The 56,481-nt window shown below is 71.9% G+C and carries 51 protein-coding genes and 3 tRNA genes (2 of these 54 running past the window's edge); 32 read left to right on the top strand and 22 right to left on the bottom strand.

All coding sequences use genetic code 11. The features are described from left to right. From ACF06X_RS01070 to ACF06X_RS01055, 4 genes are all read left to right on the top strand, one after another. A protein-coding gene (locus ACF06X_RS01070) for a hydroxymethylglutaryl-CoA lyase (RefSeq protein ID WP_392285928.1) crosses the window boundary here: on the top strand, positions 1–917 show its 3' portion. The gene continues 10 nt to the left of window position 1, outside the view; only the last 917 of its 927 coding nucleotides appear in the window; its start codon lies off the left edge, out of view; the stop codon is at positions 915–917. Positions 918–925: 8 nt separating this feature from the next. Then, positions 926–2,086 (top strand): acyl-CoA dehydrogenase family protein, encoded by a 1,161-nt coding sequence (locus ACF06X_RS01065; protein WP_392285059.1) that lies wholly within the window; start codon positions 926–928, stop codon positions 2,084–2,086. 196 nt (positions 2,087–2,282) lie between these two features. Beyond that, positions 2,283–2,858 (top strand): dihydrofolate reductase family protein, encoded by a 576-nt coding sequence (locus tag ACF06X_RS01060; protein WP_392285058.1) that lies wholly within the window; start codon positions 2,283–2,285, stop codon positions 2,856–2,858. A gap of 109 nt (positions 2,859–2,967) precedes the next feature. Further along, the gene (locus ACF06X_RS01055; RefSeq protein ID WP_392285057.1) at positions 2,968–4,308 is read left to right on the top strand and encodes a peptidase inhibitor family I36 protein; all 1,341 of its coding nucleotides are present in this window, start codon (positions 2,968–2,970) and stop codon (positions 4,306–4,308) included. Positions 4,309–4,383: 75 nt separating this feature from the next. On the opposite strand, the gene ACF06X_RS01050 is transcribed toward ACF06X_RS01055, so the two are convergent. The 3 genes from ACF06X_RS01050 to ACF06X_RS01040 are packed head-to-tail and all read right to left on the bottom strand — an operon-like array spanning position 4,384 to position 6,061. Next, entirely contained in the window at positions 4,384–4,926 is a 543-nt protein-coding gene (locus tag ACF06X_RS01050) for a GNAT family N-acetyltransferase (protein ID WP_392285056.1), read from the bottom strand. A gap of 48 nt (positions 4,927–4,974) precedes the next feature. Beyond that, entirely contained in the window at positions 4,975–5,253 is a 279-nt protein-coding gene (locus ACF06X_RS01045) for a DUF397 domain-containing protein (protein WP_392285055.1), read from the bottom strand. Further along, entirely contained in the window at positions 5,213–6,061 is an 849-nt protein-coding gene (locus ACF06X_RS01040; protein ID WP_392285054.1) for a Scr1 family TA system antitoxin-like transcriptional regulator, read from the bottom strand. The genes ACF06X_RS01045 and ACF06X_RS01040 overlap by 41 nt, the downstream gene beginning before the upstream one ends. A gap of 177 nt (positions 6,062–6,238) precedes the next feature. Between ACF06X_RS01040 and ACF06X_RS01035 the strand changes: the two genes are divergently transcribed. After that, positions 6,239–7,291, top strand: a complete 1,053-nt coding sequence (locus ACF06X_RS01035) for an ABC transporter substrate-binding protein (RefSeq protein ID WP_392285053.1) — start codon at positions 6,239–6,241, stop codon at positions 7,289–7,291. 4 nt (positions 7,292–7,295) lie between these two features. Further along, entirely contained in the window at positions 7,296–8,141 is an 846-nt protein-coding gene (locus tag ACF06X_RS01030) for a siderophore-interacting protein (RefSeq protein WP_392285052.1), read from the top strand. Positions 8,142–8,241: 100 nt separating this feature from the next. Here the strand turns inward: ACF06X_RS01030 and ACF06X_RS01025 are convergent, their stop codons facing one another. Further along, complete coding sequence (locus ACF06X_RS01025; protein WP_392285051.1) at positions 8,242–9,891, bottom strand: beta-N-acetylhexosaminidase; 1,650 nt, start codon at positions 9,889–9,891, stop codon at positions 8,242–8,244. Positions 9,892–10,102: 211 nt separating this feature from the next. On the opposite strand from ACF06X_RS01025, the gene ACF06X_RS01020 reads away from it, so the two are divergent. Both ACF06X_RS01020 and glmS read left to right on the top strand, forming a co-directional pair. Beyond that, entirely contained in the window at positions 10,103–10,378 is a 276-nt protein-coding gene (locus tag ACF06X_RS01020; RefSeq protein ID WP_392285050.1) for a hypothetical protein, read from the top strand. A 41-nt stretch (positions 10,379–10,419) separates the two neighbouring features. Then, positions 10,420–12,237 carry a glutamine--fructose-6-phosphate transaminase (isomerizing) gene (gene glmS, locus ACF06X_RS01015; RefSeq protein ID WP_392285049.1) on the top strand — a complete coding sequence of 606 codons (1,818 nt, stop codon included), beginning with the start codon at positions 10,420–10,422 and terminating at the stop codon, positions 12,235–12,237. 91 nt (positions 12,238–12,328) lie between these two features. Here the strand turns inward: glmS and ACF06X_RS01010 are convergent, their stop codons facing one another. Further along, positions 12,329–12,895 (bottom strand): GPR1/FUN34/YaaH family transporter, encoded by a 567-nt coding sequence (locus tag ACF06X_RS01010; RefSeq protein WP_392285048.1) that lies wholly within the window; start codon positions 12,893–12,895, stop codon positions 12,329–12,331. A gap of 167 nt (positions 12,896–13,062) precedes the next feature. Further along, complete coding sequence (locus tag ACF06X_RS01005) at positions 13,063–13,584, bottom strand: universal stress protein (RefSeq protein ID WP_392285047.1); 522 nt, start codon at positions 13,582–13,584, stop codon at positions 13,063–13,065. 457 nt (positions 13,585–14,041) lie between these two features. Here ACF06X_RS01005 and ACF06X_RS01000 point away from each other — a divergent pair, with 457 nt between their 5' ends. The 5 genes from ACF06X_RS01000 (at position 14,042) to ACF06X_RS00980 (ending at position 18,897) form a co-directional block, all read left to right on the top strand. Continuing rightward, positions 14,042–14,320, top strand: coding sequence for a hypothetical protein (locus ACF06X_RS01000; protein ID WP_392285927.1), 279 nt, complete (start codon positions 14,042–14,044; stop codon positions 14,318–14,320). 473 nt (positions 14,321–14,793) lie between these two features. Beyond that, positions 14,794–15,963, top strand: coding sequence for a helix-turn-helix domain-containing protein (locus tag ACF06X_RS00995; RefSeq protein WP_392285046.1), 1,170 nt, complete (start codon positions 14,794–14,796; stop codon positions 15,961–15,963). Positions 15,964–16,088: 125 nt separating this feature from the next. Then, the gene (gene orn / locus ACF06X_RS00990) at positions 16,089–16,691 is read left to right on the top strand and encodes an oligoribonuclease (protein ID WP_158987586.1); all 603 of its coding nucleotides are present in this window, start codon (positions 16,089–16,091) and stop codon (positions 16,689–16,691) included. Between the two features lie 116 nt (positions 16,692–16,807). Next, positions 16,808–16,880 (top strand) — tRNA-His (locus tag ACF06X_RS00985). Between the two features lie 133 nt (positions 16,881–17,013). After that, positions 17,014–18,897 carry a rhamnogalacturonan lyase gene (locus ACF06X_RS00980; RefSeq protein ID WP_392285045.1) on the top strand — a complete coding sequence of 628 codons (1,884 nt, stop codon included), beginning with the start codon at positions 17,014–17,016 and terminating at the stop codon, positions 18,895–18,897. On the opposite strand, the gene ACF06X_RS00975 is transcribed toward ACF06X_RS00980, so the two are convergent. Next, positions 18,884–21,562 (bottom strand): cellulose binding domain-containing protein, encoded by a 2,679-nt coding sequence (locus tag ACF06X_RS00975; protein WP_392285044.1) that lies wholly within the window; start codon positions 21,560–21,562, stop codon positions 18,884–18,886. The genes ACF06X_RS00980 and ACF06X_RS00975 overlap by 14 nt on opposite strands. Positions 21,563–21,781: 219 nt before the next feature. Between ACF06X_RS00975 and aspT the strand changes: the two genes are divergently transcribed. Then, entirely contained in the window at positions 21,782–23,464 is a 1,683-nt protein-coding gene (aspT, locus tag ACF06X_RS00970; protein WP_392285043.1) for an aspartate-alanine antiporter, read from the top strand. A gap of 57 nt (positions 23,465–23,521) precedes the next feature. Continuing rightward, positions 23,522–25,171: a bifunctional aspartate transaminase/aspartate 4-decarboxylase gene (locus tag ACF06X_RS00965; protein WP_392285042.1), complete on the top strand. Its 1,650-nt coding sequence runs from the start codon at positions 23,522–23,524 to the stop codon at positions 25,169–25,171. A gap of 83 nt (positions 25,172–25,254) precedes the next feature. On the opposite strand, the gene ACF06X_RS00960 is transcribed toward ACF06X_RS00965, so the two are convergent. The 3 genes from ACF06X_RS00960 to ACF06X_RS00950 all read right to left on the bottom strand — a co-directional run bounded on the left by ACF06X_RS00960 (position 25,255) and on the right by ACF06X_RS00950 (position 29,132). Next, the gene (locus ACF06X_RS00960; RefSeq protein WP_392285041.1) at positions 25,255–26,745 is read right to left on the bottom strand and encodes a cellulose binding domain-containing protein; all 1,491 of its coding nucleotides are present in this window, start codon (positions 26,743–26,745) and stop codon (positions 25,255–25,257) included. Between the two features lie 237 nt (positions 26,746–26,982). Then, positions 26,983–28,395, bottom strand: coding sequence for a sensor histidine kinase (locus tag ACF06X_RS00955; protein WP_392285040.1), 1,413 nt, complete (start codon positions 28,393–28,395; stop codon positions 26,983–26,985). Then, entirely contained in the window at positions 28,392–29,132 is a 741-nt protein-coding gene (locus ACF06X_RS00950) for a response regulator transcription factor (protein ID WP_392285039.1), read from the bottom strand. Before ACF06X_RS00950 ends, ACF06X_RS00955 begins: the two co-directional genes overlap by 4 nt. Positions 29,133–29,210: 78 nt before the next feature. Between ACF06X_RS00950 and ACF06X_RS00945 the strand changes: the two genes are divergently transcribed. After that, positions 29,211–29,786: a hypothetical protein gene (locus ACF06X_RS00945; RefSeq protein WP_392285038.1), complete on the top strand. Its 576-nt coding sequence runs from the start codon at positions 29,211–29,213 to the stop codon at positions 29,784–29,786. A gap of 11 nt (positions 29,787–29,797) precedes the next feature. Here ACF06X_RS00945 and ACF06X_RS00940 read toward each other — a convergent pair whose 3' ends face one another. Both ACF06X_RS00940 and ACF06X_RS00935 read right to left on the bottom strand, forming a co-directional pair. Continuing rightward, the gene (locus ACF06X_RS00940) at positions 29,798–30,661 is read right to left on the bottom strand and encodes a spermidine synthase (RefSeq protein ID WP_392285037.1); all 864 of its coding nucleotides are present in this window, start codon (positions 30,659–30,661) and stop codon (positions 29,798–29,800) included. A gap of 85 nt (positions 30,662–30,746) precedes the next feature. Then, a complete protein-coding gene (locus tag ACF06X_RS00935) occupies positions 30,747–31,184 on the bottom strand; it encodes a hypothetical protein (protein WP_392285036.1) in 438 nt (145 codons plus the stop codon). Between the two features lie 227 nt (positions 31,185–31,411). Between ACF06X_RS00935 and ACF06X_RS00930 the strand changes: the two genes are divergently transcribed. Then, positions 31,412–32,698: a tetratricopeptide repeat protein gene (locus ACF06X_RS00930; RefSeq protein WP_392285035.1), complete on the top strand. Its 1,287-nt coding sequence runs from the start codon at positions 31,412–31,414 to the stop codon at positions 32,696–32,698. A 56-nt stretch (positions 32,699–32,754) separates the two neighbouring features. On the opposite strand, the gene ACF06X_RS00925 is transcribed toward ACF06X_RS00930, so the two are convergent. Continuing rightward, complete coding sequence (locus ACF06X_RS00925) at positions 32,755–33,348, bottom strand: histidine phosphatase family protein (protein ID WP_392285926.1); 594 nt, start codon at positions 33,346–33,348, stop codon at positions 32,755–32,757. Between the two features lie 148 nt (positions 33,349–33,496). Between ACF06X_RS00925 and ACF06X_RS00920 the strand changes: the two genes are divergently transcribed. Genes ACF06X_RS00920 through ACF06X_RS00905 form a run of 4 tightly spaced genes read left to right on the top strand, consistent with a single transcriptional unit; the run spans position 33,497 to position 38,358 of the window. Continuing rightward, entirely contained in the window at positions 33,497–34,402 is a 906-nt protein-coding gene (locus ACF06X_RS00920) for a phosphatase PAP2 family protein (RefSeq protein WP_392285034.1), read from the top strand. Continuing rightward, complete coding sequence (locus ACF06X_RS00915; RefSeq protein ID WP_392285033.1) at positions 34,335–35,447, top strand: hypothetical protein; 1,113 nt, start codon at positions 34,335–34,337, stop codon at positions 35,445–35,447. The genes ACF06X_RS00920 and ACF06X_RS00915 overlap by 68 nt, the downstream gene beginning before the upstream one ends. After that, positions 35,438–37,033, top strand: coding sequence for a hypothetical protein (locus ACF06X_RS00910; RefSeq protein ID WP_392285032.1), 1,596 nt, complete (start codon positions 35,438–35,440; stop codon positions 37,031–37,033). The genes ACF06X_RS00915 and ACF06X_RS00910 overlap by 10 nt, the downstream gene beginning before the upstream one ends. Beyond that, positions 37,030–38,358, top strand: a complete 1,329-nt coding sequence (locus tag ACF06X_RS00905) for an AAA family ATPase (protein ID WP_392285031.1) — start codon at positions 37,030–37,032, stop codon at positions 38,356–38,358. The genes ACF06X_RS00910 and ACF06X_RS00905 overlap by 4 nt, the downstream gene beginning before the upstream one ends. Positions 38,359–38,374: 16 nt before the next feature. Here ACF06X_RS00905 and ACF06X_RS00900 read toward each other — a convergent pair whose 3' ends face one another. Continuing rightward, positions 38,375–38,977 (bottom strand): peroxiredoxin-like family protein, encoded by a 603-nt coding sequence (locus tag ACF06X_RS00900; protein WP_392285030.1) that lies wholly within the window; start codon positions 38,975–38,977, stop codon positions 38,375–38,377. Positions 38,978–39,048: 71 nt separating this feature from the next. Between ACF06X_RS00900 and ACF06X_RS00895 the strand changes: the two genes are divergently transcribed. The 4 genes from ACF06X_RS00895 (at position 39,049) to ACF06X_RS00880 (ending at position 41,131) form a co-directional block, all read left to right on the top strand. Then, entirely contained in the window at positions 39,049–39,663 is a 615-nt protein-coding gene (locus tag ACF06X_RS00895) for a TetR/AcrR family transcriptional regulator (RefSeq protein ID WP_392285029.1), read from the top strand. A gap of 103 nt (positions 39,664–39,766) precedes the next feature. After that, entirely contained in the window at positions 39,767–40,123 is a 357-nt protein-coding gene (locus ACF06X_RS00890; protein WP_392285028.1) for a hypothetical protein, read from the top strand. A 272-nt stretch (positions 40,124–40,395) separates the two neighbouring features. Then, entirely contained in the window at positions 40,396–41,067 is a 672-nt protein-coding gene (locus tag ACF06X_RS00885) for a bifunctional DNA primase/polymerase (protein WP_392285027.1), read from the top strand. Continuing rightward, positions 41,058–41,131: transfer RNA gene (locus tag ACF06X_RS00880), tRNA-Lys, on the top strand. Before ACF06X_RS00885 ends, ACF06X_RS00880 begins: the two co-directional genes overlap by 10 nt. 75 nt (positions 41,132–41,206) lie before the next feature. Here ACF06X_RS00880 and ACF06X_RS00875 read toward each other — a convergent pair. Continuing rightward, positions 41,207–42,424, bottom strand: coding sequence for a M6 family metalloprotease domain-containing protein (locus ACF06X_RS00875; RefSeq protein ID WP_392285925.1), 1,218 nt, complete (start codon positions 42,422–42,424; stop codon positions 41,207–41,209). 467 nt (positions 42,425–42,891) lie between these two features. Between ACF06X_RS00875 and ACF06X_RS00870 the strand changes: the two genes are divergently transcribed. Continuing rightward, entirely contained in the window at positions 42,892–44,790 is a 1,899-nt protein-coding gene (locus ACF06X_RS00870) for a putative bifunctional diguanylate cyclase/phosphodiesterase (protein ID WP_392285026.1), read from the top strand. A gap of 99 nt (positions 44,791–44,889) precedes the next feature. Here the strand turns inward: ACF06X_RS00870 and ACF06X_RS00865 are convergent, their stop codons facing one another. Continuing rightward, complete coding sequence (locus ACF06X_RS00865; protein ID WP_392285025.1) at positions 44,890–46,599, bottom strand: glycosyl hydrolase family 18 protein; 1,710 nt, start codon at positions 46,597–46,599, stop codon at positions 44,890–44,892. A gap of 247 nt (positions 46,600–46,846) precedes the next feature. Then, positions 46,847–47,953, bottom strand: a complete 1,107-nt coding sequence (locus tag ACF06X_RS00860; RefSeq protein ID WP_392285024.1) for an LLM class flavin-dependent oxidoreductase — start codon at positions 47,951–47,953, stop codon at positions 46,847–46,849. 88 nt (positions 47,954–48,041) lie between these two features. Here ACF06X_RS00860 and ehuB point away from each other — a divergent pair, with 88 nt between their 5' ends. The 6 genes from ehuB (at position 48,042) to ACF06X_RS00830 (ending at position 52,103) form a co-directional block, all read left to right on the top strand. Continuing rightward, positions 48,042–48,932, top strand: a complete 891-nt coding sequence (gene ehuB / locus ACF06X_RS00855) for an ectoine/hydroxyectoine ABC transporter substrate-binding protein EhuB (RefSeq protein ID WP_392285023.1) — start codon at positions 48,042–48,044, stop codon at positions 48,930–48,932. Then, positions 48,929–49,588, top strand: a complete 660-nt coding sequence (gene ehuC / locus ACF06X_RS00850; RefSeq protein ID WP_392285022.1) for an ectoine/hydroxyectoine ABC transporter permease subunit EhuC — start codon at positions 48,929–48,931, stop codon at positions 49,586–49,588. The genes ehuB and ehuC overlap by 4 nt, the downstream gene beginning before the upstream one ends. Next, complete coding sequence (gene ehuD / locus ACF06X_RS00845) at positions 49,585–50,232, top strand: ectoine/hydroxyectoine ABC transporter permease subunit EhuD (protein ID WP_392285021.1); 648 nt, start codon at positions 49,585–49,587, stop codon at positions 50,230–50,232. The genes ehuC and ehuD overlap by 4 nt, the downstream gene beginning before the upstream one ends. Further along, positions 50,225–50,965, top strand: a complete 741-nt coding sequence (gene ehuA, locus ACF06X_RS00840) for an ectoine/hydroxyectoine ABC transporter ATP-binding protein EhuA (protein WP_392285020.1) — start codon at positions 50,225–50,227, stop codon at positions 50,963–50,965. The genes ehuD and ehuA overlap by 8 nt, the downstream gene beginning before the upstream one ends. A gap of 167 nt (positions 50,966–51,132) precedes the next feature. Continuing rightward, a complete protein-coding gene (locus ACF06X_RS00835) occupies positions 51,133–51,891 on the top strand; it encodes an IclR family transcriptional regulator (RefSeq protein WP_392285019.1) in 759 nt (252 codons plus the stop codon). Between the two features lie 138 nt (positions 51,892–52,029). Beyond that, positions 52,030–52,103, top strand: a tRNA-Lys gene (locus ACF06X_RS00830). Positions 52,104–52,176: 73 nt separating this feature from the next. On the opposite strand, the gene ACF06X_RS00825 is transcribed toward ACF06X_RS00830, so the two are convergent. From ACF06X_RS00825 to ACF06X_RS00805, 5 genes are all read right to left on the bottom strand, one after another. Beyond that, positions 52,177–52,839 (bottom strand): response regulator, encoded by a 663-nt coding sequence (locus ACF06X_RS00825; RefSeq protein ID WP_392285018.1) that lies wholly within the window; start codon positions 52,837–52,839, stop codon positions 52,177–52,179. Further along, on the bottom strand, positions 52,770–54,071 hold the full coding sequence (locus ACF06X_RS00820; protein WP_392285017.1) for a sensor domain-containing protein: 1,302 nt from the start codon (positions 54,069–54,071) through the stop codon (positions 52,770–52,772). Before ACF06X_RS00820 ends, ACF06X_RS00825 begins: the two co-directional genes overlap by 70 nt. A 145-nt stretch (positions 54,072–54,216) precedes the next feature. Further along, entirely contained in the window at positions 54,217–55,698 is a 1,482-nt protein-coding gene (locus ACF06X_RS00815; protein ID WP_392285016.1) for a SulP family inorganic anion transporter, read from the bottom strand. Between the two features lie 11 nt (positions 55,699–55,709). Beyond that, positions 55,710–56,291, bottom strand: a complete 582-nt coding sequence (locus tag ACF06X_RS00810) for a carbonic anhydrase (protein ID WP_392285015.1) — start codon at positions 56,289–56,291, stop codon at positions 55,710–55,712. Between the two features lie 97 nt (positions 56,292–56,388). Further along, positions 56,389–56,481, bottom strand: partial view of a hypothetical protein gene (locus ACF06X_RS00805; protein WP_392285014.1) — the 3' portion only. 303 nt of this gene lie beyond the right edge of the window; only the last 93 of its 396 coding nucleotides appear in the window; its start codon lies beyond the right edge, outside the window; the stop codon is at positions 56,389–56,391.

Below are 56,481 nucleotides of genomic sequence, written 5' to 3'. Positions count from 1 at the left end.
CCGCGCCCGGGCTGCCCGCCCGCGTCCGGATCCACGAGGTCGGGCCGCGCGACGGGCTCCAGAACGAGAAGACAGTCGTACCGACCGCCGTGAAGGCGGAGTTCATCCGGCGGCTCGCCGACGCGGGGCTCTCCACGGTCGAGGCGACCAGCTTCGTCCACCCCAAGTGGGTGCCCCAACTGGCCGACGCCGAGGAGCTGTTCCCGCTCCTGCGGGGCATCCCGGCCCGGCTTCCCGTCCTCGTCCCGAACGAACGCGGCCTGGACCGTGCGCTGGCCCTCGGCGCCCGCGAGATCGCGGTCTTCGCCTCCGCCACCGAGTCCTTCGCCAAGGCCAATCTCAACCGGACGGTCGACGAGGCCCTCGCGATGTTCGCGCCGACCGTCACCCGCGCCATAGAGCAGGGGCTGAAGGTCCGCGGCTATCTCTCGATGTGCTTCGGCGACCCGTGGGAGGGCGCGGTCCCGATCGACCAGGTCGTCCGGGTCACCAAGGCGCTCGCCGACATGGGATGCGACGAGCTGAGCCTCGGCGACACCATCGGCGTCGCCACCCCCGGCCATGTCGAGGCGCTGCTGACGGCGCTCAACGAGGCGGGGGTCCCCACCTCCCGCCTCGCCGTCCACTTCCACGACACCTACGGCCAGGCCCTGTCCAACACGCTCGCCGCGCTGCGGCACGGCGTCACCACCGTCGACGCCTCCGCCGGGGGCCTCGGGGGCTGCCCGTACGCGAAGAGCGCGACCGGCAATCTCGCCACCGAGGATCTGGTCTGGATGCTCGACGGCCTCGGCATCGAGACCGGGGTCGACCTGGCCGCCCTCACCGCCACGAGCGTGTGGATGGCCGGACAACTGGGCCGCCCGAGCCCTTCCCGTACCGTCCGCGCGCTCGCCGCGAACTCTCACAAGGAGTGACGAAACCCATGTCCCTCGACCACCGGCTCTCCGAAGAGCACGAGGAACTCCGCCGCACCGTCGAGGAGTTCGCCCACGACGTCGTCGCCCCCAAGATCGGCGACTATTACGAGCGTCACGAGTTCCCGTACGAGATCGTCCGCGAGATGGGCCGCATGGGCCTGTTCGGGCTGCCGTTCCCCGAGGAGTACGGCGGGATGGGCGGCGACTACCTCGCCCTCGGCATCGCCCTGGAGGAGCTGGCCCGGGTCGACTCCTCCGTGGCCATCACCCTGGAGGCGGGCGTCTCGCTCGGAGCGATGCCGGTCTACCGCTTCGGCACCGAGGAGCAGAAGCAGGAGTGGCTGCCCCGGATGTGCTCCGGCGAGATCCTGGGCGCGTTCGGCCTGACGGAGCCGGGTGCCGGGTCGGACGCGGGCGGCACCCGCACCACGGCCGTGCGCGACGGCGACGACTGGGTCATCAACGGCTCGAAGTGCTTCATCACCAACTCCGGTACGGACATCACGGGCCTGGTCACGGTCACCGCCGTCACCGGCCGCAAGGCCGACGGCCGGCCGCTGATCTCCTCGATCATCGTCCCCTCCGGCACCCCCGGCTTCACGGTGGCCGCGCCCTACTCCAAGGTCGGCTGGAACGCCTCGGACACCCGCGAGCTCTCCTTCGACGACGTACGCGTCCCGGCCGCCAACCTGCTGGGCGAGGAGGGCCGCGGCTACGCGCAGTTCCTCCGGATCCTGGACGAGGGGCGGATCGCGATCTCGGCGCTTGCGACCGGACTGGCGCAGGGCTGTGTCGACGAGTCGGTGAAGTACGCGAAGGAACGTCACGCCTTCGGCCGGCCGATCGGCGACAACCAGGCGATCCAGTTCAAGATCGCGGACATGGAGATGCGGGCGCACATGGCCCGGATCGGCTGGCGCGACGCGGCCTCCCGGCTGGTGCTCGGCGAGCCGTTCAAGAAGGAGGCGGCGCTGGCGAAGCTGTACTCCTCCACCGTGGCGGTGGACAACGCCCGCGAGGCGACCCAGATCCACGGCGGGTACGGCTTCATGAACGAGTACCCGGTGGCCCGGATGTGGCGCGACTCCAAGATCCTGGAGATCGGCGAGGGCACGAGCGAGGTCCAGCGCATGCTGATCGCGAGGGAGCTGGGCCTCTCGGCCTGACGGGCCTGTCCGCCGCGTGGCGCCCTGACCGATCGCCCGCCACCCCGACACCTGGGGTGGCGGGCGATGCTCTTTCGACGCCCGAGGCCGCGCCGTGCGATCGCCACCCGCTACGGGGACTCTTCGACGCGTCCTGCGGCCGCCGGCGACCGGCGACCGTAGTGTCGAGGGGTATGTGTTCCCGAGGAGGCTTCTGATGCGCAGCGTGACCTACTCGATGGGCGTCTCCCTCGACGGCTACATCGTCGGGCCGGACGGCGACTTCAACTGGACGGCGCCCGACGAGGAGGTCTTCCGCTTCTGGATCGACGAGATCCGCGGGGTCGACGTCCACCTGTTGGGACGACGGCTGTACGAGACGATGCTGTACTGGGAGACCGCCGACCAGGATCCGACGCTCGACGACTCGATGCGCGAGTGGACGGCGCTCTGGAAGCCGCTCCCCAAGGTGGTGTTCTCCACCACGCTGTCGACCGTGCAGGGCCACGCCCGCCTGGCCTCCGGCGGCCTGGCGGAGGAGATCGAGCGGTTGCGGGGCGAGCCGGGGGAGGGCGAGATCGCGATCGGCGGCGCCACCCTGGCCGCCGAGGCGGCCGAGCTGGATCTGATCGACGAGTACCGGGCCGTGGTCTACCCGGTGCTGGTCGGCGGCGGCATCCCGTTCTTCCCCCGGCGCGAGCGCCGGGTCGATCTCGAACTCGTCGAGACCCGCACCTTCGGCTCAGGAGTCGTCTACCTCCGCCACCGCGTGACGCGCCGGGCCTCGCGCTAGGAGGTGCCGAGGGCTCGGTGTCGCGCCCCGTGGCTTCGCGTCTACCATGATCCGCTCCTGTCCCTCCAAGAGAGCGGCTTCAATGCGTACTTCGCGTATATCCCGAAGAATGGCGACACTGTTGTCGACGGTAGGGCTCCTTTTCTCCGGCCTCACGGCGGCGGCCTCGCCGGCCGCGGCGGCGGAGCCGTGCCCCGCCGAACGCCTGTGCCTGTACTCAGGAACGGGCCTCGAAGGCCTCAAGTTCGTGGCGGGCAGCACACAGACCTGCTTCTGGCTCGGCCGGTACGGCCTGGGCGAGGAGTCCGCGGGAATCAACTCGTACGTCAACAACCTCCCCGTCACGGCGCAGGTCTATCAGTTCGACACGACGGGCCTCAGCTCCGCCGACCACATCCTGCGCGGCAGCATCCGGTCCGGAGGAGCCAGCAGCAACACCGGCGCCTCGGACCCCGCCTCCCCCTGGCACCGGCTGGACAAGGTGTGCACGGGCGGCGCGGATCCCATGACGTCCCCGGCCTTCACCTTCGGGGCGGAGTACGACGCCGATCCGTTGCGCTACGCGGACGTCCCGGGCACGAAGCTCGAGTTCGAGGCCACGCAGGGGCAGGCCTCGTACCTGTGGACCCGCAACGTGTCGGTCGGCAACGTCGCGGCACTGGGTGACCACAAGAACATCGGTGTCACCGGCGCGATCCGCTGCATGTACGCGGACGGGCGCGCGCTTCCCACCGACAAGGAGACGGGAGCGTACTGGGCGGCGAACCTCGTGCCGCCCGGTGAGACGGCCCTGGCGCCTTCGGTGCGGTGGACGTTCGTCGCGCCGACGACGGACCGCTACCGGTGCCGCGTCTCGGTGCTCGGGTACGCGACCTGGATCGGCGCCGGGAATTCGGTGGCCATGCAGGTCGCCGCGGGCGCGGAGCTGTCCCGAGCCGTGTACGGCGACACGGCCGGGTGGACCCAGGCCGAGTCCGTGGAACCGCCCGCCCTCACGCCGGGGACCACGAAGGGCTTCCTCGATCACGTGTACACCCCGCGGGGGACGGACCGGATCGCGATCGTCCTGGACGCCAACATGACCAGCTGCAACAACGACAAGGACGGCATCGCGCCCAACTACGGGATCGACAAGTGCGCCGGCGAGAACGACCCGACCGCGCACTCCACGGACGCCTCCACCTGGATCGAGGCACAGCCCGTCAGGGCCGACGGTTCCGCCTGCGGCGTCCCGCTGAAGAGCGCCGTGGCGCGCTGGAACATCACCGAGCGTAAGCACCACCAGACCGCGACGAACACCCTGTACCTCACCACCGCCCAGCTCGGCGCGTGCGACAGGGTCCGCGTCACCCTGAAGGTGACGAACCACGCCGGCAACCGCCTGCAGGTGCACACCGGTTACGCGTCACAGCGCATCGCCAAGACACACGGCTCGGCCTTCACGTACTAGCGGTAGGCCCGGATCCTCCACGGCGACCGGTCGGGCCGGGTACGGAAACGTCCCGTCCCGGCCGGACAGCCCGACCTAGACCTTCGGGGCCGGCTTCCACTCCCGCGCCAGGAGCCCGAGCAGCACCTCGTCGAGGAACTCGCCCATCACCCAGGCCGAGGAGCGCAGCACGCCCTCGCGGACGAAGCCGTTGCGCTCGGCGGAGCGCAGCATCGCGTGATTGTCGGCCAGCGTCTCGATCTGCAGCCGGTGCAAGCCGCGCACGACGAAACCGTAGTGACACAGGACCGCGACCACGTCGGTGCCGTAACCCTTGCCGCGCGAGGCGGGCAGCAGTCCCAGGCCGATGTGCGCGGACCGGCTGTGGTTGTCGATGCCCCACAGCGTCGCGGTGCCGATCAGCGTGCCGCCGTCCAGCTCCACCACGGAGAAGGGGACGTGCCCCTGCTCCTTGTCGTCCACGACGAGCCGCGGGTCCTTCGAGCCGGGCGTGATCGGCCGCCACGGCCCGCCTTCGGCCCGCGAGGCGTTGGCCACGTCGTCGTAGAGCTCGGTCCGAAGAATCGGAATGTCGTCCTCGTGCCGAGCCCTGAGCCCGACCTTGGCGCCTCTAAGCATGCGAGCTTCCTATCGGGCCGGGCTCGACGACGGCAATCCAATTAAGGCTCAGCCCAGGCGCCCCTCGACCGTCGCGGCCACGAACGCGGCAAACGCGTCCGGCGTGGCCAGGAAGGCGGGTCCCTCGGGGTTCTTGGAGTCCCGGACGGCGACATGGGCGGCGAGGTCGGCGACCTCGACGCAGTCGCCGCCCGTGTCGCCGCTGTACGAGGACTTACGCCAGGCGGCGGCGCCGAGCGGGGCGCACTCGACACAGTTGCCGCCCGTGTCGCCGCTGTACGAGGACTTACGCCAGCTCGCGCCCGTCAGGTTCTGGTTGGTCCCCATAACACTCCTCCATTACGCGGGCGATCAGTGCGGCCGAGTCGTCCACGGAGAGGGCGGCGGCCTGAAGGTGATCGTAACGGAGCGAACCCTCCCTGATAGCTGTCGGATTGGCCGTCATGTGCCCCTGGACGAAGTCCTCCGTGTAGACGATGTCGGGGTCGTCCTCGAAGCGCAGCAGAGTGAACTCTCCCATCAACCCCGGGTGCGCTCCCGCCTCGAACGGCAGGATCTGGATCTTCAACCACTCCCTCTCCTGCATCGCCAACAAGTGGGCGAGTTGCTTCCGCATGACGGCCCGGCCGCCGATCTCCTGGCGCAGCACCGCCTCGCTCATCACCACCCAGACCAAGGGAGGTGTCTCCCGATCCAGGATCCGCTGGCGCTCGATTCGGGCAGCGACCTTGGCGTCGACGTCGTCCTCGGTCCGGGCGCCCAGGACCGCTCGCGCATAGTCGGGCGTCTGAAGAAGGCCGTAGACCAGTTGCGGCTGGAACGTGGAGACATAGGCCGCCTTCGCCTCCATCTCCGCGTACGGCTGGAACCAGTTCGGCAGTTGGCTCCGCAGAACCAGCCCCACCAGCCGCGTGAACACCCCGCCCGTCATCAGCGCCGCGTCCAACTGCTCCGAGAACCGCCGCGTCGGAACCTTCTTCGCAGTCTCGATCTGGCCGATCAGCGAAGCCGTACAGAAGACGATGTCGCCCAACTGGCCCTGATTGAGGCCCGCCTCCTCCCTCAACCGCCGGAGCTCCGCTCCGTAGTAGTCCAGCGGCGAGGCGCTGGGATCCAGGCTCCGGATGTTGACCACGACGAGGTCACCCCCAAGTTACGCATCACTGCGCTCATTTCGGTCCGTAGCCGAGCGTAACCACCCCACTCCGCTCCGGTGGCGTGAATCCCGCAATCCCACCCCTACGATCCACGGAAAGTGAGGTTAGGCTACCCTTCCTTCGACTTGCCCACCTGCACGGAAAGCGACTTCGCCATGCCCAGCACCGCCCGAGCCACGGCCACCCACCTCACCCGTCGCGGCCTTCTCGCCGCGGGCGGCGCGCTCGGGATCGGCGCCGCTCTCGCCGCCTGTGGCAGCGAGACGCAGGGCGGTTCCTCCGCCGGCGCGTCCGAGAAGGGCGGCCCGTGGAAGTTCACCGACGACCGGGGGACGGTCGTCGAGGCGAAGTCCACCCCGAAGAACATCGTCGCCTTCACCGGCACCGCCGCCGCCCTGAAGGACTTCGGCATCGAGGTCAAGGGCGTCTTCGGCCCGACCTACGTGGAGGACCCGAAGACCAAGGAGAAGAAGCCGGACGTCCAGGCCGGTGACCTCGACATCGCGAAGGTCAAGGTCATCGGGAACGTCTGGGGAGAGTTCAAGATCGAGGAGTACCTCAAGCTCAACCCGGACGTCCTCATCACGGACATGTGGGAGAAGAACGACCTCTGGTACGTCCCGGCCGAGCAGAAGGACAAGATCCTCAAGATCGCCCCGAGCGTCGCCCTCTGGGCCGCCGACAGGTCGATGCCGGCCGTGCTCCAGCGCCACGCCGACCTCGCCGCCTCTCTCGGCGCCGATGTGAAGACCAAGCAGATCCTCGCCGACAAGGCCCGCTTCGAGGCGGCCGCCGAGCGCGTCCGTCAGGCCGCCAAGGGCAAGAAGGACATCAAGGTCCTGATCGGTTCCGGCTCTCCCGACCTCTTCTACGTCTCCACGCCGGTCCGGCCGACCGACACGCTCTACTTCAAGGAGCTGGGCGTCAACCTGGTCGTCCCCACCAAGCTGGACCAGGGCGGCTGGTTCGAGGGGCTGAGCTGGGAGAACGTCGACAAGTACCAGGCCGACGTCATCATGCTCGACAACCGCACTTCCGCCCTGCAGCCGGAGGCCCTGAAGGCCAAGCCGACGTGGGCCGCGCTGCCCGCCGTCAAGGCGGGTCAGGTCATCCCGCGGGTGACCGAGCCGATCTACTCGTACGCCAAGTGCGCCCCGCTCCTGGAGGACCTGGCCAAGGCCCTGGAGAACGCGAAGAAGGTGTCCTGACCCGATGACGACCGCCGCCGAGACCGCCCCGTTCCAGTTCTTCTCCCTCCGGGTCGACCGGACGCGGCGGCTCGGTCCGTCCCTGGTCCGGGTCACGTTCACGGGTGAGGACCTGAAGTCCTTCGCCTCCGGGGGCCGCGACCAGTCGCTCTCCCTCTTTCTCCCGCACCCCGGCCAGGACGCGCCCGTCCTGCCGCCGCTGGACGACCCGGACATGTACGCGATCCTCGGCGCCTGGCGGGCGATGCCCGCCGACGAGCGCGCGGTGATGCGTTCGTACACCGTCCGGGAGCAGCGCACCGAGCCGCGCCCCGAGGTCGACATCGACTTCGCGCTGCACGCGGACGGCGGGCCCGCCTGCCGCTGGGCGCAGCGCGCCGAGCCGGGCGACAAGGTGGTCGTACTCGGTCCGGCGGTCGCCGCCAACACCGGTGTCCGCTTCCAGTTGCCGGCCGACGCCGATTCCGTACTGATCTGGGCGGACGAGACGGCGCTGCCGGCCGCCGCCGCGATTCTCGAGTGGCTGCCGGCCCGGATCCGGGCGCGGGTCTACCTCGAAGTCCCGTACTCCGGCGACCGCGCGGAGCTCGCGACCGAGGCCGACGCCACGATCACCTGGCTCGTACGGGAGGAGGGCGCGCCCCGCGCCGTGGACGCGGTGCGCGGCGCCGAGCTGCCCGGTGAGGCGCCGTACGTCTGGCTGGCGGGCGAGTCCGGATCCGTGAAAGCGCTGCGCCGGCACTTCGTGAACGAACGCCGGCTCGACCGGCGGCGCGTGACGTTCGTCGGCTACTGGCGCAGGGGTCTGTCCGAGGACGCCCTGCGCGAGGCGCCGGAGGACGAGGCGTGACGGAGGCGCCCCCGGCTCCATGAGCAGGCGGGCTCCCCGGAGTACGGTCCTCCGGGGAGCCCGTCAACGCCGCGTCATCACCCCGTCATCGCCCCCGTCATCACCCCGCGGGCCACGGAACCTGTGGTGAGCGGTAGTAGTCGATCCCGAGCGCCTCGAACCTCGGGCCCTGCGCCGCGAGCCGTACCTTGTACGTCTCCCAGTCGTGCGTGGCCGCCGGGGACCAGCCCAGCTCCGCCACGCCCGGCAGGCGCGGGAAGGCCATCTGGTCGATGTGGGCGTTCTCGGAGACGGTCTCCGTCCACAGCGGCGCCTCGACGCCCTTGACGGCTTCGGCGGGCGCGCCCGGCAGGTAGGCGGCCGGGTTCCAGTCGTAGGACCGCTGGACCTCGACGTATCCCGCCCAGGCCAGGCCCAGCTTGGTCTCCTTGGTGTACTTCATGTCGAGGTAGACCCGGTCGGCGGGCGACAGGATCAGCCCGGTGCCGTTCCGCGCGGCGGCCGCGACCTGCTCCTTCTCCGCCGGGCTCGTCCGGTCCAGGCCCCAGTACTGCGCGAGCGCGCCCTTCGCCGGCGTGGCCCCGGTCAGCTGGTGCCAGCCGACGACGGTCTTGCCGTACTTCGCGACGATCGGCTGGACCTTGTCCATGAAGGCGACGTAGTCCTCGTGGGTGGTGGAGTGCGCCTCGTCGCCGCCGATGTGGAGGTACTTGCCGGGGGTGAGCTCGGCGATCTCCCGGATCACGTCGTCCACGAAGTCGTACGTGATCGGCTTCGGCACGCACAGCGAGCTGAAGCCGACGCTCGTACCGGTGTAGAGCGGCGGGGCGACGCCGTCGCAGTTCAGCTCGGCGTAGGAGGCGAGGGCGGCGTTGGTGTGGCCGGGGAGGTCGATCTCGGGGACGACCTCCTGGTGGCGGGAGGCGGCGTAGCGGACGATCTCCCGGTAGTCGTCCTTGGTGTAGTAGCCGCCGGGTCCGCCGCCGACCTGGGTGGAGCCGCCGTAGGTGGCCAGGCGCGGCCAGGAGTCGATCGCGATGCGCCAGCCCTGGTCGTCGGAGAGGTGCAGGTGCAGCTTGTTGACCTTGTAGAGGGCGAGCTGGTCGATGTAGCGCTTGACCTGGTCGACGGTGAAGAAGTGGCGGGAGACGTCGAGCATGGCGCCCCGGTAGGCGTAGCGCGGGGTGTCGGAGATGGAGCCGCCCGCGACCTTCCAGGGGCCGGGCTGCACGGTGTCCTTCTCGACGGCGGCGGGGAGCTGCTGGCGCAGGGTCTGGACGCCGCGGAAGAGCCCGGTGGGCCGGTGGGCGGTGAGGGTGATGCCGCCGCGGCCCGACTGGAGCCGGTAGCCCTCGTCGCCGAGCGCCCGGTCGCCGGGGCTGAGGCGGAGCAGGATGCCGCCGCGGGCCTCGTCCTCGTCGACGACGGGCAGCGGGTGGCCGGTGGAGGGGCGGAGCAGTCCGGCGAGGTAGTCGCCGACCGCGCGGGACTCGCGGGAGTCCACGTCGACGCGGATGCGGGTGGCGGCGGTGATCGCGTACGGGGATCCGCCGGGGGTCACGGAGGCGGGGGCTGGGACGATCTGGCCGAGGGGCCGGACGTCGGGTGCGGCGCTCCCGTCGGCGGTGGTGGCGGTGGCGGCGGTGGTGCGGGCGGTGGGGGCTGCCGCGGCGCAGGAGATGCCTGCCGCCGTGACCAGCAGCAGGGCACCGAGAACACGCGGGAACGTTCTGCGCTGTCTCACGGGCATGGTCCCTTTCGACGGGCTTCGCGACTCCGGTCACTCCGGCTCATGCGACTCCGGTTATGCGTATCCGAACAGTCACCATGCGTACCGTGCACCCCTCCTGCGGTCAAGGTGTAGACCAATTCGGCCCTACAGAGTGGCGATCATGGAGCGGTCTGCCCGATTCCGGGCAGAAATCTTGCGCAGACCCCCGGGTACCCCTCAGTATTCACGGGTGCTCGAACGCCGCCCGTCGCATGACGACCTCATCGACCACCTGGTGCGCAGCACCGCGCTCCAGCGCGGTGAGGCCGCCCGGGTGATTCTCGACGTGCTGGCGTACTTCGACGAGTCGACCGAGGACTTCGTCCGCCGCCGCCACCGCGAACTGCAGTCCGGCGGAGCCGTCAACGCCGAGATCTTCGAACGCATCGCGGCCGAGCTGCCGTACCGCGCCGTGGCGCCGCCGGAGCTCTCGCTCCGGCAGCTGCGACGCATCGTCTACGGCTGAGCGGCCGAGCACACCCACTGACTTGGAGGGGTTACACCTTTATGTGCGGAATTGTCGGTTACATCGGAAAGCGCGACGTGGCCCCGCTGCTCCTTGAGGGGCTGCAGCGGCTGGAGTACCGGGGGTACGACTCCGCCGGCATCGTCATCACCAGCCCGAAGGCCGCCGGCCTGAAGATGGTCAAGGCCAAGGGCCGGGTCCGTGACCTGGAGGCCCGTGTCCCCAAGCGCTTCACCGGCACCACCGGCATCGCCCACACCCGCTGGGCCACCCACGGCGCGCCCAGCGACATCAACTCGCACCCGCACCTGGACCCCGAGAACAAGGTCGCGGTCGTCCACAACGGCATCGTCGACAACGCGCAGGAGCTGCGCGCGAAGCTGGAGGCGGACGGCGTCGTCTTCGCGTCCGAGACCGACACCGAGGTCATCACGCACCTCATCGCCCGTTCCCAGGCCACCTCCCTGGAGGAGAAGGTCCGCGAGGCGCTCAAGGTCATCGAGGGCACCTACGGCATCGCCGTGATGCACGCCGACTTCAACGACCGCATCGTGGTGGCCCGCAACGGCTCCCCGGTCGTCCTCGGCATCGGTGAGAAGGAGATGTTCGTCGCCTCCGACGTCGCCGCCCTGATCGCCCACACCCGCCAGGTCGTCACCCTCGACGACGGCGAGATGGCCACGCTCAAGGCCGACGACTTCCGCACGTACACGACCTCGGGCGCCTCGACGACGGCCACCCCCGAGACCGTGGAGTGGGAGGCCGCCTCCTACGACATGGGCGGCCACGACACGTACATGCACAAGGAGATCTCCGAGCAGCCCGACGCGGTCGACCGCGTGCTGCGCGGCCGGATCGACGACCGCTTCTCCACCGTCCACCTCGGCGGCCTGAACCTGGACGCCCGCGAGGCCCGCACCATCCGCCGGATCAAGATCCTCGGCTGCGGCACCTCGTACCACGCCGGTCTCATCGGCGCCGGTCTCATCGAGTCCATGGCCCGCATCCCCGCCGACGCCGAGCCGGCCTCGGAGTTCCGCTACCGCAACCCGGTCGTGGACCCCGACACCCTCTACATCGCCGTCTCCCAGTCCGGTGAGACGTACGACGTGCTGGCCGCCGTCCAGGAGCTCAAGCGCAAGGGCGCCCGCGTCCTCGGCGTCGTCAACGTCGTCGGCTCGGCGATCGCCCGCGAGGCCGACGGCGGCGTGTACGTCCACGCCGGCCCGGAGGTCTGCGTCGTCTCCACCAAGTGCTTCACCAACACGGTCGTCGCCTTCGCGCTGCTCGCCCTGCACCTCGGCCGCATCCGCGACCTGTCGGTGACCGACGGCAAGCGGATCATCGAGGGGCTGCGCAAGCTGCCCGCGCAGATCAGCGAGATCCTCGAGACCGAGGAAGAGATCAAGAAGATCGCCGAGGCGTACGCCGGCGCCCAGTCGATGATGTTCATCGGCCGCGTGCGGGGCTACCCCGTGGCCCTGGAGGCCTCCCTGAAGCTCAAGGAGATCTCGTACATCCACGCGGAGGCCTACCCGGCCTCCGAGCTGAAGCACGGCCCCCTCGCGCTGATCGAGCCGGCCCTGCCGACGGTCGCCATCGTCCCCAACGACGACCTGCTGGAGAAGAACCGCGCCGCCCTGGAGGAGATCAAGGCCCGCAGCGGCCGCATCCTCGCGGTCGCCCACCAGCCGCAGGAGAAGGCCGACCACACCATCGTCGTGCCGAAGAACGAGGACGAGCTGGACCCGATCCTGATGGGCATCCCGCTCCAGCTCCTCGCCTACCACACGGCGCTCGCCATGGGCCGCGACATCGACAAGCCGCGCAACCTGGCCAAGTCCGTCACGGTCGAGTAGCACCCTCCGGGCCTGTCCCCCGGAGACTCGACCCGACACAGAAGCGGTCCCCGCGCACGGCGTGCGCGGGGACCGCTTCTTTCTGTGGGTGTCAGCCCGTGGCAGGGGCGCCTCGGCGGGTGGCGCGGCCGAGGGAGGTGGGCCAGTGGGCCACCGCCGCCGTCGCGCCGTACCAGGCGGCGAGGCCGGCGACCGCGGCGAGCCAGCCGCCCGCCTTGGCGAGACCGCCGTGGTCCGCGAAGGTGCCTATGCCGAGCAGCAGCAGCGCCACGAACAGCACTCCGTACACGCCCTGTCCGAAGAGACCGCTGCCCTTCGCCGCCATCGTCAGCGTGAGCGCCAGCAGCGCCCACAGCAGCAGGAACAGGCCGGCCGCCTCGGCCGACGCGTCACCGCCGACCCCGGTGCCCCAGGTGAACCAGAAGGCGCCGAGCGCCGAATAGGCCGTGCCCGTACCGCCGTCGCCCGCGCGCAGGGCGAGGAGGCCGACCAGGAAGAGCGCCACTCCGCCGACCCAGGTGGCGAGGGCTGCGGCGTCCGACGCCGCGACGTTGTCGATCACGCCGGTGCTGCCGATGCCGAAGGCCAGCAAGGTCAGTCCGAGCGCGAGGTGGCCGAGAGTGGAAGTGGTGTTTCCCGCGGCGACTTCGTTGTCCACGGCGGGCTCCCTTCAGATGTGCGGTGTTGCCGCTGAGCTGCTTGTTCCGGTGACCTTTATCTACCCTTCACAAGCACACAAATCACCTCGCGATGGCGTGATTTATCGCGAGACAAAGGGAGTTGACGAGGCTTCGGGAGGAGCTACGGGACCGGTTGCGGGTCTGGCTACGGGATGACGACGACCGGACGCTGCGCCCGCTTCGCGAGCCGTCCGGCGACCGAGCCGAAGATGCGGCCGACGATGCCGTGCGTGGAGCCGACCACGATCGCGTCGGCCGAGTACTCGCGGCCGACCTCCTCCAGTTCATGACAGATGTCGCCGCCGCGCTCCACGAGGATCCAGGGCACCTCGGCGAGGTAGTCCGCGCAGGCCAGCTCCAGGCCCAGCACCTCGGTGCGGTGGTCCGGGACGTCGACGAAGACCGGCGGCTCGCAGCCCGCCCAGACGGTGGTGGGCAGCCGGTTGGCGACATGCACGATGATCAGCCCGGAACCGGAACGGCGGGCCATGCCGATGGCGTACGCGAGGGCTCGCTCGCTGGACGTCGAGCCGTCGAAGCCGACGACCACCCCGTGCCGGAAGGCGGGATCACAGGAGTGACGTGGCTGTTCGGCCGCGAGGGGGTCGACCGTGGAGTCGGCGACGCGCTTGCGGTCCGCGGGTTCGGAGAATTCGTGACCGGCCATCGGTGTCTCGGCGAAGAAGATCCTCGTGGGAAGGAGCGGGGGACGAACAACGGTTGGCGGTGGAGTTGTGTCCGGGAATCATCTTCCCAACCCCATACCCCCAAGGGTACGGCGACACTCCTCTCCTGCCCAGAGCCTGCCGTGCCGCACACGCCGCTCGCGCGGCGTTCAAGGGAGCATGCACGAGCCCGTCCCGTTATGGCAATGCCGGTTGTGCCCTACAGCCGTCCGTACGGGGGCCGAACGGACGCCTCCCCCAGTGACCGGAACGTTCCGCTCCTCGTTCCCACAGGTCCACTCCGCCGTCGCAGGGAGCCCGCCCGTGCCCGCACCATCGGCCACCTCCGCCCACACCCCCGCCCACACCCCCGCCCACATCTCCACCCGCGCCTCCGACCGCCCCGCCGGGCCCGCTCCGTCGCGCGGGCGGCGCCGCGCCCCCGGCCGGTGGTCGACGGTGGAGTCCGCGGGGGGTGCGGGAGGTACGGGAGGTCCGGCCGCGGAGTCGGCCGGTGAGGTCGTCCGCTGGGCGGTGTTCTGCTGCGTCCTCGTCCCCGTCGTCCTCCTCGTCTACGGGACCTCGCTGGGCGGGGCCGCGGGCACGGCCCTCGGACTCGTCGCGGTGACGGCGGTCTGCCGGGTGCTGCTGCGCCGCTCGGAGCGCGGCCTGCGCGCGGAGGCCTCGGGACGTCACGGCCGGCACGCCCACGGAGCCCGCAACCACCGCTCCGACTGACCCGACCTGACAAACTCGTCCCCGGACCGGCCCCCAACCGACGCTGTCCGAAGTGGCCGGACAGTGTCGGACCTGACAGACCCCCCGTGGAGTTGACGGGTTCGCACACCCACACCCGTAGCTTTTCAGCCAACTTCCACTTACCGGCGAGTCCTTGGCGGAATGCCCCCTCAACCCCCCTGCCACCAGGCATGAAAGCCCCGCGAGGGTCGCTCACACCCTACGGGGACGGGCCATGCGCGCACGGCGCACTTCCCTGCGCGGCTCCCGAGTGGAACGCTTCGTGATCGAATGCTTCGCGCCAAGTTGCCTTGTCGACAATGTGCCGGATGGAGAACTTGTCACGCCGGCGCCACGGAACGCAGTAGATTCGATCATGGGTATCGAAGGCTGGGGTCTCGTGCAAAACCGAGGGGAAACGTGCAGGAGCGACAGGACCAGGGAGACGCGAACACCGAGGGGGGCTTAGCGTCATGAGCCAGGACTCCGCCGCACCGGAGGCCGCACGGAAGCTGTCCGGGCGCCGCCGTCGGGAAGTCGTCGCGGTGCTGCTGTTCAGCGGCGGCCCCATCTTCGAGAGCTCCATCCCGCTCTCCGTGTTCGGAATCGACCGGCAGGACGCCGGAGTGCCCCGCTACCGGCTGCTCGTGTGCGCCGGCGAGGACGGTCCGCTGCGGACCACCGGGGGGCTCGAACTGACCGCGCCGTACGGCCTGGACGCGATAAGCCGGGCCGGCACCGTCGTCGTACCGGCCTGGCGGTCGATCACCTCGCCGCCGCCGCCGGAGGCGCTCGACGCGCTGCGCCGGGCGCACGAGGAGGGGGCCAGGATCGTCGGGCTGTGCACCGGGGCCTTCGTCCTGGCCGCCGCCGGACTTCTTGACGGCCGGCCGGCGACCACGCACTGGATGTACGCGCCGACGCTCGCCAAGCGCTATCCGTCGGTCCACGTGGACCCGCGGGAGCTCTTCGTCGACGACGGGGACGTGCTGACCTCGGCCGGCACCGCGGCCGGAATCGATCTCTGTCTGCACATCGTGCGGACCGACCACGGCGCGGAGGCCGCGGGCGCGCTGGCGCGCCGGCTGGTCGTCCCGCCGCGGCGCAGCGGCGGCCAGGAGCGCTATCTCGACAGGTCTTTACCTGAGGAGATCGGCGCCGACCCGCTCGCGGAGGTCGTCGCCTGGGCGCTGGAGCACCTTCACGAGCAGTTCGACGTGGAGACGCTCGCGGCCCGCGCGTACATGTCACGGCGCACGTTCGACCGCCGGTTCCGCTCGCTGACGGGGTCCGCCCCGCTCCAGTGGCTGATCACCCAGCGGGTGCTGCAGGCGCAGCGGCTGCTCGAGACCTCCGACTACTCGGTCGACGAGGTCGCGGGACGCTGCGGCTTCCGCTCCCCGGTGGCGCTGCGCGGCCATTTCCGGCGCCAGCTCGGCTCCTCGCCGGCCGCCTACCGGGCGGCCTACCGGGCCCGGCGCCCGCAGTCCGAGACGTCGACGTCGGTGCTCGACCCGGTCGTGCCCGCCCAGGTGTCGTCGGGCGGACGGCGCCCGCCGGGACCGATGGAGGCGGGCAAGCCGCAATCGGACATGTACGCGTCCGGCCGCGCGGCCCTGCCGGGCCAGCGGAGCGCTCCATAGACCGCGCGCCACAAGCCGCGCACCACACGACGGGCGCCCGGGGACACCACCCCGGGCGCCCGTCGCCGTTCCCCCCGCCCCGCGCACCGACTCCGATCACCCACCGAACCCATAAGGTAGGACGCATGAACGATCGCATGGTGTGGATCGACTGCGAGATGACCGGGCTCTCGCTGACGGACGACGCACTCATCGAGGTGGCCGCGCTGGTCACCGACTCGGAACTGAACGTGCTCGGCGAAGGGGTGGACATCGTGATCCGCCCGCCGGACGCGGCGCTGGAGACCATGCCCGAGATCGTGCGCCGGATGCACACGTCCTCCGGCCTCCTCGACGCCCTCGCCGACGGCACCACCCTCGCCGACGCCGAGGCGCAGGTCCTCGCCTACGTACGCGAGCACGTGAAGGAGCCCCTCAAGGCACCCCTGTGCGGGAACTCGGTCTCCACCGACCGCGGCTTCCTCGCGCGGGACATGCCGGCTCTGGAGCGCCATCTGCACTACCGGATCGTCGATGTCTCCTCGGTCAAGGAGCTGGCCCGCCGCTGGTACCCGAGGGCGTACTTCAACAGTCCGGAGAAGAGCGGCAACCACCGCGCGCTCGCCGACATCCGTGAGTCCATCGCCGAGCTGCGCTACTACCGCGAGGCGATCTTCGTCCCGCAGCCCGGCCCGGACTCGGAGACCGCCAAGCAGATCGCCGCGCGCCACGTCCTGCCCGTGGAATGACCCCGGGCTCGCGCCCGCCGTGGACCCGCCGTCAATGCGGGCGCGAGCACCCCCCGGGACCCTGTAGACTTCTTCTCGGCCGGTCGGGGAAACCTTCGGGAAAACCGCCGGTCATGGTGGGTGTAGCTCAGCTGGTAGAGCACCTGGTTGTGGTCCAGGATGCCGCGGGTTCGAGTCCCGTCACTCACCCTTGTAGGTCAAGGCCCCGGTTCTTCGGAACCGGGGCCTTGTCGCATGTGGGGGCCGTACGAAGGGGGCAACCGATCCCGGACCGGCGGCGACTGTGAGGTACGCAACGTCTCTCTTCCTCACAGGAGGACTCGTGCAGCACCCGCAGCTCCCCCGCACCGCCCTGGCCGCGCTGACGGCCGCCGCCGTCCTCGCCGGCGTCGGGCTCGCCCTCACCACCACGACCGGCACCGCGAACGCCACCGCCGCGAACGTCACCGCCGCCGCCCGGCAGGCCGAGCGGCTCGACCGGGGCGTGGTCAGCGTCCACACCGGGACCGGCAACCTGGTGAGCTGGCGCTGGCTGGCCACCGACCCGGACACCGTCGCCTTCAACGTGTACCGGGCCGGTACGAAGGTGAACGCCGCCCCGGTCACCGCCTCCACCAACTACTTCCACGCCGGGGCCCCGAGCCACGCCGACTACACCGTCCGCGCCGTCGTCGGCGGGGTGGAGCAGGGCGACTCGGTGCACGCCGTCCAGTTCCGCGCCGGCTACAAGGACGTGCCGCTCACTCCCCCGGCCGGCGGCACCACCCCCGACGGGGTGGCGTACACCTACGAGGCCAACGACGCGTCCGTCGGCGACCTCGACGGCGACGGGGCGCTGGACTTCGTCCTCAAGTGGCAGCCGACCAACGCCAAGGACAACGCGCAGTCCGGATACACCGGCAACACGATCGTCGACGGGATCCGGCTCGACGGCACCCGGCTGTGGCGGATCGACCTCGGTCGCAACATCCGCTCGGGCGCGCACTACACGCAGTTCCAGGTGTACGACTACGACGGCGACGGCCGGGCCGAGGTGGCCATGAAGACCGCCGACGGGACGGTGGACGGGCGCGGCACGGTCATCGGCAGCGCCTCGGCCGACCACCGCAACAGCGGCGGGTACGTCCTGGCGGGCCCGGAGTACCTCACCATGTTCGACGGCCGCACCGGCGCCGCGCTCGGCACCACCGGGTACGTCCCGGCCCGGGGCACCGTCTCCTCCTGGGGTGACAACTACGGCAACCGGGCCGACCGCTTCCTGGCCGGGACCGCGTACCTGGACGGCGCCCGGCCCTCGCTCATCATGGCGCGCGGTTACTACACGCGGTCGGTGATCGCCGCGTGGGACTGGCGCGGCGGCGCGTTCACGCGGCGCTGGACCTTCGACTCGTCGAGCTCCACCAACGCCGGCAAGGGGTTCGACGGTCAGGGGTCGCACAGCCTGTCCGTGGGCGATGTCGACGGCGACGGCAGGGACGAGGTCGTGTACGGGTCGATGGCCGTGGACGACGACGGCGACGGCCTGTGGACGACGAGGACCGGTCACGGCGACGCCCAGCACCTCGGCGACCTCGACCCGGGGACGGCGGGCCTGGAGTACTTCAAGGTGTCCGAGTCGGCCTCCCAGCCGTCCCAGCTCTACATCGACCCGGCGACGGGCACGGTCCGCTGGCAGCTCGCCGCCTGCTGCGACAACGGGCGCGGGGTCGCGGGCGACATCTGGGCGGGCAACGACGGCGCCGAGGTGTGGTCGGCCTCCGACACCTCGGTACGGGACGAGGCGGGCGCCGCCAAGGGCCGCGAGCCCTCGTCCGCGAACTTCCTGAACTGGTGGGACGGCGACACCACCCGTGAGCTCCTCGACGGCACCCGGATCGACAAGTACGGCACGTCGGGCGAGACCCGTCTGCTGACCGGCGCCTCGGTCGCCTCCAACAACGGGACGAAGGCGACCCCGGCACTCTCCGGTGACATCCTCGGCGACTGGCGCGAGGAGGTCGTGTGGCGCACGGCGGACAACCGCGCGCTGCGGATCTACTCGACGCCGTACGAGACGGGCACGCGGATCACCACCCTGCTGCACGACACCATGTACCGCACGGGCCTCGCCTGGCAGAACACCGCCTACAACCAGCCCCCGCACCCGAGCTTCCACCTGGGCGCGGGCATGAGGCCCGCGCCCAGGCCGCTCGTCACGACGCCGTAGCGCGGCAGGTGATGCCGGTCGGGGGCGGATTCGCCCCCGACCAGGTGCCGTTGAAGCCGAAGGTGGCCGAACCGCCCACCGGTATCGCCGCGTTGTACGAGAGGGGCGAGGCCGTCGCCTCCGCGGCGGACTGGGTCACCGTGGCGTTCCAGGCCTGGGTGACGCGCTGGCCGGCCCCGTACGTCCAGCGGAGCGTCCAGCCGTTCAGCGGGGCGGTTCCCGTGTTGCGGACGGTGACCTGGGCGGTGAAGCCCGTCGTCCACTGGTTCTGGACGGTGTGGGTGGCCGCGCAGGCGCCGCTCGGCTGCGGCTCCGGCGGCGGTTCGGTGCCGCCGCCGGTCCCGGTCGTGTCGCCGTAGACGATGCCCCGCCCGTTGGTGGAGACGTACACCCGTCCGTAGATCCGCGGGTCGCCGGTGATGGCCGCGCCCGTCCAGCCCCACTGGTGGGCGTCGTCGTTGACCCGGACCCAGCTCGCGCCCGCGTCCGTGGAGCGGAAGATGCCGCGTACGCCGCCGATCTTCGCGCTGCTGTAGAGGGCCGGGTACGTGGCGCCGGGCGCCGCCTTGCCGAAGCCGATGGTGTCGGCCTGCTCGACCCCGGCGACGCGGGTGAAGCTCGCGCCCCCGTCGGTGGAGCGCCACAGGCCGTACGTGGCGTCGGGCGCGCCGCCCGCGAGCCAGATGTCGCCGGCCGCGCCCGGGGCCGCCTTGAAGCGGACGTTGCCCTTGGCCGGGAGGCCTGTCGCCTTCGCGGTGAAGGAGAGACCGCCGTCCTTGCTGACGTAGAAGGTGCCGGACGTGAAGCCGTAGAACGTCCTCGGGTCCACCCGGTCCGATTCGACGACCGCTCCCGCCGGGATCCCGGTCGACGCCGTCCAGGCGCTCCCCGCCCCGGTCCCGGTGTGGACGCCCGTACCGTCCGGGCTCCAGACGTAGCGGCTGCCGTCGGCCGCCGCCGCGACCGTGCCGCCGCCCGTGACGCCCGCCGGGTCCACGCCCGGCGACCAGGTGGCGCCGTTGTCGGACGAGAAGGCGATGTGCGGGCCGCTGTCCGCACTGCCCGCCCGCACCACCCGCGCGGGGGCGGCCTCCGCGAAGTCCAGGCTGGTGGTGCTGGTGAAGTTCGGCGAGGTGAACATCATCGAGGGGACCTTGGTGAGGTCGGTGTGGCGGAATCCGCCGATGTCGCCGAGCGCGCTGAGCAGCGGCGCCCCGGACGGCGGGGAGGCGAGGTCGTTGACCGCCGTCTCCTCCAGGCCCTGGACCATCGGCCTGATGGTGAAGGTGCCGCCGGTGTCCCACTGCCGGAGGTTCTCGGTGCCGTAGACCGTCGCGCCCGTGCCGTACATCATCCGGTCCGAGTCGAAGGGGTCGATCTCCAGGGCCTCCGTCATCCACCCCAGTTTCGGGGTCTGTTCGGGCGGCGCGGGGTTCGCGCCCCAGGTCAGCCACGGCACGGAGGAGACGTCCATGGTGTAGCGGTTGGTGCGGCTGGGGTACGAGGTGTAGTCCCAGGCCTTGGTCCAGGTGCCGCCGCTGTCCGTGGAGCGGAAGATCTGGGTGTCGGGCCACCAGGCGCTGTAGCCGGCGACCATGACGGTGCCGGGCCGCTGCCGGTCGACGGTCAGGCCGCTGAAGCCGTAGAAGGTGTCCGCCTCGGCGACGGGGCTGATGTCCGTCCACGCGCCGGTGGCCGTCGCGTACCGCCAGACCCGGCCCTTGCCGCCGTCGTACGGGCCGCCCTTGTCGCTGTACGCGAGGTAGAGGTGGCCGTTCTCGGCGTCGAGCACGCCCTTGTGGGCGAGGTGCCCGGTGGGCTGGCCGGGCAACCGGGTCCAGGTGGCCCCCGCGTCCGTGGAGCGGTAGACGGCGTTCTCCTTGTCGGCGACACCGACGTAGATGGTCCGGGTCGCCGCGCCGGGGGTGCCCGTGGACTCGTCGAAGGTGACCCAGACGATCCCCTGGTTGTCGGAGCCGTAGCCGCTGGTGTCCGACGGGTCCTGCTGGTAGTTCCCGGGGTTGGGGAAGGCGGTGACCTGCGACCAGGTGGCGCCGGAGTCGGTGGAGCGCCACAGGCCCTTGCCGCTGGGCGCGCCCAGGTACAGCACGCTGTTCCTGTGCGGGTCGATCGCGAGCCGCTCGCCCATGCCCCGGCCGGGCATGTTGCCGCCGAGCTTGAAGGGCAGGTCGGCCTTCCGCCAGGTGGCGCCCCGGTCGGCGGAGCGCAGCACGGCGCCGTTGCCCGGGTCCCAGTCGTTCGTGTACGTCCCGACGGCCGCGTAGACGCGGTCGGGGTCGACGGAGTCGGAGGCGAGGCCGATGACGCCGGTGTGGCCCCAGTGGTCCCAGTCGACCGCGTCGAGGAGCGGAGTCCAGGTCTTGGTGGACTGCTCCCAGCGGTAGGCGCCGCCGATGTCGGTGCGGGCGTAGGCGAGGTTCTTCTCGGTCCGGTTGAAGACGATGCCGGGGACGAAGCCGCCGCCGTCGATCCGGGCGTTCTTCCAGCTGTACGGGTCGGCGGCCCGGGTTCCGGCGGGTTCGGCGGCCCGGGTTCGGGGCGTTTCGGCCGGTTCGGCGGCGACGGCGGTGGTCGGTGGTATCGCGCCCGTGAGCAGTCCGGCGGCCAGGGCGAGCCCGGCCAGCAGTTGTCGTCCTGTGCGCATGGGGGTCCCCTCGAAGCGGGTATAGGAGGCATGGGAGCGCTCCCACTATTGAGTGGACGTCAGAACACGGTCAAGACACGTACGCAGTCGAAGACGTTCGACGGAGCGTGGACGCTCACCCGTTCGGCGGCCGTGCCGGGCTTCCCCGAAAGCCGCGCGCTAGCGTCGCCCCATGTCCGCGATCTCCACATTTATCCACCCCGGGCGCGGTGAGGCCAGATGGGAGTCCTGCGTGACCACCCGGAACTGGCCCTCTTCCTCTGCCTCGCGGCCGGCTATCTCGTCGGCAGGCTCCGCGTCGGACCGATCACCCTCGGCGGCATCTGCGGCACGCTGATCGTCTCGCTGCTGATGGGCGCCTGGGCGAAGGTCACCGTCTCCGACGACGTCAAGACGATCTTCTTCGCGCTCTTCATCTTCTCGCTCGGCTACATGGCCGGACCCCAGTTCTTCGCCAACCTCAACCGCAGGAGCCTGCGCTTCTTCACCCTCTGCCTCATCGAGCTGGTGAGCGTCGTCGGCATCGCGTACGGCCTCGCCAAGGCCTTCGACCTGGACGTCGGCACCGCCTCGGGCATCCTGGCGGGCGCCGCCACGGAGTCGGCGGTCGTCGGTACGGCCACCGAGGCCATCGGCAAGCTGCGCGATCTGACGCCGGAACAGATCACGCAGTACCAGGGGCATGTGGCGACCGCGTACACCGTCTGCTACCTCTTCGGCCTCATCACCATCGTGATCTACACGAGCCAGATCATGCCGATGCTGCTGCGCATCAACCTCAGGGACGCCTCGCGCGAGCTGTGGGAGCGGATGCGCGGCGCCGGCGGCGGCCTGGAGTCCGACGAGCGGGAGGCGCTGCCCGGCATGGTCGGGCGGACCTTCCTGGTCACCCACGCCGACGGCCGCCGCGTCCTGGATCTGGAGCTCGCGCTGGGCGGCCGGGTCACCGTCGAGGCGGTCAAGCGGGGCAGCAAGGTCCTCACCCCGCCCCCGCCGGACTTCGAGCTGACCCTCTCCGACCTCGTCCTCATGGTCGGGCGGCGGGCCAACATCATCGAGGCGGGGCGGGTGATCGGCCCAGAGACGCCGGCCGTCCCGGGCCTCGACACCCCGCTCGCGACCGCCCAGGTCGCGCTCACCGACAAGGTCGGCGAAGGCCGGACCATCGACTCCCTCCTGAAGGAGCACCCGGAGTTCGCCTCCGGCGGCGTGTACGTCACCGATGTGCTCCGCAACGAGCAGGATCTGCCGGCCACTCCCGAGACGGTCGTGCACCGCGGCGACGTCCTCACCCTGGTCGGCGCCCGCTCGGGCCTCGGGAAGCTGGTGTCGAAGATCGGCGCCGTGGTCAAGAACGACGCCACCGACTTCATCTACCTCGGCCTCGGCATCGCGGCCGGCTCGCTGCTCGGCCAGCTCGTGGTGGAGTTCGGCGGCGTCCCGATGTCGCTCGGCACCGGCGGCGGCTGTCTGATCTCCGGGCTGCTCTTCGGCTGGTTCCGCTCCCGGAGGCAGACCTTCGGGGCGTTCCCGCCGCAGGCCGCCTCCACGCTCAAGGACATGGGCCTGGCGATCTTCATCGCCTGTACGGGGCTGGTGTCCGGTCCGCAGGCCTGGCCGCTGCTCAAGGAGTACGGAGCGCTGCTGCCGTTCGCCGGGATCGCGATGGTGCTCGTCCCCGCGACCCTCTCGCTGATCGTCGGCGTCAAGCTGCTGAACATCGAGAAACCGGTGCTGATCGGCGCCATCGCGGGCCAGCAGTGCTCGACCCCCGCCATCACCTCGGTCACCCAGGTGGCCCAGAGCTCGGTCCCCATGCTCGGTTACACGATCACGTACACGCTCTCCAACTTCCTGCTCCCGCTGACCGGCCCGTTCCTCGTCGGCGTGCTGGGGGCGTGAGAGAGCCGGGGTGCCGTCATCGTCCTTCTCCACCTCCGACGCAGTGAGGATCCCGCCATGCCCAAGACGACGTTCACCCGCGAGGAGATCCACTCCTTCGCCCAGCTCTCGCCGTTCGAGCTGAAGGACAAGTTCATCGCGATCGCCCGGGCCGGCCAGGCCGGAAAGCCCGGCCAGAAGGAGAAGTCGCAGACGCAGATGCTCAACGCGGGCCGCGGAAACCCGAACTGGGTCGCCACCGGCCCCCGTGAGGCCTTCCACGCGCTCGGCTACTTCGCCCTGGCGGAGTCCCGCCGCGTCTGGACCGCCGACAACCTCGGCGGCATGCCCGAGAAGCGCGGAGCGGGCGAGCGCTTCGACACCTTCGTACGGCAGCACCCGGACCTGCCGGGCGTCGACCTGCTGGCGAAGTGCGTCGCGTACGCGGTCGGGCGCTTCGGCTTCGACAAGGACGCGTTCGTGCACGAGCTGACGGACAGCTCGATCGGCGACAACTACCCGGTGCCGGACCGGATGCTGACCCACACCGAGCAGATCGTGCGCGGGTACCTGAACGACGAGCTGTTCGACGGGAAGCCGCCGGCCGGGACCATGTCGCTGTTCGCCACCGAGGGCGGCACCGCGGCGATGTGCTACATCTTCGACTCCCTGATGAAGAACGGGATCCTGAGGAAGGGCGACCGGATCGCCCTGATGGTGCCGGTCTTCACGCCGTACATCGAGATCCCCGAGCTCGACACGTACGAGTTCGACGTGGTGCGGGTGGAGGCGAGCCTCTTCGCCGAGACGGGCGTGCGCGAGTGGCGCTACCCGGCCGAGGAGGTCGCCAAGCTGGAGGACCCGTCGATCAGACTGCTCTGCCTGGTCAACCCCTCCAACCCGCCGTCGCTCGCGCTGGGCGAACGGGTGGCGCACCAGATCCGGGACATCGTCGCGACGAGGAACCCGAACCTGCTGATCGTGACGGACGACGTGTACGGCACGTTCGTGCCCGGCTTCCGCTCCCTCGCGGCCGATCTGCCGGGAAACACGCTGCTCGTGTACTCGTACTCGAAGCACTACGGCGCCACGGGCTGGCGGCTCGGAGTCATCGGCCTGAACGACGACAACGTCATCGACCGGATGATCGCCGGACTGCCGCGGGAGGAGAAGGACCGGCTGAACAAGCGGTACGGGACGCTGTCGCTGGAGCCGGAGAAGATCCGGTTCATCGACCGGCTGGTCGCGGACTCCCGCCAGGTGGCGCTCAACCACACGGCCGGGCTCTCGCTGCCCCAACAGGTCATGATGGCCGTCTTCTCCCTCTTCGACCTGCTGGAGGAGGGACAGGCGTACAAGGAGAGGATCCGCGGGATCGTGACCCAGCGCCTCGAACTCCTCCTCGAAGGCGCCCAGATGAAGATCTCGAAGGATCCGAAACGCGCCGGGTACTACATCGAGCTCGATCTGCTGGCGGAGGCCGAGCGGGTGCACGGGAAGGACTTCGCGGACTTCCTGCAGCAGAACTACGAGCCGGTGGACCCGCTGTTCCGGCTCGCGGAGCAGACCAGCGTGGTGCTCCTGAACGGCGGGGGCTTCGACGGCCCGCAGTGGTCGGTACGGGTGTCCCTCGCGAACCTGGACGACGTGGACTACCTGAAGATCGGCCACCATCTGCGGGCGATCTTCGACGACTACGCGGCGGAGTGGAGGGCCTCGAAGGTCTGAGGCGGGAGCGGGAGCGGGAGCGCGCCCCGGACGGGGGTGGGGTTCCGTCCGGGGCGCGCGGTGTGGGGGGAGCGGGGCGCGGCCTATCGGTAGGCGGAGAACGCCTTGGTGAAGGCCAGCGGCTGCTGGAGGATCGAGGAGCAGGTGGCGTCGGCGTGGTTCACCGCGCCGGCCGCGCACTGCTTGTCGCGGGTGGAGGACCACATCGACAGCCATCCGATGCCCTTGGACTTCGCGAAGCCGACCAGCTCGGTGGCGTCGTCGACCCGGAAGACCTCGGTCGTCACGTCGTTGACGCCGATCATCGGGGTGACCGCGACGGCCTTCCACGCGGCCGCGTCGGAGAGGCCGAGGACACCCTTGAGCTGGGCCTGGGTGGCGGTCGCGGCCTGGATCGCGTACTGGCCCATGTCGCCGCTGTAGGCCGGCCCGTAGTCCATCGCCATGATGTTGACGGCGTCGACGCGGACGCCGTTCTTCTTCGCGTCGGCGAGCAGGTCCACTCCCGGCTGGGTCAGGCCCTCGGGCATGACCGGCAGCGTGAAGGAGACGTTCAGGCCGGGGTGCGACTTCTGCAGCTGCGCGATGGCCTGCGAGCGGCGGGTGTTGGCGGCCGTGTCCGGCAGGGCCGCGCCCTCGACGTCGAAGTCGACCTTGGTCAGCCCGTACTGGTCGACGACCTTGCCGTAGGCGGCGGCGAGGGCGGCGGAGGTCGGGCAGTTCAGGGCCAGTTCGTGGCCTGCGGCGCCGCCGAAGGAGACCCGGACGTCGCCGCCCCTGGCACGCAGGGCGCCGATCTGGGACGCCACCTTGTCGCTCCCGAGGTCGGTGACCCCGCCCCACAGCGGGGCGCAGGCGCCGCCGGAGGTGATGAAGGCGAGGTTGAACTCCTTCACCCCGGTGGCGTCCGCGGTCGCGAGCAGGTCGTACGACGGGTAGAGCGAGGTGTCGACATAGGGCGCGAACGCGGCGACGGCGCCCGGGGCGCCGGTGGGCGTGCCGGTGGGCTTCGGGGAGGGGGTCGCGGTGGCGGTCGGCTTCGCGGTGGGCGTCGCGGAGGCCGACGGGGTGGCCGTCGCCGGGGCCGTGGCGGTGGGCTGTCCGGTGGGGCGGCCGCTGGGCGTGGGGGTGGCGCCGCCGACGGAACAGGTGGCCTTGTCGATCCGGCAGTTGGCCGGGTCGCCCGCCTCGCCGGTCGACGAGGTCACGAAGCCGACGGTGACGGACTGGCCGGGGGCGAGCTCCTTGTTCCAGCTCGCGGGCTTCACGGTGACGTGCTGTCCGGAGACGGTGTGCTCGCCGTTCCACAGGGACCCGATCCTCGTCCCCGCGGGCAGGTCGAACTCCAGCGTCCAGCCCCCCGACTGGACGCTGGAGGTTTCGTTGGTGACCACGTACTGAGCCGTGTAGCCACCGTTCCAGGAGCTCGTCCTGGTGTACGCGGCACCCACCGCCGCGGCCTGGGCGGTGCCGGTGAGCGCGAAGGCCGCGCCGCCGATCACCGCCGCGGCGACGATCACGCCGACGACCTTCGTCCTGGCGCTCGCTCTGCGCCGGTGCGAACTGGTGCCCATCGCGTGCCTGCCTCTGTGTGCCGGGAGTGGTGCGGGGGTGCGGCAGCACGCTAGCGATCCTGAACCGGACAAATGACCTGGAGGGGACGGCGTTGAGGATTCTTAGGGTCCGCTTAAGGAAGCCATCGGGAGGGCGAAAGGTTCGGGACTCCGAAGAGCCCCCGAGCGCCCCCGAGAGCCACTTCGGGACTCGCCTCGGGACTCGGGGGCGCTCGGGGGCCCCGGGAGCCGTCCGGGCTACGACTCGACGCCGCGCCGGGAGCCGGTCGCACCCCGCCTGCGGCGCACCACGCGATGGCCGCGCCGGCCTCCCGTACCGCCGGAGCGGCGGGCGTCGAGCCCGATCCAGACGCGGACCTCCGTACCGCCGAGGACCGAGTGGCCGATGCGGACGTCGCCGCCCGTGGCCTCGGCCATCCGGCGCACGATGTCGAGGCCGAGCCCGGTGGAGCCGTCGCGCCGGCCGCTGTTGCCCCGGGCCAGCGCGGCGGCCGGGTCGGTGATGCCGGGCCCGGCGTCGGAGACAAGGACGATGACGGCGTCCTCGCCGTTGTGGACGTCGACGGAGAAGGCCGTGCCCTCGGGGGTGTGGCGGAAGACGTTGCCGAGCAACGCGTCGAGCGCGGCGACCAGTTCGGGCCGGGCGACCGGGATGCGTACCGGACGCTCGATGCCCGCCACCCGTACCTTGCGGCCCTCGTCCTCGGCGAGCGCGGACCAGAAGTCCATCCGCTCCCGTACGACCTCGGAGGCGTCGCAGCCCGCGCCGGGACCGGTCGCCTGGGTCTGGGGCTTGGCGTCCCTGGCCGTACGGATGATGATGTCGACCTCGCGCTCCAGCTGCTCGACGGCGGCCCGGGTCTGCTCGGCGGCCGGACCGGAGCCGAGCGAGGCCGCGTTGAGCCGGAGCACGGTCAGCGGGGTGCGCAGCCGGTGCGAGAGGTCGGCGGCCAGTTCGCGCTCGTTGGCCAGGAGCTGGACGACCTGGTCGGCCATGGAGTTGAAGGCGACCGCCGCGGACTTCAGCTCCGGCGGCCCCTCCTCGGGGACGCGCGCGCCGAGCCTGCCCTCGCCCAGGTCGTGGGCGGCGCCCGCGAGCCGCTGGGCGGGCCGGACCATGCGGACGCCGAGGCGGTCGGCGACGGCGACGGAGCCGACGATCAGGGCGATGCCGACTCCGGCGAGGACCAGCCAGGCGGTGGCGACACCGTTGGTGACCTCGCCCTCGGGGACGAAGAGTTCGACGACGGCGACCTGTCCGGAGCTGAGCGCGGTGGGCTGGAGCAGGACGAAGCCGCCCGGCACCTCGGCGATGGTGGCCCGCCCCAGGCGCCGGGTGGTCCGCAGGTCCTCCGCGCCGGCCCGGCGGGTGCCGATCTCCAGCGCCTGCCCGCCCGGCTCGTCGGCGGCCGGGACGTGGACGGCGATCCGCCCGGCCGCCCCGTCCTCGGTGGTGGCCACCGCCCGGTCGAGCTCCTCGCGGTCGGTCGTGATGGCGAGGACGGGCGCGAGCCCGGCGGCGCGCCGCTCGGCGTTGGAGAAGGCCCGGTCGCGCGCCATCTCCTTGACGACGAGTCCCAGGGGTACGGCGAAGGCGATGACGACCATGGCGGTGACGGCGAGCGACACCTTGACGAGGGCCCATCTCACCGCTGGGTCCCCCGGGGCGTCTGGGGCGGCTGGGGCGTCTCCTGGGGCTCGCGCGGCGGCTCCAGCTTCACGCCCACCCCGCGCAGGGTGTGCAGATAGCGGGGCCGGGCGGCCGTTTCGCCCAACTTCCGCCGCAGCCACGACAAATGTACGTCGATGGTCTGGTCGTCCCCGTAGGACTGCTGCCACACCTCGGCGAGCAGCTCCTTGCGGGGGACGACCACCCCGGGCCGCCCGGCGAGGAAGGCCAGCAGGTCGAACTCCCGGCGGGTCAGATCGAGTGCGGCCCCGTCGAGCTCCGCCTGGCGCCGCAGCGGGTCGATCGAGAGACCGCCCACCTGGATCACCCGCGACGGCGGCGCCTCGCCGGCGGCGGCCCGCGAGCGCCGGAGCACGGCGGCCATCCGGGCCGACAGGTGCTCCACCGAGAAGGGCTTGGTCAGATAGTCGTCCGCCCCGTCGTTGAGGAGCCGGACGATCTCGGTCTCGTCGTCCCGCGCGGTCGCGATGATCACCGGTACGTCGGTGATGCCGCGCAGCATCTTCAGCGCCTCGGACCCGTCCAGATCGGGCAGTCCGAGGTCCAGGACGACCACGTCGAAACGGAAATGGGCGACCTCGCGCAGCGCCTCCAGGGCCGTGCCGACGCTCCGTACGGTGTGGGAGGCGTCGGTCAGATGCCGGATGAGGGCCGAGCGCACGAACTGGTCGTCCTCGACCACGAGCACACTTGCCATGGGCCGCACCGTACGCCATACGGGGGAAACCGAAGCAAGGTCCACCCCGCCCTCCGCCGGCGCACGCCGTGGTGCACTATGGCCCGGATGCGTAGAGGACTAGTTCACGCCATGGCGTGGTCGCTCGCCACCGGCGCGGCGGTCACTCTCTCGTGGTGGGGTGTGCACACGGTGCTGGCCGGTACGGTCTACGACCCGCCGCGCGCGCTGCCCATTCCGGCCGGCGGCGGCGAGGGGACGGCCGTCAACGGCGGCGACCCGTCGGCCTCCGCGGCCCCGCGCCCGAGCGGCTCCGCCACCCCTTCGCCGACGCCCTCCGCGTCGAGGACGACCGGCGCTCCCCCGAGGACCCCGTCCGCCACCCCGTCCCGCCCACCCGCCACCACCCGGCAGCCGGACGGCGCGGGAGACGCCGGCGACGCCGGCGGGAAGAGCACGGTCAAGAGCTACGCCGTCGACGGCGGCCGGGTCGTCTTCGACCTGGGCGAGACCTCCGCCGAACTGGTCTCGGCGACCCCGGCCTCCGGCTGGCAGATGCAGGTGTGGAAGCAGCCGACCTGGATCCGGGTCACCTTCACCCGGGACGGCCGCGAGCTGTCGGTCTTCTGCGTGTGGCACGACACCGCGCCCCGGGTGGAGATCGACGAACGCTGAGGAGCCGCCGCCTACCGGAAAGCGGACGCGGGCGGTACGGGTGAGGGCCGGGCGCCGGCGTCGTCGACCGGGGCCGCGCCCCCGGTGAAGTCGGCGAGCGCCTTGCCGTGCTCCACGCGCCCGGGGTGCGGGTCGGTCGCCACCCGGCGGGTCAGCTCGGCGACCGGCAGCTCCCGGTCGGAGGCGAGCAGCACGGCGTTGCCGAAGCGGCGCCCGCGCAGCACGGTGGGGTCGGCGGTCAGCGCCAGTTCGGGGAAGACGGTCGCGGCGGTCGCGATCTGGCCGCGCAGATGGGCCAGCGGCGGCCCGTCGGCGAGGTTGACGGCGTAGAGCCCGCCGGGCCTCAGCGCCCGGCGGACCTCGGCGAGGAACTCCGTACTCGTCAGATGGGCGGGGGTGCGGGCGCCGCTGAACACATCGGCGATGATCAGGTCCGCCCAGCCGTCCTGCACCTTGGCGAGTCCGGCCCGGGCGTCGGTGGAGCGGACGCGGACGCGGGCGCCGGAGTCGAGGGGGAGTTCCCGGCGGACGAGCTGGACCAGCGGGCCGTCGAGCTCCACGATCTGCTGGGTGGAGCGGGGCCGGGTGGCGGCGATGTAGCGGGCGAGCGTGAAGGCTCCGCCGCCGAGGTGGACGGCCTGGAGGGGCCGGTTCGGCGGGGCGGCGAGGTCGGCGATGTGGCCGAGGCGCCGCTGGTACTCGAAGGAGAGATGGGCCGGGTCGTCGAGATCGACGTGCGACTGCGGGGCGCCGTCGATCAGCAGCGTCCAGCCGCGCGGGCGCTCGGGGTCGGGTATGAGCTCCGCGAGCCCGCCGTCGACGGTCTCGACGACGGCGGCGGACGCCGCCCGTTCACGCTGTCTGTTCCTGGCCACGAGCCCATTATCGGCGCTCGCACGAATGCCCCGCCCGATAAGCGTGACGGGGTGGGGAGAGGAGGGAGTCGCCGATCCCGGGGTCCTAGCGACAGCCGTCGGCCGCCTCGATCAGGCGGGCCGCCTGGCCGAGGGCCTCGCGCAGCACCGCCGGGTCGGTGACCGCGCCCGTGTCGCCGGGCGGCAGCAGCCAGCCCGCCGGGCGGGGCGCGTCACCGGCGGGCTCGGGAAGCGCCGGCAGTTCGGGGATGCGCAGGCCTCGCCCCGAGGTCTGCGTACAGGCGCTGCCCGGCATGTCCCAGCCCTCCGCCGTGCCGGGCGGGACGAGGAATCCGAGGGTGTCGCAGGCGCCGTCGTGCAGCACCGGGCCGACCAGGGGGGCGCCGCCGCGGCGCAGGATGTCGACGGCCTCCAGGCCCTGTCGGACGGGCACGGTCACCAGGTCGCAGGCTTCGCCGTGCGGGGCGCTGGCGTCCGGGGTGGGTGCGTGCCGTGCGGTCGACTGCGATCCGATCTCCAACAAAGGAAACCCCTCCTCGCTCCTGAGAGAAGACACGTTCCGTCTCTCCACATGGTTCAACGCCCGTGCGCGTCAACGGCTACGGCGGCACGCCGCCGCAAAGGATGGCAGTTCATGGCAGATCGCGCGCGAGATATCCGTTTTGTAGCCAAACTCTGCGTACGCGCGCGGTCACAGCAGGTACGTTCTTGCTCCGCCGGAACTCCGGCAGCACAGGAGAGGGCTCGGCCATGGCGATGTCACGGGCAGTTCCCAATCTCGCCTTCCGCCGGCTCCGCGGACAGCTCTCGCCGGCGGAGTTCGCCGCCGCGGTCCGCCGGGCGGCGCGGGAGATCGGCGAGCAGGTGGCCTGCGACGCCCGCTACATCGGACGCGTGGAGGCGGGCGAGATCCGCTGCCCCAACTACGCGTACGAACGGGTGTTCCTGCACATGTTCCCCGGTCTCGGCCTGGCGGACCTGGGCTTCTCGGCACGGGAGGCGGTACGCGGCCGACGGCCCGCCGCCACGGCCGGAGCCCCGCCCCCGACCGCCATCACGACCCGGAACGATGAGGAGAGCGACGTGCTGCGTCGCGCATTCATGACGAGCGGCACCGCCACCGTGGCGGCCGCCTCGCTGGGACTCGGCGGCACCGCCGTCGCGATCCCCGCCCCTCGGGGCACCCACAGGATCGGCGAGCCCGAGATCCGGGCCGTCGAGGAGGCCGTACGGCAGATCCGGTTGCTCGACGACCGGCACGGCGCCGACGGGCTCTACAGGTCGGCCGCCCAGCCGCTGCGGGCGGCGTACGCCCTGCTCGACGCGGGCGTCGCGACCCGCCGCTCCACCGAGGACCGGCTGCACGCGGGCGCCGGCGAGCTGGCCATCTCCGTCGGCTGGCTCGCGCACGACTCGGGCCGTCTCGACGACGCCCGCTCGCACTACGCGGAGGCCCTCGCCACCGCGCGCGTGGCCGGTGATCCGGCCCTGGAGGCGCACGCCTTCTGCAACACCTCGTTCCTGGCCAGGGACGCCGGCCGGTACCGGGAGGCGGTCCGCGCCGCCCAGGCGGGGCTGCGGGCCGCGCAGCCGCTCGCCTCCGCCCGGCTGCTCTCGCTGCTCTCGCTGCGCGAGGCGGGCGCCTGGGCCGGGCTCGGCGACCGGGCCGCCTGCGAGCAGGCCCTCGGCCGGGCGCACACCCACTTCGGGCGGGGCCCCGGCGACAGCGACCCGGAGTGGATGAGCTTCTTCGGGGAGCCGGAGCTGGAGGCCCTGGAGGCGCAGTGCTGGTCGGCGCTCGGGGAGTGGGGCCGCGCGGCCCGGCACGCCCACCGCGCGACCGTCCTGCAGAACCCCCACTTCGCCCGCAACCTCGCCCTCTACCGCGCCCAGCTGGCGGGCGACCTGGCCCACGCAGGCCGCCGGGACGAGGCCGCGGTGGAGGCCCGCCGGGTGGTCGACTCGCTGACCGACGTTCAGTCGAGCCGCGTCCGCCGTATGCTCACCGAAACCCGCCGACTGCTGTCCACCCCCTGAGGGGGCCCCGGACTCCTCGCGGGCTCGCGCGGTGTGGCCGCCCCTACTCCCCGCCCCTACTCCAGGTGGCCGGTGTCGTTCCAGCGTTCCAGGGCCGGGGCGCCGTAGGCCCAGCCCAGGACCGAGAGGCTCGTCGGGTCGAGGCGGATGCGGGCGCCGAAGGAGAGGTCCTCGCCCAGCCAGCGCGCCGCGATCGACCGCAGGATGTGACCGTGCGCGAAGACCAGCACGTCACGCTCCGCCGAGCGCGCCCACTCCACGACCTCGTCGGCCCGCGCCGAGACCTGCGCCAGGCTCTCGCCCTCCGGCACGGCGTCGCGCCACAGCAGCCAGCCGGGCCGCAGCTCCTGGATCTGGGCCGGGGTCAGGCCTTCGTACGCCCCGTAGTCCCACTCCATCAGCGTGTCCCACTCCCGCGCCCGCTCGCCGAAGCCGGCGATGTCGCAGGTCTCACGCGCGCGTGCCAGCGGGCTGGTGCGTATCTCCAGGTCCGCGAGGCCGCTCCAGGGCGCCCGGTGCAGCCGCTCGCCGAGCAGCTTGGCGCCGCGCCGGCCCTCGTCGAGGAGAGGGATGTCCGTCCTGCCGGTGTGACGGCCGAGCAGCGACCATTCCGTCTGGCCGTGCCGGGCCAGCAGGATGCGCGGTGCCATGAAGGCTCCCTGGGTGTTCATGAGGGCGATCGGATCTACGTATCGACGTGCACTCCCATCATCGCCCACCTGAATGCGCGGCAACGCGCGGGCAACCCCCGCCCTCCTCCCGACGTCCCCCAGTCCGAGACCGAGGGGGAACACACGTATGACCGAGAGAGCCGCCCACGCCGGGCGCGCGCCGCGGTGGTGGGTCGAGCTGCTGCTGATCGCCGTGGTCTACGCCGCCTACTCCGGCGGCCGGCTGCTCGCCCGCGGTGACGTGGCGACCGCCGTCGACCACGGCCTTGCCATCCTCCGCCTGGAGAAATCCCTCGGTCTGAACGCCGAGCACCCGCTCAACCGGCTCTTCACCGACACGCCCGCCCTCGGGATCCCCGCCGACTTCGCGTACGCCTCCCTGCACTACCTGGTCACCCCGGCCGTCCTCGTCTGGCTCTTCCGCCGCCGCCCCGGCCACTACCGGGCCGCCCGCACCTGGCTGATGGTCTCCACCCTGCTGGGCCTCGTCGGCTTCACGCTGCTGCCCACCTGCCCGCCCCGGCTCCTGGACGCCGGCCACGGCTTCGTCGACACGATGGCGCAGTTCAGCTCGTACGGCTGGTGGGGCGCGGAGGCCAGTGCGCCGCGCGGCATGGGGGCGATGACCAACCAGTACGCGGCGATGCCGAGCCTGCACGTCGGCTGGGCGCTGTGGTGCGGGGTGATGCTCTGGCGGTACGGGCGTACGCCGCTGCTGAAGGCGGTCGGCGTCGCCTACCCCCTCCTCACCACGGTGGTCGTCATGGGCACGGCGAACCACTACTTCCTCGACGCGGTCGCCGGGGCGGCCGTGATGGGCCTCGGGCTGCTGCTCACCGGGCCCGCGACCCGGCTCGCGGACCGGCTCCCGGACCGGCTCGCGGACCGGCTTCCGGCCCGGTCGCGCCGGCCCTTCACGGGGAACCGGACACCGATTGTCGGTGGCGGATGGGAGACTTCCGCGGGTGAGCGAATCCCTGGGCAGCGGAGCTCCTCCGCCTCCGCAGACGACACTCCGGCACCGGCTCGCTGAGCTGCGCGGACCGGCCGTCGCGCCGCACCCGCTGGACGCGCGGGCACTGGCGGCGCTGGCCGCCAACCCCGGCTGCCGGCGGCGTGCGCTGCTCGACGGCGCCGGGGTCGACAAGACGGCGCTGGCGTCGAAGCTCGGCTCGCCGGCGGCCTTCGGCCAGTCCCAGTTCGCGTTCATGCGGGGCAACGCCTTCGAGGCGAAGGTGAAGGCGGACGGCGGACGGGAGCTGCTGCGGCTGCTCGGCATCGACGAGCCGGGCACGGTACGGGTGCCGGAGCTGGCGGCGGCCGGGCCCGAGGGCCGGGTGGCGCGCACCGCGCTCGCGCTGCGCGAGGCGACCGAGGCCGGGACGTGGGCGCTGCTCGACCACCCCCTGCTGAGCCTGGAGGTGGCGGGCTCCCCCGCGCATCTGGAGCCGGACGCCGTCGTGGTGCACCCCGACGGGCGGTGGACAGTCGTGGAGATCAAGTCCTTCCCGATGATCGACGGCGCGGCGGACGCCTCCAAGGTGGGTGCGGCGGCCCGCCAGGCGGCGGTGTACGTGCTGGCCCTGGAGCGGATCGCGGCCCTGACCCGGGGCGCGGAGGTGGCGCACTCGGTGCTCCTGGTCTGTCCGAAGGACTTCTCCAACCTGCCCACGGCCTCGGTGGTCGACGTCCGCAAGCAGCTGTCCGTGACCCGCCGGCAGCTGTCCCGGCTGACCCGGATCGAGGAGATCGCCGCCGCGCTGCCGGACGGGGTCACCTTCGACGTGGAGGGGTGTTCGGCGCGGGAACTGGCGGCGGCGGTGGAGTCGGTTCCGCACGCCTACGCACCGGAGTGCCTGTCCGCCTGCGAGCTGGCCTTCCACTGCCGGGAGCGGGCCCGGGGCGCGGGCGCCGTGGAGGCGCTCGGCCGGTCGGTCCGCGGCGAGCTGGGCGGTCTGACCACGGTGGGGGACGTCCTGGCGGCGGCCCGCGGTGAGGCGGGCGACCCGGACGATCCGACGGTGGAGGCCCTGCGCCGGGCGGCGGCCCTCCGGGCGGAGGCGCTCGCATGTCGCTGATCTCCACCCTCGCCCGGCTGGAGGCCGTCGAGTCGGGGCGGGCGCAGCCGCTGGCCACGGTCCGGCACCGGCATCTGTCCGACCGGCCCCTCGTGCTCGTACCGTTGACGACCGCCGGTGAGGCGGGTGCGCCGCTCGGGGCGCTGGTCGGGACGGATCCCGAGGAGCCGCGGCTCCTCGTGGTGGCGCAGCCGCGCGACCGGGATCTGCGGTTCGCGTTCCTCGCCGACCTGGCCGAGGAGGTCCTTCCGTACATCGACTCGTTCACCGACGTCGTCGAGGCGGCGGAGCGGAATGAGACGGATCCGGAGACCGGCAAGAAGGTCAAGGTCGAGGTCGACCTGTGCGCGGACGCTCCGCAGCTGATCGTGCCGAGCCGGGCCGGCGTCGAGTACGTACGGCTCCTGGGGCGCTCGATGCGCTTTCGGCGGACGGCGGAGCAGGATCCGGAGACGCCGTTCCCCGCGCCGCCGCGCGTGCCGCTGCTCGGGCGCTGGCTGACGCACTTCGGGGAGCGGGCGCGGGTGCCGGGCTCCTCGCTGCTGCTGTCGGCGACGGATCTGCTGAACCGGCACTGGGCGACCGGCCAGTCCTCCCTGGAGGACCAGCACCTGGGCGCGCTCCTCGCCTGGATCGATCCCCCGGAGGGGGAGTCGGGGGCCGAGGCGGCGCTGCGGGCCGAGCTGGGCCGGGACCGCGAGGGGCAGTTGCTCTGCCCGCCGGCCGGTCCGGCGACGGATCCGGCCTTCGACAACCGGCTGCTGGCGCCCGCGATCGAGCGTTTCGACCGGGCCCGGCAGGCCTTGGCCTCGGCCGAGGACGGCGAGAGCGCGGACGAGCGGCTCGGCGAACTGCACCGGGCCGAGCGGGAGATCCGCCGCCTGATCCTCTCGCAGCTCCAGCCGACCTGGGACGCGGTGTGGCGGTCGGTCGAGCTGCTGCGGGAGCTGCCGGCCGGGGCGCGGGTGGCGGACCGCTGGACGCGGGACCGCTGGTCGTTCACCGGTCACCGCGACCGGATCGTGGCGGGCGAACCGCCGCAGCCGCGCCGCGACGACGCCGTGACCGCGGCGCAGAAGCTGGCGGCCCGCGAGTCCGCGCAGGGCCAGTTGGAGGCGCAGGAGGCGCTCGACGACCCGCTGGTGCTCGCCGGGCGGCGGCTCGCGGGCGAGGCGTTCGTCGCCGAGGTGGTGGAGGTGGCGATGGCCTGGTCGGAGTCGAAGCGGCCCTCGCCGCGCCCGCTGCTGACGGTCCGCACCGACGACCGGCCGCACCTGGGCGAGGGGACGAAGGTGTACCGCTCGCTGGAGGGCAAGCCGCAGACGGCCGAGTTCGTACGGTCGGAGGAGGACGGCTCGCTCGTGCTGCGGATCACCGACCGGATGGGACGGTCCAAGGAGCCCGCGCCGGGATCCGTGCCGGAGAAGGGCGAGTGGATCGCCTGGACGCTGTTCGAGCACGACCAGCGGGTGGGCGCGAAGCTGCCGGACCGGGAGGAGACGCCCTGGACGCACGGCGGACCCCCACGCTCCGACGCCGCCGACGCCGAACTGCCCGATGCCGTGACCCCGGAGGACCTGCTGTGAGCTTCGATCCCGGAGCGGAGGCCGCCCGCGCGACGGCCGGCATCCTGGCCGACACCCTGCACGGGGACGCCCGTGGGGTCGTCGTCGACTCCCCGCCGGGCGCGGGCAAGTCGACGCTCGTGGTGCGCGCGGCGCTGGAACTGGCGGCGGCGGGACGGCCGTTGATGGTGGTCGCGCAGACGAACGCACAGGTGGACGACCTGGTGCTGCGGCTCGCGGAGAAGGAGCCGGACCTTCCGGTGGGGCGGCTGCACTCCAACGACAGCGATCCGTACGACAAGGCGCTCGACGTCCTGGAGAACGTACGGAAGTCGTCGAAGGCGGGGGATCTCGCCGGGCTCGACGTGGTCATCTCGACGGCCGCGAAGTGGGCGCACGTGAAGAACGTGGAGCCGTGGGAGCACGCGATCGTGGACGAGGCGTACCAGATGCGCTCGGACGCCCTGCTCGCGGTGGCGGGGCTCTTCGAGCGGGCGCTGTTCGTGGGCGACCCGGGGCAGTTGGACCCCTTCTCGGTGGTCGGCGCGGAGCAGTGGGCGGGGCTCTCCTACGACCCGTCGGCGAGCGCGGTCTCGACGCTGCTCGCCCACAACCCGGAGCTGCCCCAGCACCGGCTTCCGGTGTCCTGGCGGCTTCCGGCGTCGGCGGCGCCACTGGTGTCCGACGCGTTCTACCCGTACACCCGCTTCCGCAGCGGCACCGGCCACGGCGACCGGCGCCTGACCTTCGGGGTGGCGTCGGACGGCTCCGGCCCCGACCGGGTCCTGGACGAGGCGGCCGAGTCCGGCTGGGGCCTGCTGGAACTGCCGGCCCGGCACACCCCGCGCACCGACCCGGAGGCGGTACGGGCGGTGGCGCTGGTGGTCCGCCGGCTGCTGGACCGGGGCGGCGCCGCGGTCTCCGAGCGCGGCCCCGACCCCGTGCCGCTGACGCCCGACCGGATCGCGGTCGGCACGGCCCACCGCGACCAGGCGGCGGCGGTACGGGCCGCGCTGGCGGAGCTGGGGGTCGCGGGCGTGACCGTGGACACCGCGAACCGCCTCCAGGGCCGCGAGTACGACGTGACGGTGGTCCTCCACCCCCTGTCCGGCCGCCCGGACGCCACGGCCTTCCACCTGGAGACGGGCCGCCTGTGCGTGCTGGCCTCCCGTCACCGCCACGCCTGCGTCGTGGTCTGCCGCGCGGGCGTGGCGGACCTCCTTGACGAACATCCGTCGACGGAGCCCGTCCAGCTGGGGGTCACGGTCAAGTTCCCCGACGGCTGGGAGGCGAACCACGCGGTCCTCTCCCACCTGGCGGAGCACCGGGTGGCGTGGACGCCGTGACGTCCTGACCCGTTCGTCAGGAGGTCGCGGGCGACGGGGTGGCGGAGGCGGCCGCGGCCAGGGCGAGCAGTTCGTCCACCGACCACTGGTCGTCGACGTGTTCGCCGTACTTCGCCGCCACGATCCGGCCGTCGGCCCCGATCAGGAAGTCGGCGGGCAGGCCGAACCGTCCGCCCCGGGGGCGGAGCACCGGCGGCTTCTCGCGGCCGCGCAGCATGCCCCAGGTGCCGACGAGGACGGCCCGGAGCATCGGCCACCACGCCCGGGGCACGAGCAGCGCCCGGGGCGCCGACTCCACCCCGAACGCGGTGTAGAGCAGCTTGTCGGGGTCGGCGACGACCGGGAACGGCAGGCCGTCCAGGTGCGGGCGCAGCTCCTCGGGCGGCGAGTGGAAGACCACGACCTCCCGCACGCCGGCCGCCTCGATCTCCTCGTACCGCCGTACCACCGACCGCAGGTGCAGATGGCAGACGGGGCAGCCGGCGAAGCGCCGGAACTGCAGATGGATCAGGCGCGTGGGATCGGGGTCGGGGACGGCGACGGGCGGGCCGAGGAGCGGGGCGAGCGTCTGGACGGGGGCTGAGGAGCCCGGCTTCAGCAACCCTCGGGGCATGCGCATGGAGCACCTCTCATGTAGGCGTACGGCGTACTCCTAACAGCGTAGGCGTATGTCGTACGCTGTCAACCGTCATGCCACGACCCCGTTCACTCACCCAGGACCAACTGGCCGCCGCCGCCCTCGCCGTCATCGACCGCGACGGGCTCGCCGGCCTCTCGATGCGCGCCGTCGCCAAGGAACTCGGCATGAGCACGATGGGGCTCTACCGGTACGTCGCCGACCGCGACGAGCTGGAGGGGCTGGTCGTCGAGCGCGTCCTGAGCACCGTCGACCCCACCCCGCCCGCCACGGACGCGCCCTGGCGGGACCGGATCGAGGTCATGGTCCGGCGGCTCCGCGACAGCGTCAGCGCCCACCCGGCGGCCGTCCCGCTGACCATGACCCACCGGCACCGGCTGCCCGGCCTGCTGCGCTGGTCGGAGTCGATGCTCGGGCTGCTCGCCGAGGCGGGCATCGAGGGCGAGCGGCGGGTCGTCGCCCTGCGCGGCCTGATCAGCTACGTCGTCGGGGCGATCCAGCTCGAACACCTGGGGTCGCTCTCCGGCCCCGGGACCGTGGTCATCTCCGAACTGCCACCGGACCGCTTCCCGTACATGGCGGAGGCCGGCCGTCACGCGCGCGGGATCGACGCCGACCGGGAGTTCTTCGGCGGGCTCGCGGTGTATCTGCGCGGCCTCGGCGACTGATTCTCCGTCGGCCTTCCCGCCCTCTTGCGCGAGGCGGGAGAATGGAAGGCGGCGGCCCGGGTCTCCGGGCCGTGCGCGTGCGCGTGCGAGGAGGAGAAGGACGATGGCGGAATCCGCGGAGCGGAACGGGCAGCGGCGGCTCCGGCCCGCACCGCTGATCTTCGAGCCTGCCGAAGCGGCCGCCGACCCCGAGCACTTCTTCGACCTGGAGTCGATCGAGGATCCGCGCGAGCTGCTGTCCCGGGCGACCGAGCTGACGCTCGCCTTCCGGGCGGCGACGGACCGGGCGATCGAGTTCCAGGCGATCGCGGCGGCGCAGCTCGCCGACCCCCGCCGCTTCGACCGGCTGACGCCCGCCGACGTCGCCGACCGGGCGGAGTGGACCGAGGACTACGCCCGCAAGATGATCGAGTTCGGCCGCGACCTGATCCGCTCGGGCGGCCGCCCACCGGAGGAGTGAGCCACGGGCGGCCGGACCGGACCGCGCCCGACCGGACCCGACCGCGCCGGACCGGACCGCGCCGCGCCGAACCGGGCCCGACCGCGCCGGACCGCGCGGAGAGTGCGCTGGGAACGCGCCGGGTCGTGAGCCCCGTGCGCCCCCCGGTCGGACACCCTTCCCCCACCCATATGGCATATGCCGGGGCGAAAGATACTCCTCCCGTACCCGCCCTGTCCGGGTTTCCGTCAACTCTCTGAAACGGAACGGTGACTGCCGGTAGATCTTGTCCCATGAGCGCATGGCTGCGAGACGAGACCCCCCTGAGCCCCGCCCAGAGCGACACCGACGAGCGGCGGACCGACCGGCCCGACATCTTCCGGTTCCTCCGGGACCGGGACGAGGGGCGGCACCAGGCCGCCCGGGTCACGGCGGCCGGGGCCGGCTGGCTCGCCTCCGCCGCCGCGTATCCGCGCTCCACGCTCGCGCTCTGGGAATCCCGCCCGACCGCCCCCGCCGTACTCCCCTGCGGAACCGTCTTCGACGTCGTGAACGTCGACACGATCTTCGGGCGCCGGATGCTCGACCGGCTCTGGTCGGAAGGCCCCGGCTCCGGACCCGTCGCCCTCCACCGGGGCCGGATGCTGCTCTTCGCCGCCCCCGGGACGGCGCAGCGGTTACCGTCCCTGCTCGACTGGGAGGAGTGGAGCGACGCCGTCCCGCCGCCGCTCTGCCACGGCACCGGCGACGCCGTGACCATCCCCCCGCTCGCCCCGAGCGAACCGACCGGCGCCCGCTGGGTCGTCGCCCCCGACACCCGTCACCCCTGGCTCCCCGGGCCGGAGGTCATGCTCTGGGCCTGCGTCCGGGCGGTCCGGGCCGCCTCCGCCGCCGACGTGCGGATATCGATTTTTCCTCCCGCCGATCAGGATGCTAAGGTCTACGACGTCAGCAGGCGCCGCTAGCTCAGTTGGTTAGAGCAGCTGACTCTTAATCAGCGGGTCCGGGGTTCGAGTCCCTGGCGGCGCACAGACGGAGAAAGCCCCTCGCGGAAGCGAGGGGCTTTTTCGTGCGTCAGGGACCCACGCCGCACGCCCTCCACCGTCAGCCCTCCACCGTCACCTTCACCGTCCACGCGCCCGCGCGCGTCCGGTCCGCCACCTCCACCCGGGTGCCCTCGCCCGGCACCGTGAACGTCTCCCCGACCCGCAGCGGAGCGTCCGCGAGCGGCGGGTACACCGAGCGGTCCCAGCAGGCCTCGGTACGGGGGTGGGTGTCCACGACCTCGACCGGCCCCTCCCCGGACGCCGCCTCGTTGCGTACGCGGTAGATCAGCACACCCTCCGTACAGGTGTCCCGGTCGTTGCCGGTCGAGCCGCGTGCCTCGATCGCCAGCGCCGTGCCGTGCCCCGTCCGGACGACCGCCAGGCGGGTGCCGACCGTGCCGCCGGGCACCGGCGCCGCCGCCAGCGACTCCAGGCTGAGCAGGTGGGTGCCCGCGCCCTGGACACAGCTCACCTGGGCGCGCTCCAGCCAGCCCAGCTTCCACTTGTGCCAGCCGAAGAGGTCCGGGGCGAGGCCGAACTGGCTGCCCATGACGTCCCAGTCCCCCACATGGGTGTCCCAGTCCCCCTTGCCGTCCGTCGGCCGGTGGTAGAGGTCCGGCAGGTCGAAGACGTGGCCGGTCTCGTGGGCGAGGACGTTGCGGTCCGGCGGGTGCCGTTCGAAGACGGTGACGACGCGCCTGATCTCCGTACCGTCCACCGTCAGCGGACGCTCCAGGTTGACGACCTTCGTGGCGTCGGAGTCCACGCCCGGCGCGTCCGGGTCGGCCACGAGGTAGACGATGTCGTACCGGGAGAAGTCGACCTCGTCGTCCACCGCCGCCAGCGCGTCGCGCAGGTACGCGGTGCGCTTCGCGGCGTCCCAGTCGCGCTGTATGGCGTACGCGGTGGAGGAGCGCGGCATGCGGGTCCACTCGCGGAGGGGGTGCGGGCGCAGCGTGAAACGGCCGTAGGAGGCGCGCCGGAAGAAGTCGCTCGTGCCGGGGAAGTGGTCGGCGGTCAGCTCCTCGGGCGTGGTCAGCGGGGTGGAGTCCGGGAAGGACAGGAAGATCATGGCCGCGTCGAGGGAGCGGCGGGGCTGCGGGTAGGAGCCGTTCCAGGTGTCCAGGCCCAGGGAGTGGTGGGCGGCGGTACGGGGCAGGGCGCAGGGGCCCGCCGAGGGGGCGCCCACGGCGGGGCCCGCCACGAGCCCGGTCGCGGCGAGCGCCACGAGGGAGGTGAAGGCCGCCGCTCCGGCGCGGAGCCGGGCGAGATCCACCCCACCGCCGGCCCCACTGCCGACTCCCCCGCCGACCCCACCACCGACTCCGCCGGCGGCTCCACCGCCGACTCCCCCGGCCACTCCCTCGGGTGTCTGCTGACCCCTCACGTAGACCTCCGGCTCCGGAATGCGGGACACCTCACCCACCTTGTGGTGATTTGCGGTGTTTCGCACTTTTCCGCTGCCCCAGTCGGGTGAGCGGGCGACACGGGGTCGACGCGACACGAGCCCTCGATGGCTCACGGAACGTCACAATCGGTCAGGCCCCCGTCGTCCCGCGTCAGACCCGCGCAGAAACGATCGGGCAGGGTGGGCGGCGGGACGGCTGAGCGCGTCCGCAGGGCGGGATGACGCCCACGGAGCTGGAACGGCCCCCGGGCCTGCCTCTATGATCGGCACACTTTCCTTGGCCGACCCCATCCCGACCACGTCTGTACGGCCCAACTGCACTACGGGAGCGAGCGGTGAGCGGAACCCCCGAAGGACCGGTGCACACGCAGCTCTCGTCAGCGCGGGAGCACGCGCCCCCGGTCACGGAGCGTCATCACGACCACCATCCGGTCGACGAGGAGCGCCCCACCGTCGACCGGTGCGCCACGGAGATGCGCGACTACCGCGCCGCCTTCCGCGCCGCCCAGCTGGCCATGGCCGTCGTCGACCAGGACGGCCTCGTCGTCTCCGCCAACGACGCGCTCGGCACCCTCTTCGGCACCGAGGCCGCCGCCCTGCGGGAGCAGGCCGCCGCCGACCTCGTCGACCTCGCCTCCGACGGCCGCACCTGGCACGCGTACCGCGAGGTGCTGCGCGGCCGCCGCTCCCGCTTCCGCTGCACGCGCCGCCTCAAGCACCCCGACGGGCGCTCGCTCTGGGCGGAGGTCACCGTCTCCCCGGTCCCGGACAGCCGCCGGGTGCTGCTCGCGATCGCCGACATCAGCGACCGCCGCGAACTGCAGGCGCGCCTTCGCCATCTCCAGATGCACGACCCGGTGACCCGGCTGCCCAACCGCACGCTCTTCTTCGAGCGGCTCTCGGCGGCCCTGGAAACGGCTTCCCAGGACGACGAGACGCCGGAGAGCGGATCGTCGTACGAGTCGTACGAGTCGTACGGGCATGGCGGAACAGGGCGGATCGGTCTCTGCTACCTCGACCTCGACGGCTTCAAGGCGGTCAACGACACCCTGGGGCACCGGGTCGGCGACCGGCTTCTCGCCGCCGTGGCCGCCCGGTTGACCGAGTGCGCGGACAGCGACGGGTACACCAGGAGCGGCGGGCATCTGGTGGCGCGGCTCGGCGGCGACGAGTTCGCGATCCTGGTCGAGGAGTCCACGGGGACGGAACAGCTCGCGGACCTGGCCCAGTCGGTGCTGTGCGCGCTCCAGCGGCCCTTCGACCTGGCCGGGCAGCGGCTCTCGGTGTCCGCGTCGATCGGGGTGGTCGAGCGGGGCGCCCGCGGCACGACGGCGACCGGACTGATGCAGGCCGCCGACACCACGCTGTACTGGGCGAAGGCGGACGGCAAGGCCCGCTGGACGCTGTTCGACCCGGAGCGCAACGCGCACCGGATGACCCGGCAGGCGCTCTCCTCGACGCTGCGACCGGCGGTGGAGCGCGGGGAGTTCGCGCTGGAGTACCAGCCGCTGGTGGGGATGGCGGACGGGGCGGTGCGCGGGGTGGAGGCGCTGGTGCGCTGGAACCATCCGCAGTTCGGGACGCTGGCGCCGAATCGGTTCGTCGGCATCGCCGAGGAGGACGGCTCGATCGTCGAGCTCGGCCGGTGGGTACTGCGGACGGCGTGCCGCCAGGCCCGGCAGTGGCAGCAGGACCATCCGCGCAGGCGGCCGCTGTTCGTGAGCGTCAACGTGGCGGTACGGCAGGTCTGGGACTCGGATCTGGTGGCGGACGTCGCGGGGATCCTGGCCGAGACCGGTCTCGCCCCGCACCTGCTCCAGCTGGAGCTGACCGAGTCCGCGGTGATGGGCTCGGCGGGCCGCCCGCTCCAGGCGCTCCAGGCGCTGAGCGACATGGGTGTGCAGATCGCGATCGACGACTTCGGTACGGGCTACTCGAACCTGGCCTATCTGAGCCGGCTGCCGGTGTCGGTCCTGAAGCTGGACGGATCGTTCGTCCGCGGCTTCCAGGACGAGGCGCACGCCAACCCGGCGGACGAGCTGATCGTGGAGGCCCTGGTCCAGCTGGCCCACCGGCTGGGTCTCACGGTCACCGCCGAGTGCGTGGAGACCTCGGGCCAGGCGACCCGCCTGCGCCGCATCGGCTGCGACACGGGCCAGGGCTGGCTCTACTCCCGCGCGGTGGCCCCGGACCGTATCGCCGAACTCCTCGGCGCCGCGCCCCTGCTCGTCTGAGGCGACCGGCCCGCCCGAGGCGGCCGGAGACGTGGAACCGCCCCCGGCCGGAGGGACATCCGGGCGGGGGCGGTGGTCACTGAGGGGTGCCGGCGAGGGTCAGCAGGCGCCCTGGTCCTTCCAGACTCCCCATTCGCCGGTCGTGCCCGGCTCCTCGTTCTGGGTCCACCACTGGGCCTTCCAGGTGCGGCCCTTGTGGGAGACGAGCGAGCCGCCGGTGTAGACCGTGCCGGCCACGTACGCCGGGGAGGTGCAGCCGGTCGGCGCGGTGGGGGTCGGCGTGGGCGTCGGGGTGCGGGTCGGCGTGGGGGTCGGGGTCGGCGTGGGCGTGGGGGTGGTGGGGGGTGTCGTCGGGGAGGTCGGGGAGGAACCGACCGCCGTCACGATGTCGTTGAAGAGCGTCGCGTTGGCGTCCAGGCCGAGGAGCGAGTACATCATCGCGCCCGCGAGGCCGCGCTGGTGGCCGTAGTCGGCGCGGGCCTGGATGGTCCGCTTGTCGAGGCCGGTGAAGAACTCGCCGTCCTTGTAGAAGTACGCCGACTTCGCCTGGTCGTCCCAGAACGTCGTGGCCGCGTTGTCGACGATGCCGCCGAGCTCCTTGTAGTGCGCGATGCCCGCCTGCTGGCTGACCGGGCGGGCCGCCGAGGCGCCGGTGGCCGGCTGCGCGAGGCCGTTCGCGGTTCCGGCCGGGACGCCCTTCCAGCCGCGGTAGTAGAACTCGTAGCCGAGCGTCAGCTTGTTCGCCGGGAAGCCGCCCGCGATGCCGTAGGCCGGCTTGCCGTCGATCCAGGAGTCGATGGCGTTGTCGATCGAGTACTTCTCGGTGCCCGGCTTGATCGGGTCGGTCGGGTCGTTGGCGCCGGAGTACAGCGGCGACTGGTGGTACGTCGGCCCGTCGCCGTCCCAGGCGCCGTGCATGTCGTACGTCATGATGTTGGCGTAGTCGAGGTACGCGCCGATCTTGTCCGTCTCGATGTGCTTGATCTTGTCCTGGCCGGCCGGCAGGGCCGCGGTCAGCAGGTACTTCTTGCCGCCGTTCGCCGCCCCGTACGCGTCGAGCTGCTTGCGGAATTCGGCGAGGAGCAGGGTGAAGTTGGCCTTGTCCTCGGGGCCGTAGTGGTTGCCGAGGTGGCCGTCGGGCGAGCCCGGGTACTCCCAGTCGATGTCGATGCCGTCGAAGATGCCGGCCGCCGTGCCCGGACCGCCGTAGCCGCCCTCGACCGGCAGGTCGCCGGCGATGTACTGCTTGACGCAGGACGCCACGAACTTCTTGCGGCTCGCGTCCGTCTTCGCCGCGTCGTGGAAGTACTTCGAGTACGTCCAGCCGCCGAGCGAGATGTTGATCTTCAGGTGGGGGTGCTTCGCCTTCAGCTCCTTGAACTGGTTGAAGACGCCCACGATCGGCTGGTCCCACTTGTCGGCCACGCCGTCGACGCTGTCCGCGGCCGAGAAGGAGCGCTGGTAGTCGGCGTACGAATCGCCCGCGCCGTCACCGGCGTTGGGGTTGGCGTCGTCTCCGGCCGCCTTGTTGGCCTCGAAACAGGTGAGTTCGGTCGGGTGGATGTTGCCGAACGAGTAGTTGATGATGTCGAGCTTGCCCGCGATGCCCCGGGTGTCGAGGTGCTTGGGGTAGAAGGCGTTCCCGTACACGCTCCACTGGTCGTAGTACGCGATCTTCACGCCGCCGGTCGAGGGGGCGGCGGCGGTGTCGGCCGCCTGGGCGGAGCCGAGCCCGACGGTCGCGGCGAGCGCGCCGGCGGCGAGGGCCGAGCTGAGCAGCGCGGCGAGAAGGGGTTTGCGGGGGTGCACGAGCGGCCTCCGAGGGGATGACGCGGTACGGGAGATGGTGCAGTGATAGCCCCCGCGCGAACAGCGCGTCAATGGTCTGAACCAGATTGAGGACTAGACCAATTCGGGAAGGAAAGCCCTTGTCAGAAGCGTGCGACGGAAAGCGGAACCGCCCGCCACCACAGGTGACGAGCGGTTTAAGGTTCACTTAATGATCTTCCACGAGGTGGTTCGGGAATGAACCAACCCGCCCACGGCAGCCAGGTTTTCACACCGCCGGAACGCCCGCGTCCGGCAGGCCGTACGCGTCCGCGATCAGGTCGTAGCTGCGCAGCCGGACGTCGCCGCCGTGCGCGTTCGCCGTGATCATCAGCTCGTCGGCGCCGGTCCTCTTGCGCAGATCGTCCAGACCTGTCCGCACCTCGTCGGCCGTGCCGTGGATGACGTTGGAGAGCCAGCCGCTCACGAAGTCCCGCTCCGTCGGGCTGAAGGCGTACGCCTCCGCCTCCTCCGGCGTCGGGATCAGGCCCGGCCGGCCCGTGCGCAGGCGCAGCATCGAGAGGGCGCCCGTGAGGACCTGGCGCCGCGCCTCCTTCGGGTCGTCGTGGGCGAGGGCGGAGACGCCGATCAGCGCGTACGGCGCGTCGAGGACCTCCGAGGGCCGGAAGGAGTCCCGGTAGAGGTCGAGGGCGGGCAGCGTGTTCTGCGCGGAGAAGTGGTGGGCGAAGGCGAAGGGCAGACCGAGCGTGCCGGCGAGGCGGGCGCTGAAGCCGGAGGAGCCGAGCAGCCAGATCGGCGGACGCCCCTTCGGGCCCTGCACCGGTCCGGGGACGGCGTGGATCCGGGCGTAGGGGTGCCCGTCGGGGAAGTCGTCGTCCAGGAATCGGGTCAGCTCGGCGAGCTGCTGCGGGAAGTCGTCCGCACCCTCGCCCGGCGTCCGCGTGCGGCGCAGGGCGGCGGCCGTGGCCCCGTCCGTACCGGGTGCGCGGCCGAGTCCGAGGTCGACCCGGCCCGGGGCGAACGCCTCCAGGGTGCCGAACTGCTCGGCGATCACCAGCGGGGCGTGGTTGGGCAGCATGACCCCGCCCGAGCCGAGCCGGATGCGGCGGGTGTGCGCGGCGAGATGGGCCAGGATCACGGCCGGCGAGGAGGAGGCGACACCGGGCATGGAGTGGTGTTCGGCCACCCAGTGGCGGTGGTAGCCGCGCCGCTCGGCGAGCCTGCTGATCTCGACACTGGTGGCCAGCGCCTCACCCGCGGTCCGCCCGCTGCCGACGGTCACCAGGTCCAGTAGGGACAGCGGCACGGGTGAGTCCCCGTGTGCCGTGCCCCGAATCGCGTCGCTCACCGTTGACGACCTTCCGCGCGAAGACATAGATACGACCGAGAGAACAGGAGGCTGTCTCCGCTTATTCCGGAAGGTCACAGGAATGGCCGGTGCCGCTTCGGGTAGCCGGGCGCCCATGGCTCGAACAGCTCGCCCGAGATGGACAGAACAGACAACCCGCCGCACACTGCTCCTCGGCGCCGCCGGGGCGGCCGTCGCGGCGACCGCCGGGACCGCCGGCTGCGCCCGCGTCGCCTCGGGCGACACCCTGGGCCGCCTCAGATCCCAGCGGACGGTCCGCCTCGGCATCGCGGGCGAGGTGCCCTACGGCTACGTCGACGACCAGGGCGCCTTCACCGGCGAGGCCCCCGAGCTCGCCCGGGTCGTCTTCCAGCGGCTCGGCATCGAGAGCGTGCAGCCCGTCGCCACCGACTTCGGCTCCCTCATACCCGGCCTCAACTCCCAGCAGTTCGACGTCGTCTCGGCCGGGATGTACATCAACAAGGAGCGCTGCGCGCAGGTCATCTTCGCCGACCCCGAATACCAGATGCTCGACTCCTTCGTCGTCCGCAAGGGCAACCCGAAGAACCTGCGCTCGTACGAGGACGTCGTCCGCGCCAAGGCCCGCCTCGCGACCGGCGGCGGATGGGCCCAGCTCGGCCACGCCGTGGGCGCCGGCTACCCGGAGAAGGACATCGTGGTCCTCCAGGACCAGGTGGCCGGTCTGAACGCGGTCGAGTCCGGCCGCGTCGACGTCTTCGCCGCCACCGCCATCACCGCCCGCTCGGTCGTCCACAAGTCCACCAGGGCCGAGGCCGTCGAACCCTTCGCCGCCGTCGTCGACGGCGAGAAGAAGATCGACGGCGGCGCCTTCGCCTTCCGCCCCACCGACACCGCCCTGCGGGACGCCTTCAACACCGAGCTGCACCGGATGAGGAAAAGCGGCGAACTCTTCCGGATCATGCGGCGCTTCGGCTTCACCGAGGCCGAGATGACCACCCTGACCGCCGAGGAGCTGTGCCGATGACCGCGGGACTCTGGCAGAACTGGGTCCTGCCCGGCATCTGGATCACCCTCCAGCTCCTCATCGCCTCCGCCGCGCTCGGCGCCCTCGTCGCCTTCACCGTCGGCACGGCCCGTACCCACCGCTCCCGCGCCGTCCGCTTCCTCGCCGGGCTCTACACCGAGGTCTTCCGCGGCACCTCCGCGCTGATCCTGATGTTCTGGCTCTTCTTCGTCCTGCCGCCGCTGGTCGGCTGGCAGCTCGTCCCGATGTGGGCGGCGATCCTCGCGCTCGGACTCTCCTACGGGGCCTACGGCGCCGAGATCGTGCGCGGCGGCCTGAACGCCGTACCGAAGACGCAGCGCGAGGCGGGCATCGCGCTCAGCCTCACGCCCTGGCAGCGGCTGCGCATGGTGCTGCTCCCCCAGGCCGTGCCCGAGATGATCCCCTCCTTCTGCAATCTGCTGGTCGAGCTGCTCAAGGGCACCGCCCTGGTCTCGCTGCTCGGCGTCGGCGACGTGTCCTTCGCCGCCTATCTGGTGCGGCTCGCGACCCAGGAGAGCGGCACGATCTACACGGTCACCCTGCTCGTGTACTTCGTGATCGCGCTGGTCATCACCCGCTCGATGAAGGCGCTGGAACGACGGACCAAGGCGAATCTGGGGGTGGTGGCCAAGTGAACTGGGACTGGTCCGCGGTGGTGGACTTCCTGCCGCGCTTCTGGGACGGACTCCTCGTCACCCTTCAGGTGCTGGTGCTCGGCTCCCTGCTCTCCTTCACGCTGGGCCTGGTGTGGGCGCTGGGCTTCCGGGCCCCGAGCCGCCTCGTCCGGTGGCCGGTGCACGCCGTCACCGAGTTCGTCCGCACCACCCCGCTGCTCGTGCAGCTCTTCTTCCTCTTCTTCGTCCTGCCGGAGTGGGGCGTGCAGTTCTCGGCCCTGACCACCGGCACGCTCGCGATCGGCCTGCACTACTCGACGTACACCGCCCAGGTCTACCGGGCCGGCATCGACGCCGTACCGGCCGGGCAGTGGGAGGCGGCGACCGCGCTCAGCCTGCCGCGCCACCGCACCTGGCTGACGGTGATCCTGCCGCAGGCCCTGCGGCGGATCGCGCCCGCGCTCGGCAACTACGTCATCGCGATGCTGAAGGACACGCCCCTGCTGGCCGGAATCAGTGTGCTGGAGCTGCTGCAGCAGTCCCGTCTGGAGAGCGCCGCCACCTTCCAGTACACCGAGCCGCTCACGGTGGTCGGCGTGGCCTTTGTCCTGATCGCGTATCCCGCTTCCCTGCTCGTCCGTTCCCTGGAGCGCCGCCTTGTCTGAAGAACTGATCCGATTCGAGAACGTCACCAAGCGCTTCGGGGACAACACCGTCCTCGACGATCTCTGCTTCTCGGTGCGCGCGGGGCAGCACGTCACCCTGATCGGACCCTCCGGTTCCGGCAAGACGACGATCCTGCGGCTCCTGATGACCTTGGAGAAGCCGGACGCGGGGACCATCCGCGTCAACGGCGGAAAGCTGCACCCGGCCGACGAGAAGCACCGGCGCGAGGTCCGCAAGAAGATCGGCATGGTCTTCCAGCACTTCAACCTCTTCCCTCACATGTCCGTGCTGCGCAACATCACCGAGGCGCCGGTACGGGTCCTCGGGAAGAGCCGGGAGGAGGCCGAGGCGCGCGGGCGCGAGCTGCTCGACATGGTCGGCCTGGCCGACAAGTACGAGGCCAGACCGGCACAGCTCTCCGGCGGCCAGCAGCAGCGGGTGGCGATCGCGCGGGCGCTGGCGATGGAACCGAAGGTGCTCCTGCTCGACGAGGTGACGTCGGCGCTCGACCCGGAGCTGGTCGCGGGCGTGCTCGATCTGCTGCGGGAGATCGCCAGGACCACGGACATCACCATGATCTGTGTGACGCACGAGATGAACTTCGCCCGGGACATCTCCGACGACGTACTGATGTTCGACGGGGGACGGGTGATCGAGTCCGGTTCTCCCGAAAAAATCTTCTCGGATCCGGAGCACGAGCGGACACGCGAGTTCCTCGGCGCGGTGCTCTGACCTGAGACTCTGTCGAACAGGTGTGACTCTGGCATATGCCAGGGTGGTGCGCCCCAGCGTACGGCGCTGGGGCGCCGCATCATTCTCGCCAACAGCCGCCCCGTAAACGGCTCTTGAAGGCTATCGTGGTACGGAAGCTTGCGGTCACAACCTGGTAGGGGGAAACCGTGGCGCTGAAGCCCGAGCCCACCGCGCCGTTCCACTCGGTGCAATACGCCCTGCGCGTCCTCGAGACGGTCTCGCGGCACGGTGGCGGGGTGACAGATGTCCAGATCGCGCGTGAGACCGGTCTGCCCGTCGCCCACCTGTCGTCCCTGCTCCTGATGCTCCGCCGCGAGGGGTACGTCGAGCAGGTCGCCGACGGCGCCTATGTGATCGGCGACTCCCTGGTCCTCCTCGGCTCCGGCATGACGCGCCGCGAGGCGCTGGAGGGCAAGCTCCAGGAGACCCTGACCGAGCTGCGCGACTCCGTGGGCGCCGCGGTCTACATCAGCCGGTACATCGACGGCGAGGTCAAGATCACCCAGTTCGCCGACGGGCCGCGCACCCCCAAGGTCAACGAGTGGGTGGACTTCCGCTCCGCCGCCCACGCCAGCGCGGTCGGCAAGTGCCTGCTGACCCAGCTGGACCAGAACGGCCGCCGGGACCACCTCTCGCGCCACAAGATCGCCCGGCTCACCTCCCGGACGATCACCAACGAGAAGGTGCTCTTCTCCAAGCTGGACAGCCAGCCGCCCACCGTGCCCGTGCTCGACCTGCAGGAGTACGCCGTGGGCACGGTCTGCGCGGCGGTGCCGCTGACGGCCGGCGCGGCCGTGGGCTGCCTGGCGCTCTCCCTGCCCATCGAGCACGCCCACCGGCTGCGCTCGGCGGCGGACACCCTGAACCGACGGGCGGCTCCGGTGGTGCTGTCGCTGGCCATCTGAGCCGGGCCGCCGGTCCGGACTGGGGCGGGGCTGGGCCGGCTGGGCGGGGAAACTGCCTGGTCAGAGCCCTGGGCGAGGCGTGCGCCGGGGTGGTCACGAGCACCCCTGGGGACCAGGTAGTATTTTCTCTGTCAGCAGGCGCCGCTAGCTCAGTTGGTTAGAGCAGCTGACTCTTAATCAGCGGGTCCGGGGTTCGAGTCCCTGGCGGCGCACAGACGGAAGAAGCCCCTCGCGCAGGCGGGGGGCTTCTTCGTGCTTCCCGGACGGCTTCCCGGGACCGGTCCGTCAGGCCCGCAGATAGGTGAGGACCGCGAGGACCCGGCGGTGGGTGTCCTCGGCCGGCGGCAGGTTCAGCTTCCCCAGGATGTTGCCGATGTGCTTGCCCACGGCGGCCTCGGTGACCACCAGCCGGCGGGCGATCTCCCCGTTCGAGTGCCCCTCGGCGACCAGCCCGAGCACCTCCCGCTCACGCGGGGTGAGCGCCTCCAGCGGATCGCGGTGGCGGCGCAGGAGCTGGCGTACGACCTCGGGGTCCACGACCGTGCCGCCGTCCGCGACCCGGGTCAGGGCGTCCAGGAACTCCTCGACCTGGCCGACCCGGTCCTTGAGGAGGTAGCCCACCCCGGTGCCGTCGCCCGCGTCCAGGAGATCGGCGGCGTAGGTGCGCTGCACGTACTGGCTCAGGACGAGGACCGGCAGCCGGGGGCGGTCGGCGCGCAGGGCGACGGCGGCGCGCAGCCCCTCGTCCTGGAAGCCGGGCGGCATCCGCACATCGGTGACGACGATGTCCGGGTCGTGCTCCTCGACGGCGGCCCGCAGGGCGTCCGCGTCACCGACCGCCGCGACGACCTCGTGGCCGAAACGCGCCAGGAGCCCGATCAGCCCTTCGCGGAGGAGGACGCTGTCCTCGGCGAGGACGACACGGAGGGGGCGGGCAGCGGTCGGCACGGAATCTCCACTCGTAGGACGGTCGGCCCGCCCATGGGGCTGATGATCGTCAGTGTGCCATCGAGGACGGCGATCCGGTCGGCGAGCCCGGTCAGACCGGAGCCGGCGGCCGGGTCGGCGCCGCCCCGGCCGTTGTCGTACACCTCGATCCGCAGCGTCCCGCTCTCCCACCGGGCGGTGATCCGGGCCTCGGTGGCGCCGCTGTGCTTGCCGATGTTGGCGAGGGCCTCGCAGACGACGAAGTAGCCGGCGCTCTCCACGGGGGTGGGGAGCCTCGGCAGGTCGACGTCGGTGACGACGGGGACGGCGGAGCGGTCGGCGGCGTCGGCGAGCGCGGCACCGAGGCCGTAGTCGGCGAGGACCTGCGGATGGATGCCGTGGATGAGTTCCCGCAGCTCGGTCAGGACCCGGCCGGCCTCCTGATGGGCCTTGGCCAGCTGCTCGGCGAGCGGCCCGGGCGGGGCGTCGAGCCGGGCGAGGCCCAGGGTCATGGTGAGGGCGACCAGGCGTTGCTGGGCACCGTCGTGGAGGTCGCGCTCGATCCGGCGGCGCTCGGCCTCGAAGGCGTCGACCAGCCGGGCGCGGGAGGCCGTCACCTCGCCGATCCGGTCCCGCAGCTCGGCCTCGCGCGGGGCGAGGAGGGCCCGGGCGAGTGCGGCGCGGGCACCCGCGAGGGCGGCGAGGGGGTGGAGGAGCACGAGGAGCAGGACGACGCCGAGGGCGGTGGCCGCGAAGGCCGCCGGATACGTCGTGACCAGCGGCCCCTTGGCGACCCGCACCTCCTCGCCGTCCAGGGCGAGCTGGACGGGCGCGGCCATCAGAAGAGCGGGCAGACCGAGGGCGAGTGCGAGCACGATCAGGTCGAGCGGCCACAGGACGGTGGCGTGCAGCACGGCGTACGCGAGCTCCCGCCAGGTGGCCTGTTCCCGGACCCGTACGCGGAGCCAGGCGGCCAGGCCGGGGGCGTCGGGGACGCGGTGCGGGTCGGCGGCGGGGTCCAGCTCGACGAGCCGGAGCCGGCGGCGCTCGACGCCGCCGAGGGCGACTCCGGCGAGGAGCAGGAGCGGGAGCCCGACGAGGACGAACGAGAACACGAGGAGCAGAAGCAGTACGAGGAGGGCGGGGGCGCCGGTGACGACCCCGCTCGCCAGATATCCGGCGGACCGCCAGGGCCAGGCGGTACGGAGGTATCGGCGCCGGGTCAGGGCCTGCCAGGGGGTTCGCGGCTGCATGCGCCTCACGGTAGGCGGCGGTGGGCGGCCGGGCCATGGTGGTGAGGGGCGTCCGGGAGGTAGGGCTGGGCCTACCCCCGGACGCGGGACGCCGGGCGTCGAGTGTCCCTCACGGGTGGTCAGGGTCCTGATGGACGAGGGGCCTTCAGACCGGTTCGGCGGAGGCGGCCTTCACCAGAGCCGTGACCTTCACAGGCTCCGTGTCGGCCGCGCTGTGGCGTTCGGCCCAGGAGTCCAGGGCCGTACGGCAGGCGTGGTCGAGATGGTGCAGGCCTGAGGTGTCCAGCTCGACCGGGCGGTCCTGGGGCAGCGCCTCCAGGCTGTCGAGGATCTTCGGCAGCCGCAGGAAGGTCGCGTTGCCCGACAGGCGTGCCTGGATGGGGCCCGCCCCCTTGTCGATGACCTCCAGTTTGATGTGCGAGGTCTCCCACGCGGTCTTGATCACGGACAGGGCCAGACCGATCAGCACACCCTCGAACATGTTGACCACGACGATCGCCACGGCGGTGACCACCAGGATCAGCGCCTCGCCCCGGTGCGCCCGCCAGAGCGAGACGACCCCTCGCAAGGGGATCAGCTTCCAGCCCGCGTGGACCAGGATTCCCGCGAGCGCGGGCAGCGGGATCAGCGCGAGCGCCGCCGGGAGCAGCGCCGCGAACAGCAGCAGCCACACGCCGTGCAGGACCCGGGACGCCTTGGTCCTGGCGCCCGCCGCCACGTTGGCGGAGCTGCGCACGATGACCGCGGTCATCGGCAGCGCGCCGAGCACACCGCAGAGCGCGTTGCCCGCGCCCTGCGCCATGAGCTCCTTGTCGTACCGCGTGCGCGGACCGTCGTGCAGACGGTCGACGGCGGCGGCGCTGAACAGGCTCTCGGCGGAGGCGATCAGGGTGAAGGCGAGGATCGTGCCGATGAGGGCCGGGGAGGCCAGGCCGCCGAGGGCGTCGGCGCCGGGCAGCTGGATGGAGTCGAGCAGGCCGTTCACCTCGACGGTGGCCACCGGCAGGCTGAACGCCCAGGTGACCACCGTCGCGACGAAGACGGCGGCGAGCGCGCCCGGCACGGTGCGGGCCTTCTTCGGCAGCTTCGTCCACCCCACCATCAGGGCGATGGTGCCCGCGCCGATCGCCAGGGACGCCAGGGCTCCGGGGCTGCCGATCGCGTCGACGGCGGCCCCGGGCAGCCCCAGTATCTTGTCGACGCCGGAGGCGGGGGCCTTCAGGCCGGCCGCCGCGTACAGCTGGCCGGCGATGATCACCAGCCCGATGCCGGCGAGCATTCCCTCGACGACGGAGACGGAGATCGCGCGGAACCAGCGCCCCAGCTTCAGGGCGCCCATGAGGAGCTGGAGCACTCCGGCGGCCAGCACGATCACGCCGAGGGCGGGGAGACCGAACTCGGTGACCGCCTCGAAGACCAGCACGGTCAGGCCGGCGGCCGGGCCGGACACCTGAAGGCTGCTGCCCGGCATCAGACCGGTGACGATGCCGCCGACGATGCCGGTGACCAGGCCGAGTTCGGCGGGGACGCCGGAGGCGACGGCGACACCCACGCACAGCGGCAGGGCCACCAGGAAGACGACGAGCGAGGCGGCGAAGTCCTGGCGTATGTAGGGGAATTTGCTCATAGGGCCCTCCCTCACAGCGCTTCGAAGGTGTCGGTGTCCGCGCGGTGTTCGCGCACGGCACCGGTGTGGACCTCGTAGTACCAGCCGTGCAGCCGGAGCCGGCCGGAGTCCAGCCGCTTCTCGACGCAGGGGTAGGAGCGCAGCCGCTGCAGCTGCGCCAGGACGTGGTTCTGCACGGCCTCCGCGACGGTCGGGTCGGCCGGGTCGGAGCACTTGGGCTGCTCGGCGGCGTGCGCGAGCCAGTCCCGTACGGCCGGAACGGCGTCCAGGTCGTCGCCGCGCACCACCGCGCCCACGGCGCCGCAGTGCGAGTGGCCGCAGACCACGATGTGCTCGACGCCGAGGACCTCCACGGCGTACTCGATGGTGGCCGCCTCTCCGGTGGGGGTGCCGGAGCCGTACGGCGGGACGATGTTGCCCGCGGTGCGCAGCTCGAAGAGCTGGCCGGGCCGGGCGCCGGTGATCAGGGCGGGTACGACCCTGGAGTCGGCGCAGGTGATGAAGAGGACCTCGGGGGACTGGCCTTCGGCCAGCTTGGCGAACTCCTCAGGGCGCTGTCCGAACGTGCGGGCGTTGTCGATGAGGGGCTGCATGGCGTGGTGATTCCTCCTGGCGCGTCGTGGGGACGCGTCGGCATGTGCGGGGCAGTGGTGATGCGTGGGGGGGGGACGTGGGGGGCTGCTCCACCGATCAGCAGCGGAACACCTGGAGCGCGGCCGGAGCGTGTGCTCTCGAGGGTCTCGGCATGTGGGGGTGCGGGGAGCCGGAGGCGGCCGGTTCGGG

Origin of the sequence: Streptomyces sp. NPDC015346, assembly GCF_043078785.1 — a bacterium.
Taxonomy (GTDB): domain Bacteria; phylum Actinomycetota; class Actinomycetes; order Streptomycetales; family Streptomycetaceae; genus Streptomyces.
The sequence above is the reverse complement of the archived record's forward strand: the minus strand, read 5'-3'. Positions and strand labels throughout refer to the sequence as shown.

What these genes read in the sequence shown, in the direction of transcription:
- ACF06X_RS01065 (WP_392285059.1), top strand. Translation starts at nt 926, where the DNA reads ATGTCCCTCGACCACCGGCTCTCCGAAGAGCACGAGGAACTCCGCCGC.
- ACF06X_RS01060 (WP_392285058.1), top strand. Translation starts at nt 2,283, where the DNA reads ATGCGCAGCGTGACCTACTCGATGGGCGTCTCCCTCGACGGCTACATC.
- ACF06X_RS01055 (WP_392285057.1), top strand. Translation starts at nt 2,968, where the DNA reads ATGGCGACACTGTTGTCGACGGTAGGGCTCCTTTTCTCCGGCCTCACG.
- ACF06X_RS01050 (WP_392285056.1), bottom strand. Translation starts at nt 4,926, where the DNA reads ATGCTTAGAGGCGCCAAGGTCGGGCTCAGGGCTCGGCACGAGGACGAC.
- ACF06X_RS01045 (WP_392285055.1), bottom strand. Translation starts at nt 5,253, where the DNA reads ATGGGGACCAACCAGAACCTGACGGGCGCGAGCTGGCGTAAGTCCTCG.
- ACF06X_RS01035 (WP_392285053.1), top strand. Translation starts at nt 6,239, where the DNA reads ATGCCCAGCACCGCCCGAGCCACGGCCACCCACCTCACCCGTCGCGGC.
- ACF06X_RS01030 (WP_392285052.1), top strand. Translation starts at nt 7,296, where the DNA reads ATGACGACCGCCGCCGAGACCGCCCCGTTCCAGTTCTTCTCCCTCCGG.
- ACF06X_RS01025 (WP_392285051.1), bottom strand. Translation starts at nt 9,891, where the DNA reads ATGCCCGTGAGACAGCGCAGAACGTTCCCGCGTGTTCTCGGTGCCCTG.
- glmS (WP_392285049.1), top strand. Translation starts at nt 10,420, where the DNA reads ATGTGCGGAATTGTCGGTTACATCGGAAAGCGCGACGTGGCCCCGCTG.
- ACF06X_RS01005 (WP_392285047.1), bottom strand. Translation starts at nt 13,584, where the DNA reads ATGGCCGGTCACGAATTCTCCGAACCCGCGGACCGCAAGCGCGTCGCC.
- ACF06X_RS00995 (WP_392285046.1), top strand. Translation starts at nt 14,794, where the DNA reads ATGAGCCAGGACTCCGCCGCACCGGAGGCCGCACGGAAGCTGTCCGGG.
- orn (WP_158987586.1), top strand. Translation starts at nt 16,089, where the DNA reads ATGAACGATCGCATGGTGTGGATCGACTGCGAGATGACCGGGCTCTCG.
- ACF06X_RS00975 (WP_392285044.1), bottom strand. Translation starts at nt 21,562, where the DNA reads ATGCGCACAGGACGACAACTGCTGGCCGGGCTCGCCCTGGCCGCCGGA.
- aspT (WP_392285043.1), top strand. Translation starts at nt 21,782, where the DNA reads ATGGGAGTCCTGCGTGACCACCCGGAACTGGCCCTCTTCCTCTGCCTC.
- ACF06X_RS00965 (WP_392285042.1), top strand. Translation starts at nt 23,522, where the DNA reads ATGCCCAAGACGACGTTCACCCGCGAGGAGATCCACTCCTTCGCCCAG.
- ACF06X_RS00960 (WP_392285041.1), bottom strand. Translation starts at nt 26,745, where the DNA reads ATGGGCACCAGTTCGCACCGGCGCAGAGCGAGCGCCAGGACGAAGGTC.
- ACF06X_RS00950 (WP_392285039.1), bottom strand. Translation starts at nt 29,132, where the DNA reads ATGGCAAGTGTGCTCGTGGTCGAGGACGACCAGTTCGTGCGCTCGGCC.
- ACF06X_RS00945 (WP_392285038.1), top strand. Translation starts at nt 29,211, where the DNA reads ATGGCCCGGATGCGTAGAGGACTAGTTCACGCCATGGCGTGGTCGCTC.
- ACF06X_RS00930 (WP_392285035.1), top strand. Translation starts at nt 31,412, where the DNA reads ATGGCGATGTCACGGGCAGTTCCCAATCTCGCCTTCCGCCGGCTCCGC.
- ACF06X_RS00925 (WP_392285926.1), bottom strand. Translation starts at nt 33,348, where the DNA reads ATGGCACCGCGCATCCTGCTGGCCCGGCACGGCCAGACGGAATGGTCG.
- ACF06X_RS00920 (WP_392285034.1), top strand. Translation starts at nt 33,497, where the DNA reads ATGACCGAGAGAGCCGCCCACGCCGGGCGCGCGCCGCGGTGGTGGGTC.
- ACF06X_RS00910 (WP_392285032.1), top strand. Translation starts at nt 35,438, where the DNA reads ATGTCGCTGATCTCCACCCTCGCCCGGCTGGAGGCCGTCGAGTCGGGG.
- ACF06X_RS00900 (WP_392285030.1), bottom strand. Translation starts at nt 38,977, where the DNA reads ATGCGCATGCCCCGAGGGTTGCTGAAGCCGGGCTCCTCAGCCCCCGTC.
- ACF06X_RS00895 (WP_392285029.1), top strand. Translation starts at nt 39,049, where the DNA reads ATGCCACGACCCCGTTCACTCACCCAGGACCAACTGGCCGCCGCCGCC.
- ACF06X_RS00890 (WP_392285028.1), top strand. Translation starts at nt 39,767, where the DNA reads ATGGCGGAATCCGCGGAGCGGAACGGGCAGCGGCGGCTCCGGCCCGCA.
- ACF06X_RS00885 (WP_392285027.1), top strand. Translation starts at nt 40,396, where the DNA reads ATGAGCGCATGGCTGCGAGACGAGACCCCCCTGAGCCCCGCCCAGAGC.
- ACF06X_RS00860 (WP_392285024.1), bottom strand. Translation starts at nt 47,953, where the DNA reads ATGTCTTCGCGCGGAAGGTCGTCAACGGTGAGCGACGCGATTCGGGGC.
- ehuB (WP_392285023.1), top strand. Translation starts at nt 48,042, where the DNA reads ATGGCTCGAACAGCTCGCCCGAGATGGACAGAACAGACAACCCGCCGC.
- ehuC (WP_392285022.1), top strand. Translation starts at nt 48,929, where the DNA reads ATGACCGCGGGACTCTGGCAGAACTGGGTCCTGCCCGGCATCTGGATC.
- ACF06X_RS00820 (WP_392285017.1), bottom strand. Translation starts at nt 54,071, where the DNA reads ATGCAGCCGCGAACCCCCTGGCAGGCCCTGACCCGGCGCCGATACCTC.
- ACF06X_RS00815 (WP_392285016.1), bottom strand. Translation starts at nt 55,698, where the DNA reads ATGAGCAAATTCCCCTACATACGCCAGGACTTCGCCGCCTCGCTCGTC.
- ACF06X_RS00810 (WP_392285015.1), bottom strand. Translation starts at nt 56,291, where the DNA reads ATGCAGCCCCTCATCGACAACGCCCGCACGTTCGGACAGCGCCCTGAG.